Origin of the sequence: Microcystis sp. LE19-84.1B, assembly GCF_027531875.1 — a bacterium.
Classification (GTDB): Bacteria; Cyanobacteriota; Cyanobacteriia; order Cyanobacteriales; family Microcystaceae; genus Microcystis; species Microcystis panniformis.
Genome location: NZ_JAPZSR010000179.1, coordinates 1 through 57,671, shown reverse-complemented (window position 1 = coordinate 57,671; position 57,671 = coordinate 1). Strand labels below are relative to the sequence as shown.

Annotated in this window: 12 protein-coding genes (1 of these 12 running past the window's edge); 8 read left to right on the top strand and 4 right to left on the bottom strand. The window is 39.8% G+C overall.

Going from position 1 to position 57,671, the window contains the following annotated elements; genetic code table 11:
* The 3 genes in view from O9324_RS10790 to O9324_RS10780 are tightly spaced (at most 15 nt apart) and all read right to left on the bottom strand, a layout consistent with a single transcriptional unit that may run on beyond the window.
* On the bottom strand, nt 1-3,295 hold the 5' portion of the coding sequence (locus tag O9324_RS10790; RefSeq protein ID WP_288140180.1) for a non-ribosomal peptide synthetase. It extends 578 nt beyond the left edge of the window; only the first 3,295 of its 3,873 coding nucleotides appear in the window; it begins with the start codon at nt 3,293-3,295; the stop codon falls past the left edge of the window.
* Nucleotides 3,295-9,672 (bottom strand): non-ribosomal peptide synthetase, encoded by a 6,378-nt coding sequence (locus tag O9324_RS10785; protein WP_288140179.1) that lies wholly within the window; start codon nt 9,670-9,672, stop codon nt 3,295-3,297. Before O9324_RS10785 ends, O9324_RS10790 begins: the two co-directional genes overlap by 1 nt.
* A 15-nt stretch (nt 9,673-9,687) precedes the next feature.
* Entirely contained in the window at nt 9,688-18,072 is an 8,385-nt protein-coding gene (locus O9324_RS10780; protein ID WP_288140178.1) for a non-ribosomal peptide synthetase, read from the bottom strand.
* A 725-nt stretch (nt 18,073-18,797) separates the two neighbouring features.
* Between O9324_RS10780 and O9324_RS10775 the strand changes: the two genes are divergently transcribed.
* The 7 genes from O9324_RS10775 to O9324_RS10745 all read left to right on the top strand — a co-directional run bounded on the left by O9324_RS10775 (nt 18,798) and on the right by O9324_RS10745 (nt 53,868).
* On the top strand, nt 18,798-30,518 hold the full coding sequence (locus O9324_RS10775) for a type I polyketide synthase (RefSeq protein WP_288140177.1): 11,721 nt from the start codon (nt 18,798-18,800) through the stop codon (nt 30,516-30,518).
* Nucleotides 30,519-30,684: 166 nt separating this feature from the next.
* The gene (locus O9324_RS10770) at nt 30,685-41,148 is read left to right on the top strand and encodes a non-ribosomal peptide synthetase/type I polyketide synthase (protein WP_288140176.1); all 10,464 of its coding nucleotides are present in this window, start codon (nt 30,685-30,687) and stop codon (nt 41,146-41,148) included.
* Between the two features lie 31 nt (nt 41,149-41,179).
* A complete protein-coding gene (locus O9324_RS10765; protein ID WP_002768078.1) occupies nt 41,180-41,935 on the top strand; it encodes an aspartate/glutamate racemase family protein in 756 nt (251 codons plus the stop codon).
* Between the two features lie 130 nt (nt 41,936-42,065).
* Nucleotides 42,066-49,961 (top strand): type I polyketide synthase, encoded by a 7,896-nt coding sequence (locus O9324_RS10760; RefSeq protein WP_288140175.1) that lies wholly within the window; start codon nt 42,066-42,068, stop codon nt 49,959-49,961.
* 82 nt (nt 49,962-50,043) lie between these two features.
* Entirely contained in the window at nt 50,044-51,804 is a 1,761-nt protein-coding gene (locus tag O9324_RS10755) for an ABC transporter ATP-binding protein/permease (RefSeq protein WP_002768082.1), read from the top strand.
* A gap of 38 nt (nt 51,805-51,842) precedes the next feature.
* Nucleotides 51,843-52,856, top strand: coding sequence for a hydroxyacid dehydrogenase (locus O9324_RS10750; RefSeq protein ID WP_288140174.1), 1,014 nt, complete (start codon nt 51,843-51,845; stop codon nt 52,854-52,856).
* A 76-nt stretch (nt 52,857-52,932) separates the two neighbouring features.
* Nucleotides 52,933-53,868: a class I SAM-dependent methyltransferase gene (locus O9324_RS10745; RefSeq protein WP_288140173.1), complete on the top strand. Its 936-nt coding sequence runs from the start codon at nt 52,933-52,935 to the stop codon at nt 53,866-53,868.
* 608 nt (nt 53,869-54,476) lie between these two features.
* Here the strand turns inward: O9324_RS10745 and dnaN are convergent.
* The gene (dnaN, locus tag O9324_RS10740) at nt 54,477-55,625 is read right to left on the bottom strand and encodes a DNA polymerase III subunit beta (RefSeq protein WP_002739977.1); all 1,149 of its coding nucleotides are present in this window, start codon (nt 55,623-55,625) and stop codon (nt 54,477-54,479) included.
* 403 nt (nt 55,626-56,028) lie between these two features.
* Between dnaN and hemL the strand changes: the two genes are divergently transcribed.
* Entirely contained in the window at nt 56,029-57,330 is a 1,302-nt protein-coding gene (gene hemL, locus O9324_RS10735) for a glutamate-1-semialdehyde 2,1-aminomutase (protein ID WP_043996299.1), read from the top strand.
* The last annotated feature ends 341 nt before the right edge of the window (nt 57,331-57,671 follow it).

Here is a 57,671-nt window from a genome sequence, read left to right as displayed (position 1 = left end):
AATCCGTTATATACTCCGCTAAATTGGCATAAGCAGCAGCGAAACCAAGAGCGGGGGGAAATAAAAAGACGGCCTTTTCTTGCTCCTTATTAAACACCACATAAGGACGTTCTTTCGGTTGAATATTCATCTCCTGAGCATAGATAATATAATCGCTTAATTCGGCTACTGTTGGCTTTTCATAAATCATTGATAAAGGAATTTCTATGGCGATTTTTTCATAAATTAAAGCCATAAGATTCATAGCTTGTAAGGAATGACCCCCCAACTCAAAGAAGTTATCATTAACCCCTATCTTGCCAGCTTGTAGAAGCTGTTGCCAAAGGCTTACTAAGATAGTTTCCGTTTGATTGCGGGGTGCTAAATAGGGTGATTCCACTAAAGAAGTCTCATCCGGTATAGGCAATTTATGTAAGTCTATTTTCCCATTAGGATTTAAGGGAAAATCCGACAACATCACAAAGGCAGAAGGGATCATGTAAACGGGTAATTTCTGCTGCAAGAAACGACGCATATCCTGAGAAGTTAACAACGGTTCTTTTCTCATTACATAAGCGACTAAACGTTTATCAGAGAACGAATCTTCTCCCATAATCACAACAGCCTGTTCAACGTCGGGATGAGTTTCTAAAACTGTCTGAATTTCTCCTAATTCAATGCGGAAACCTCTCAGCTTAACTTGATTATCAATCCGCCCTAAATATTCAATGTTTCCATCAGGAAGATAGCGAGCTAAATCCCCCGTTTTATATAATTTACCCTCGGCAAAAGGATGAGGAATAAATTTCTCAGCCGTTAATTCAGCTTGGTTGAGGTATCCACGCGCTAAACCCATTCCACCAATATGTAATTCTCCAGCAACACCAATAGGAACCGGTTGGAGATAACTATCGAGAATATAAACTTGGACATTAGCAAGGGGGCGCCCAATAGAAATTTGGGAATTGGGCTGACAGCACCAGACGGTAGTATCAACGGCGGATTCTGTTGGTCCATAAATGTTATATAATTTGCAGTTTAACTGCTGAAAAAATCGTTGATTGAGTTCATAAGATAAGGCTTCTCCCCCGACAATTACTCGTTTTAAACAGTGGCAATCTTTGCTCTTAGGATGTTGCAGAAAAACTCGCAATATTGAGGGAACAGCAGTAAAATAAGTCACTTGTTCTTTCAGAATTAAATCTATTAAATAATCTATATCTTTATAGCGATCAGATTTAGTTATCACTAGGGTAGCACCTGAGGTTAAAGACAAGAAAATTTCCCAGACTGAAACATCAAAACTAAAGGCAGTAATTTGGAGAACGCGATCTTCAGAGGTAAGATTATAATGATCAATAGTATATTTTAGAGTATTACAAATTCCTTTATGAATATTCATCACACCTTTAGGTTTTCCCGTTGAACCCGAAGTGTAAATAACATAAGCTAAATTTTCTGGGGTAACTGAAGAGGTCAAATTTTCTTGACTATAATTGGCTATCCTTGACCAATCTGTATCTAAACACAGTATTTCGGCTTGATTTTCGGGCAGAAATTGGACTAAAGATTGTTGAGTTAACAACAGAGAAATAGCTGAATCAGATATCATATAATCCAAGCGCTCAGGGGGATAATTAGTATCTAAAGGAACATAAGCTCCCCCAGCTTTAATAATTCCCAATATTCCGATGATCATCTCAAAAGAACGCTCAATAAAAATCCCCACTAATACTTCTGAAGTTACGCCTTTTTCTTGTAAATAGTGACCGACTTGATTAGCTCGACTATTTAACTCTCGATAGGTCAATTTTTTGCCCTCAAAAATAAGAGCTATTGCCTCGGGATTATCTCTAACTTTTTCTTCAACTAACTGGTGCAGACACTGTTGAGGATAAGGGACTTCGGTTTGATTCCACTCTATTAGTAATTGATGCCGTTCTTCAGGGGTTAATAAATTAATCTCAGATAATTGACAATCGGGATTCTGAATTACACTTTCAATAATTTGTAAAAAGTGACCACTCATTCTGGCGATAGTTTCAGGCAAAAATAAATCCGGCTCATATTCAATAGCTAATGTAAGATTATGACTATCTTCAAAGAAGCTCCAAGTCATATCAAATTGAGCCATGCGTGGTTTTAGGGGATAGGGTTGATGTTCCAAACCTGGAATTTTTAAGACAGTTTTGCTTTCTTTACCCAGTAGAGAAAACATGACATCAAATAAGGGATTTCTGGACAAATCCCGTTCTAAATTGAGAGCGGATACTAATTTATCAAAAGGATAATCACGATATTCATAGGCATCAAGACAAGTGTTAGTAACTGCTGCTAAGACTTGCCTAAAAGTTACTCCCTCTGGTAATAAAGTTCTCAGGGCCAAGGTGTTAACATAAAATCCGATTTGGTTTTCTAAATCAGGATGATTTCGTGCTGAAATAGGGATACCGACTACTAAATCACGCTGGCCGGTGTGGCGGTAGAGTAATATTTTAAAGAATGTCAGTAGGGTAATAAATAGAGTGGTATTATTTTGAGTTGCAAAGGTTTGTAATTGTTGGCTAAAACTCTGACTAAATTGATAAGTGTGGGAAGCTGCTTGAGAAGATTTTACTTGAGGTCGAGGGAAGTCTATCGGTAAGTTTAAGATAGGGGGATGTTCGGCAAAAACCTCACACCAATACTCATGTTGTTCTCTAACTTCTTCACTTTCTAACCACTGATTTTGCCATGCCGCATAATCTTTATACTGTAGGGTAAGAGGGGGTAATTCAGCTTTTTTTTGTTGAGTATAAGCCGAGTATAATATAAAAAACTCTTGAAAGATAATATCAAGTGATTGTGCATCTCCAATAATATGATGGACAGTCAAACCAAAGATAAATTCTTCTGAGTTAATCTGCACCAATAAGACTCGAATAAGGGGCAACTTTTCTAAACTAAAAGGTAAATTTGCCGACTCTTGAATTAAATCATCTGCCAAGAGTTCAGCATCTTTTTCTCCTCTTAAATCTTTAAAAATGATTAACTGTTCTGTGGGTATTTCCTCATGAATAACTTGCTTAATATTGCCCCCAACACTGGCAAAAGTGGTTCTGAGAATTTCATGTCGGTTTACCAGTTCTTGAAAGGCTGCTGTTAATATAGAAACATCTAATTTGCCATTAATTCTCATGGCAAGCCTAATATTATAAGCGCTAGAAGATTCGCTAATATGCTGCAAAATCCAAAGCCTTCTTTGACCGTGAGAGACTTCGTAATATTTTTGTTTTTTCAGTGGGTTAATTGAGTCAGATTGGGGTAAGTTGATCATCATTTTTGTCGGGATTGAATTAATACAGCTTGTTCTTTTAAAGTATTATGGGTAAAAATTTCCCGTAATCGGAGGGAAACCCCAAATTGATTACGGATTTGTGACACTAAGCGCATCGCCTTTAGACTGTTTCCTCCTAGTTCAAAAAATGACTGATTACTGTTACTCACTTCTGCTTCTAATAACTCACCCCAAAGGGAAGCTAATAAAGCTTCTTGTGGATTAAAATCTGGGACTTGGTTAGTTAAGTGAGTAATATTTTCTTCGGGTTTTGGCAAAGCTAGACGATGAATTTTTCCATTGGGTAACAAGGGAAAAGCTTCTAACCGCATTAAAAAGCTAGGCTGCATATAAATCGGTAAGAGTTGCTTTAATTTACCTCGAATATATTCCTGATGAACTGTATCCTCTGCCTGATAATAAGCAATTACGGTTACTAATTCCTCCTTTTTATTAGCTATAACTAAGGCTTTTTCTACTCCCTCAATCCCACTGAGGACATCTTCAATCTCTCCTAATTCAATCCGTACCCCATTTAATTTAATTTGATTGTCACTGCGTCCTATTACTTCTAAAGTTAGATCAGGAAGCAATCTGCCTAAGTCTCCAGTACGATAAACTATATCCCTCCCCCCATTCAAAGGATTAGGCACAAAAACTGAATGAGTTAAGCTTTCATCTTGATAATAACCTTTGGTTAAATAGGGGGATTTAACGAACACTTCTCCTACTTCTCCCATTGCCCTAGCGCGATTTCCATCAACCACTGCATAAGCGGCATCTGGCAAAGTTTGACCACCCGGAACCCGTTCATAGGGAATATTATTAGGGTTTGGAATTCGATAAAAATGCTTAACAAATGTAGTTTCACTTGCCCCATAAATATTCACAAATTCTGTCTGAGAGCCAAAAATTTGATGCCATTCAGCCAGTTCTTTCACAAATAAAGGCTCTCCTCCTAAGACAAAAATTCGCAAACTTTTCAGGAGATTATGTGCATTAACTAAACCACGCCCTATCTTTAAAAACAGACGCATTACCGAGGGGACAGTGTGTAGTAAATTGATTTCCCATTCTCCTATTCGCAGTAATAAAAGCTCTAAGTCTTCTCGCTCTGTACTCTCTGGAATATACAGAGTTCCCCCTGAGCATAAAGTCACACAGGTTTCCCTCAAATAAGCATCAAAATTAATTTGAGCAATTTGTAAACAGCGCCAATTTTCATTGATGTCAAATTCCCGTTTTTCCCAATTAATGAAATGACGTAAGCTGCCGTGACTGCCTAAGATTGCTTTAGGTTCACCGGTTGAGCCAGAAGTAAACATAATATAATTAGAATCATCAGCATCCGGCATAGCTAGAACGGGTTTCAGGTTGCTTAATTGGCAAGGAAACTCTTGATAATCCATGCCATTCCACTGATGATATTGCTGAATTTTATGAGCTTTAACCACTAGGATATGAGGCGGTTTTTCTAATGCGGATAGTTGGGGTTTAATCTTCTCTAAATTCTCGGCCGCAACTAAGATAATTTCGGGGCTGGTTTTAATCATCATGCGTTGCCAGCGCTCCTCTGGTTCATCTAAACGTAGAGGTAAATAGATTCCCCCGGCTTTAAATACTGCCAGCATAGCGATTAACTGACGATAATCTCCTTCTAGGAGAACACCACAAACCTTATCTTTTTCCACGCCTAATTCTTTTAAGGCATAAGCCCAAAAGTTAGTTAGTTCATGTAATTCTTGATAGCTAAATTTACCCCCGGGATAAATTATCGATGTTTTCTCCGGTGTGGCTTCAACTTGGTCAATAAAATCATGGATAACCGTGCGAGTTTCTAAGCGAGGAATAGGATTGATAAAATTGGCAATGAAAGCGGTTTCTGCCTCCGATAACAAAGAAATGTCTTTGACGGGTTGGGCGGGGTTAGATAGCATTTCATTCAAGAGTTTATCGAAGTGAATGAGACATTTTTTCATCCTCTCCTCTTGGAATAAGTCGGTGTTATAAATTAGCTCTAATCTGAGTTTTTCCTCATCTTCACTAAACACAAAAGATAGATCAAATTTACTGGTCGGGGTGAGGGAATCTAGAGATTTTATTTGTATATTTTCTAAGCCTACAGATTGCTCAAAATTTTGCAGAAGGACTAATGTATCAAACAAGGGAGTGCGGTTAATTTCTCTAGAAACAGCTAATTTCTCTACTAAAATATCAAAGGGATAATCGGAATGTTCTAAGGCTTCGGTAACGGTTTGACGAACCTTTGCGAGTAGATTTTTGTAGCCTTTTTCGGGTTCAATTTGGTCACGAATAACTAAGGTATTGAGAAATAAACCGATTAGAGATTGCAGTTGAGGATGGTTTCTGGTGGCGATTTCTGTACCAATAGTAATATCATGTTGACCACTGTAGCGATACAGTAATATTTTGACAGCTGCTACCAATGCCATGAATAGGGTTATTTCGTTTTCTTGACAAATTTTTCTTAATTTAGAAATGGTTTCTTGGGTAAATTTCCAGCTTAAATGGGACCCCTTAAAGGTCTTTATTTGGGGACGTTTAAAGTCTGTTGGTAAGTGAACTCTGGTCAGTTGTCCATTGTCCAATTTTTCCCGCCAGTAATCTAGGGTTTTTGAATTATTTTCGCTTCTTAAAAGATTATTTTGCCACCCTGCATAATCTTTATATTGTATCGGCAATGGCTCTATATTAGGCTGTAATCCTTTGGCTAAATCAGAGTAGTATTGTAAGCATTCTTTAGCTAACAAACTCATTGACCAACCATCACAAATAATGTGATGAATTTCTAACTCTAAAATATATTCATTCGGAGATAGTTTATAAATCTTAGAGCGCCCAAGGGGACTTTTCTCTAAGTCAAACGCTTTTCTTTCCTTTGCAATCGTTTCTAGGATTTCTTCATCAGGTTTATTTGTCCAGTCTTTAAATTCAAAATCAAAAGGACGATTTTGCAAGATTTTCTGTTGTGGTTCTCCGTTAATTAAAATGAAAGATGTCCGCAGGGATTCATGACGGGAAATCAATAATTGTATGGCTTTTTCAAAGACATCGGGGCTAAAATCTCCTGCTATTTTGAGAGTGGAAACAATATGATAAGCTACATTATTGAGATCCATCTGTTGCAGGACATAGAAACGTCTCTGAGCATGGGATGTTTCGTAGGTTTCTTGTGCAGATACAAGGGGAATAGTGGCTACCGTCAGAGGGGTAACAGTGCTTAATAATACTGCTTGTTCAGCAATGGTAGGATGAGCAAATACTTGTTTAATAGGCAAAGATTGCCCTAACTTTTCCTGAATTTTACTCACTAGAGAAATAGCTTTTAAGCTATGTCCTCCTAACTCAAAGAAGTTGTCACTAACCCCTATTTTGGATACCTGAAGAACATCTTGCCAAATCTGAGCTAAGAGGCTTTCTTTTTCATTTCTTGGAGCTATATAAGCAGATTCAATAATTGATGTCTCATCAGGGACGGGTAATTTTTTCCTGTCTATCTTGCCATTGTTATTTAAGGGAAAATCCGACAACAGGACAAAGGCAGAAGGCACCATATAAGCGGGCAGTTGTTGCTGTAAGAAACGGCGCAATTCTCGGATACCTAATGAGGGGGATTTCCTGACTATATAAGCGACTAAGCGTTGATTTTCTGAGGTATCTTCTCGCAAAATAACTACGGCTTTTTCCACTTCAGAATGTGTCTCTAAAACTGCTTCTATTTCTCCTAATTCAATCCGTAATCCTCTCAGCTTAACCTGATTATCAATGCGACCTAAAAATTCAATATTGCCCTCTGGAAGATAGCGAACTAAATCCCCCGTTTTATATAATATACCCGAATTAAAAGGGTTAGAAATAAATTTTTCTTGAGTTAATTCCAGACGATTGAGATAACCCCGCGCTAACCCCACACTGCTAATATGTAACTCTCCAGGAACCCCAATCGGAAGCGGTTGTAAATTCTGATCTAAAATATAAATTTTTGTGTTATAAACTGGCTTACCAATAGACGGGGATGGGGGGTTTCCTTCTTCATAGTCGGGAACTAATCCTGAAGTAGTTACTACTGAATTCTCTGTGGGTCCATAATTATTAATAAGCTTAAAAGGCATTAATCCTGAAGGGTAATGATGGAGTTTATCCCCACCCGTTAAGATAATTCTGAGGGCTATATTTTCATCCCATTCTAAAGATAAAATCTTCTCAACTAGGGGAGTTGGTAAAAAGCTGACGGTGATTTCTTGGGCAATTAACCAGTCTCGCAAGTCTGGGGGAGATTGCATGATTTCAGGTTTAACTAAGACAAGACTCGCCCCCGCCGTTAAACAGGGCCATAACTCCAAAACCGCAGCATCAAAAGCGATTCTTGCTAGTTGAGTGGTTTTGTCTAAAGGCGTAATTTCAAAAGCGTCTTGATACCAACAAATTGAATTCATTAACCCCCGATGGCTAATTAATACCCCTTTCGGTTTTCCCGTTGAACCTGATGTATAAATAACATAGGCTAAATTCTCAGGAGTCGTTAGATTGAAGGGATTTTCTGGGCTATAGGTAGCTATCTTTTCCCAATCCCTATCTAAACACAGTAATTCGGCACCAGTTTGGGGAAGAAAATCCCCTAAAGATTCCTGAGTTAACACCAAAGAAACCCCCGAATCTGAGAGGATATCCCCCAAGCGCTCGGTGGGATAATCCGCATCTAAAGGTACATAAGCTCCCCCGGCTTTTAATATCCCTAATAAACCGATGACCATCTCTAGGGAGCGCTCCATAAAAATCCCGACCAAACTTTCTGCACCTACACCCTTATCTCGTAAACAGTGAGCTAACTGATTGCCCCGGTTATTTAACTGTTGATAGGTTAATTTTTGGTCTTCAAAAATAACCGCTATTCCCTGCGGATTCCGTGCAGCTTGTTCTTCAAATAATTGATGTAAAGACTTATCTAAAGGATAATCAGCCTCCGTATTGTTCCACTCTACTAATAACTGATGTTGCTCTTGGGTTGTCAATATAGGTAATTGTGTTACCCGTTGCCGAGGATCAGTAACAATTCCTGTTAAAATAGTCTGTAAATGTCCTGCCATCCGTTCAATCGTATCCTGAGTAAAACGGCTAGTATCATAGATTAACTGAATCAGTAACTCTTGTCTAGGAATAGCAACCACCGTCAAAGGATAATTAGTTTCCTCAAAATTCTCCACATCCTTAACCCTTAAGGATTGACGAGAATCTCGCGATAACGCTTCTCTGGGATAATTCTCAAAAACGACCAAACTCTCAAACAGGGGAACCCCCGGTGGAATATCACTTAATCTCTGTATTTCAGCCAGAGAAACATAAGCATAATCCTGAATTTCTGCTTGCTTTTGCTGTAATTCCTGTAACCAAGATAGCAATAAATCTGATTCTCTGATGGAGACTCGCAGCGGCAATGTATTAATAAATAATCCTACCCTACGTTCTACCCCTGATAAATCATGGGGGCGACCAGAAACCGTAACCCCAAATAAAACTTCTGATTCCCCACTATAGCGACTGAGAAGAATCGCCCAAGCGGCCTGTACTAGAGTAGATAAGGTCAGATTATGCTTTTGCGCCAAAGATTGCAGGTCTTTGGAGTGAGAAGCCGATAAATGACAGTTATACTCTTTATAAGTCGGCTTACCTTCAGATTTCATTAACTGGAGTCTGTCCACCCTCAGGGGGGTGGGAGTCATAAACCCTTCAAGAGTTCGCTGCCAATAACTCTCAGCAATAGATGGGTTTTGCTCCTGTAACCAAACAATATAATCTTGATAAGGACGCGGTGAAGGAAGATGATAACTTTTCCCTTGAATACCTGCCTCATAAAACCCTAAAACTTCTTGATAAATAATAGGCATACTCCAACCATCCAGAATAATATGATGATGATTGCAGAGGAATTTATAAGTTTGGTCTGATAGTTGAATCATCAAGCAGCGCATTAAAGGAGCAACTTTGAATTCAAACCCTTGTTGACGCTCTGTTTGTAACAATAAATCTAAACGCTGTTGTTGTTCTGTGGGGGAAAGATTGCGCCAATCCTGATAATCCCAGGGCAAATCAACCTTTTTTCGCACAATTTGCAGAGGTTTTTCCCGTTTTTCCCAAAGAAATAGAGTCCTTAATACCGAGTGACGCTCTACAACTTTTTCCCACGCTTGCCTAAAAACTGTAAGGTTAATTTCTCCCTCCAGAGTAATTAGAGTTTGACTACAATAAATCCCTGAATCAGGAGTATAAAGACTATGAAAGAGCATCCCTTCCTGCATGGGGGAAAGAGGATAAATAGACTCCACATTTTTGGCGGGTTGATTTTTTGTGTCTGCCATGAAAGATTCTCCTTATTAGTCAATTTCTGCCAGAATATCGTCTAATTCCTGTTGATTCAAGTGCGCTACTGGAAAATCCGAGGGAGTGTAACCCCCAGCATCAGGAGATAAACAATGCTCAATCAATTTCAGCAAAGCTTCTTTATAGCTGCGCCCTAAATATTCTACCGTCGAACGTTCATAGATGAGATGGCTATAAGTCCAGTTTACTTGTAACTGTCCCTCGATAACTCTGGCCGTAATCTCTAATAAATGACTACGATGTCCCTTAAGACTGTGATTAGGCCCCTTAGACTCATCCGCTAATTTCCAATCCCCTTTTTGCAATCGTCCTTGCTCAAATTGACCTAAATAATTAAACAAAACTTCTCTGGCAGGAATTTCAGCTAATTGAGACTTAATATCAGCATCATCACTCAAATATCGCGAAATTCCATAGCCAATTCCCCTGTGAGGAATAGCTCGTAACTGTTCTTTAATAGATTTGAGCCGCTCACCGGGGTGATTTTCGGGGGGGAGTCGCAAAATAACCGGAAAAAGACTGGTAAACCAACCCACCGTCCTCGATAGGTCAACCTCACTGAACAAATCTTCTCGTCCGTGTCCTTCTAAATCAAGGGATATGGTCAAATTTTCTGTCCATTGTGTCAAAGTTTCCGCTAAAGCGGTTAACAAAACCTCATTAATTTGAGTGTTATAGGCAGCGGGGACTTTTTGCAAGAGGGCGCGGGTTTGCTCTTCATCTAGAGTCACCGTGACATCATTGGCCGTCGCTACTGTATTGTATGGTTTTCCAGTCTCGTCATCTACAGGTAAATTGCTCGCCTCTAACCAAGGTTGAGTTAACCAATAGTCTAATGGCTCTCTCGCTTTCTCCCCTTGTCCATAATCCCTCAAGAGAAGCGCCCAATCCTGAAAGGCTATGGTTTTAGGTGGAAGTTCTACATTCTCCCCCCTTTCTAGCTGTTGGTAAGCTATCAATAAATCTTCTAACAAAATTCGCCAAGATACACCATCAACCCCCAAGTGATGAATAATAATCAGTAACCGACTGGGTTGATAGGGTGCTAATTCAAATAGCACCGCCTTGATTAATAGTCCACTAGAGAGATTTAAACTTGCTTGTTGAGTTGTTGCCATTGCTAAGAGAGTTTCCCCTTGCTGAGATTGAGGAATCGAAGACAAATCAATCACTTCAAAAGGTACTTCATCCGGCATTCCTTCATTGACTTGTTGCCATTGTCCTTCCTCCACAGTAAACCGTAACCGCAAAGCGTCATGATGTTCAATTAATTTTCTCAGAGATTGAGCTAACAAATCAGCTTTCAGGTGATGGGGAACTTCTAAGAGGACAGACTGATTAAAGTGGTGCATTTCAGCGCGATTTTGCTCAAAAAACCACAGTTGAATGGGAGTAAGAGGCACAATACCCGTCACTAAACCCTGTTTAGCTAATTCCGCTGTGGAATAATCGGCAACTGTAGCCAGTTCCGCAAGAGTAGGATATTCAAATATCTGTTTAGGGGTAATCTTCAACCCGGCTTGACGAGCGCGAGCGACAACCTGAATACTGACAATAGAATCGCCCCCAACTTCAAAAAAGCGGTCATAACGACTTACTTGTTTAATGCTGAGAACATCTTGCCAAATACTAGCCAAAATCTTTTCTTTCTGAGTATGAGGGGGAACAAAATCCTGCTCAGATGTGGAAGGTATCTCAGGGATGGGTAATCTGGAACGGTCAATTTTTCCATTAGGAGTCAGCGGGAGAGCTTCTAAGGAGACAAAAAGAGCCGGAATCATATACTCTGGCAATTTCTGTCCCAAGAAACGACGCAAATCCTCAGTATTTATCGGGTCATTTTCTGCCACTAGATAAGCGACTAATCTCTTATTCCGATAGGAGTCTTCCCAAACTTTCACCACCGTTTGCTTAACTGGGGGATAAGTCCCTAGAGTTGCCTCAATTTCTCCTAATTCAATGCGGAAACCCCGCAATTTTACCTGATTATCACCCCGCCCCAAAAAATCAATATTTCCATCGGGTAAATATCGGGCTAAATCTCCTGTTTTATAGAGTTTGGCCTTGGGTTCATTGCTAAAGGGATTGGAGATAAATTTCTCGGCGGTTAATTCAGGTTGATTCAGATAACATCGAGCTAACCCTTCACCCCCGATATATAAATCACCAATAGTTCCTAAAGGAACCGGTTGTTTAAAAGAGTCCAGAATATAAACTTCAGTATTGGCAATAGGTCGGCCGATACTCGGTTGTCCATGGTGTCTTTTAGGCACTAAGCTAAAAGTGGAATAAGTGGTATCTTCTGACGGACCGTAGAGATTATAAACATTCTTAATGTTCTCCTGCTGGTAAAGCTTCTGGACTAATTGATTAGACAAAGCTTCTCCGGCGAGGTTTACCGTTCGCACAGTCTCAGGTATCGCCTCAATTTCCAGTAGTTGGGCGATCGCTGTAGGTACGGTATTAATTAATGTTACCTCTTTGGCTGCACTTAAACTAGGCAAATCTAGAACATTCTGGGCCAGAATAATCTTACCCCCCACAGCTAAGGGCAAAAATAGTTCAAATACTGACAAATCAAAACAAATAGAAGTAGAACCCAAAACCCCCGCTAATTCCTCACTGCTAAAGACTTCCTTGGACCAATTGAGTAAGGTTGTGGTGCTGTGATGCTCAATGACAACCCCTTTCGGTTTCCCCGTTGAACCGGAGGTATAAATCACATAAGCGCTATTACTACAACTTACGGGTAAAGAGAGGTTTTCGGGACTTTCTAGGGCTATATTTCTTGTTTCTGCCTCTAATATCACCAGATTCCCTTGATAATTCCCTAATTTCTCTACTAATTTTTCTTGTGTTAGCAACAAGGAAACTTGAGCATCTTCTAAGATAACATTGAGGCGTTCAGTTGGATAAGCTGGATCTAAAGGTACATAAGCTCCCGCTGCTTTGAGAATGGCTAATAACCCTATAACCATCTCAGTAGTCCGTTCTAGGCAAATTCCCACCAAAGCTTCAGATTTTACCCCTTTTCTCGCCAAATATCGCCCCAATTGATTCGCTTTTTCGTTTAATTGACGGTAGGTTAATTGTTCATTTTCTGCAACAATAGCGATTGCGTCAGGACTGCGCTTAACTTGCTCCTCAAACAATTGATGAATACAGCCATCGGGATAGTGAACCTCGGTATCATTCCATTCTTTTAATAATTGATGTTGTTCTTGCTCAGAAAGTAAACAACAAGTTTCATAACTTTCTAACCCTTCTGTTGCCATGGCGATGAGAGTTTTCTCGTAGTATCCTCCGATTAACTCCATCTGCTTTTCCCCTAGATAATTCCCATCATATTTAAGGGTAAGTTCTACTTCAGATGAAAGAGGATGAAGACTAAAATTAGCTAACAATGTAAAATTAGTTTGATTAAAAAACTTCCCTCCCAAGACCTCTAAATCTTTCCCCCCGATGATACCTTGATAAACATGGAAGTGAATAAAGTTAAAAGCCGTATCAAACAAAGGTTGACCTGATTTTTGTAACTCAGCGAGGGGATATCTTCGCCAAGATAAGCATTCTCTTTCAACATCAAAAGCTTGCTTAACTAAATCGCTCCAAGAACCGCCAGATAACTCTAAACGTAGGGGTAAAGTATTCAGAAATAAACCTAAAATCTTTTCACCACCGGCTGCTTCTAAGCGTCCATTAGAAACTAAACCGGTAACAATATCCCTTTGATTATTCAGTAAACTCAGAACCCGAAAATGAGCCGCTAATAAAACACTTTTTAGGGGGACTCCCACTTGTTTACCCAGTTGTTTTAATCCCTGAGATACCTGACTAGATATGGGAACTAACCAATCCCAATCTTGATTAACTCGATTAGATTTCGACCACTGAGGAAGTTTAGTCAGCGTGACATCTCTGAGTTTTTCTTGCCAATAATTCTGGCATTCTGTCGATTGAATAGTTTTCTTTTCTAAGGCGACAAAATCCCTAAAACTGAGTTCTGGAGTCCCCCCCCCTGCACCCCCTTGGGGGGGAATAAAGGGGGGGGTTTTGTCGAGAAGATAGAGATACTGCTGTAACAATTCTGTGAGCAACGAAGCCACACTCCACCCATCTAAAATAGAGTGGTGAAAACTGAAAGTTAGGTTAAAGTTATCCTGACTGCGGCGATGGAGATGAAAGCGAAATAAAGGAGGACTATTCCAGTCAAAAGTGCTGATTTTTTCCCGCTCAATCCAATCATCAATAGCTGTGCCTTGTTCAGAAGGAGATAAATCGGTTAGGTCATCTAATCCTAAAGGAACATCGATTTTTCGGTGAACTAATTGTAGGGGTTCTTGATATTCAAAGAGTGCGAAACTGGTTCGTAATACTGGGTGACGCTGGACAATCTCCTGAATAGCACTATGTAAAGCTGGAAAACTAAAATCAGCACGAATATGATAGGTAAACACATCATGGTACACCGATAGATTCCCCTGATATTCACTATGAAATATCATCCCCAATTGTAGAGCAGTTAGAGGATAAGCATCCTCCACTTCCTCCGGTAAATTGAGGCGAACTTCTTGAGAAATTAAACTAAAAACTTCCGTTTTTTCAGTCCCTAAAGTATCAATTTCATAGCTAACGCAATTGGCCAATTCTTGAATGGTTTGATGTTGCAATAATTGGGGTAAGGAAAAATGAAAACCCATTTGTCGCGCCTTAGCGATCACTTGTATTCCCCGAATCGAATCCCCCCCAAGTTCAAAAAAATTATCGTGAATACCAACCTCTTCGATGCCCAAAACTTCAGCCCAAATCAGTGCTAACATTTCCTCAAGAGGGGTACAAGGTGCGACAAAATTCTCCGAATCCCTTAAACGGTTATAACTTGGAGAGGGTAGGGCGCGACGGTCAATTTTGCCATTATTTGTCAGAGGAATAGAATCCAATTGCACAAAGGCATGAGGTATCATGTATTCTGGGAGTTGCTTTTGCAGATAACTCCGCAGTTGGGGAATCAGTTTACTGTTTAACTTAGACCTTAAAGGGTGATTTGCATAAAGTTGCCCTTCAGGTTTTACAGTGTGGGTGGGGGTAAAAGCGATGTAATTTCTCTGGGAATTTTCCAGCGGAGCAAAAATCACATCGTAACGGTCCGGAGTATCCGACCAAGTTACCCAAACCGAAAGGGATAAATCCTCAGCTAAAGCCGAAAAATCTTCAGGTTCTACGGCATTTCCCAGGATAATTTTCGATTTAATAGCTCGAAATTCCTCGATTGTCCCCAAGTCTTGAGAACTCCTCAACAATTCCACACTTTTTAAAGGTCCAAACAAGCGAGAATTAGGCACACCTATCACCCTTAACCCCTGAGATGTCCCCAGTTGATTTCTCACCTCAGATAAAGTCAGCTGCTGTTCAGTCCAGTTTAATTCTGGAAAGTCGGTGCTAAAATCCAAAATTCTTGCGCTTCGTAGAACAACATTGTAACGAAATTGAGTCAATTCGTTGTGGTGTTGACCTCTCTCTAGATGAATCTCGACTTCAGTAATCTGAGGAAAATAGGACTGAATTGCTCTAAAAAAATCAGGGTCAATAAATAATTCATTTTCTTGCTCAATTTTTCTCTGTACTCGCTGTTTAAAATCCTTAATCGAATCTTCAGGGTTAGCCTTATAAAGTTCTACATCTGCGTGAAAAGCTTCCATGAGTTGCAAGTTTCGCACATCTCCAAGGAAAATACACCCCCCCGGAGTTAGTACCTTGATAGCTCCCTCTAAAACCCGCAGTAAGTAATCTATATGGGGGAAATACTGCACAACCGAGTTAAGGATAATTGTATCGAATCCTTCTGACTCCAAACCCTCAAATTTATCGGCTGTGCTATGCAATAGCCTGACTTGCTCTAGCTTCGGCCCTTCTTGATTAATTCGCTGAATATGGTCTAAGGCAACGGATGAGATATCGGTTCCCCAATAACACTGGCAATGGGGAGCAACTTGGAATAATATTAACCCGGTTCCACAACCTATTTCCAGAACTTTTTTCGGTTTTTGAGCCAGAATAACCTTAACTTTATCATCTAGCCATTCTCGCATCTGGGCGGCAGGGATAGGTTCCCCCGTGTAACTACTATTCCAGCCAACAATATTAAATATACCCTGAGAATCTGCCGATGTTTGGCTGTAAATTTGATTATAGAGGCTTTGCCATTGCCCGATTTGTTCATCGAATAATTGCCCATTTTCTGAAGTCGTCAAGAGTTCCCCTTCTTGAGACTGACCCACAACATAAGCAATTAGTGTTTGACTCCCTGTTTCTGTCTCCGATGCAATAACTACCGCTTGCTCAACTGCTGGATGTTGACTGAGTATAGCTTCAATTTCCCCCAACTCAATCCGGAAACCTCGAATCTTAACTTGATGGTCAATCCGCCCTAAAAACTCAATATTTCCATCGGGTAAATACCGGGCTAAATCTCCCGTTTTATATAATTTTGCCCTAATTTCTCCCCCTATTCCTGCTTCCACCTTAGCAAAAGGATTAGGGATAAATTTCTCGGCCGTCAATTCGGGACGATTGAGATATCCACGAGCTAAACCTATCCCACCAATATGTAATTCTCCCACAATCCCTATAGGAACTGGTTGTAAGTGCGGATTAAGAATATAAATCTGAGTATTGGCAATCGGTCGGCCAATACTGACTATGGCTTTTTGACTCTCCGGCAAACAAGGCCAGTAAGTCACATCAATCGCCGCCTCAGTCGGACCATAGAGGTTGTGAAGTTCACAGTCAAAATGCTCAAAAAAGCGTTGTGTTAAGTCTAATGACAAAGCTTCCCCACTACAGAAAACCCGCTTGAGAGAACTACATCCTTTTAGCTCTGGTTCTTGCAGAAAAACTCGCAACATTGAGGGGACAAAATGAAGGGTAGTGATTTGCTGCTTTTGGATCAATTGTATTAAATAGGTACTATCTTTATGACCTTCGGGTTTTGCTACTACTAGGGTTGCACCCGCTAATAAAGGACAAAAGAATTCCCACACTGAAACATCAAAACTAAAAGGGGTTTTTTGTAAAATGCAATCACTCTTAGTTAACTGATAAGTATCCTGCATCCACAACAAACGATTCCTAATCCCCTTATGATTATTCATCACGCCCTTAGGTTTACCTGTGGAACCGGAAGTGTAGATAACATAAGCTAAATTTTCCCCAGTTACACCACTGTCACAATTGTTCTGACTTTCTTGAGAAATTGCTGACCAATCTGTATCCAAAGCAACAACAATTCCTCGGTATTCGTCCAACAATCCCCGCAGCGATTCCCCAGTAATAATAACTTTTACCCCAGTATCTTCTAATAGATAACTTAGGCGTTCTTGAGGATAATTAGGATCTAAGGGAACGTAAGCTCCTCCGGCCTTCAAAACAGCTAATAATCCTACTACCATTTCTAAGGAACGCTCTAGATAAATTCCTACTAATTCCTCTGGTTTTACTCCTAATTTTTGTAGGTAATGACCAAGTTGATTGGCTTTTTCATTTAATTCTTGATAAGTTAATTCTTGATTTTCAAAAATGACCGCCCCTCTCTCAGGGTAAAGTTTGGCTTGCTCTTCAAATAGCTGATGAATCCATTGCTTTTCAGGATATTCAATGGCCGTATCATTCCAATCTCTCAGTAATTGTTCTCGTTCTTCGGTCGTTAATATATCAATTTCTGACAAATCTATATCGGGATTACTCGTCACCATTTCTAAGATTTCTAGGTAATGTCCTAGCATTCTCTCGACAAAATCCCTAGGAAATTTATCTTTAATAAAAGTGACAGAAACACCACTATCATCCGCTTCTATGGTAAAAACTAATTGAAACCGATTTAACGAAGAAATGTCCGCACACAGTCCTTCTTTAATCACAGCAACGTCAAAAATATTCTCTAGATTTCCTCCTCTTGCTGCCAAGGTTTTGACCAAACTATCCAGCGCATAGTTTTGATGGCGATAGCCTTCTTGTAAATCTTTACGAATGATTCTTAGTAAATCTTTAAATGAACTAAAATTATGTTGATTGAATCGGCAAAATATCAGGCTATCTAATGTTTTTGTATTCAAAGCAGCTGTAGCCGTAGCAAACTCGACTTGAGCAGTGTATTTAAACATTAAAACTTGAACAACAGCCAGATGAAATGCTAAATTATTAACAGAATTATTTGCCGTTAAACTGTTGATTTTTTCCTGTAAATCTGTAGATATAACTTCAAGAACGCTATGCTGCTCCCCGGTTTTATTCTGACTTACATTACCAAATAGAGTAGTTACTGGCTCTATTTCTTGAAGTTGCCGAATTTGGTAATCTATTGAAACCAGATGTGCTTCCATTGCTGTTCTAACTTTTTCCCTAAATAGTGGTTGATGGCGGTATTCAGAGTCATGGGGTACAATGCTTTTTTCACCGTTCCCTTAAAGCGATAATTCCTGTCTCTGACGAGTGGAATTATTGCTATTTGAACTACAGGAAACCCGACTACGGCTAAGGTCAGGGTTTCTGTCGCTTCTTCAAAATTGTTCTGAGCCTCGACATTGTAGCATACTAGCCGACATTCTACACATCTCCATATACTTTTACAAATTTTTACATTCCCTGGGATGTTTTGACAAAAAATCTTCACTGTAGAAACCACTGAACCCAATAAATTAGTAAAAATTATTAATTGAATATTAAGAAGTGCAGAAAGTGTGACATTTAAAGATATGATTGCGCGAAACCAGCAGAGCAGAGCTTAGGATGCCACACCCCATAAACGTTTATTGCAGATGTCTATTGACAATTACTACCTTGGTCAGGTACGATTAGATGTCTGGTCGTAATAGCTGAAGGGGTGACAACGAGGTTGAAATTTAAGTGAGGTGGGGGAAAAATTTCCTCACTGTGAGCCATCAAATTAATCGACTTACTCGGCAAAAACCAAATTCCCTCGTTATCTTTCGGCGAAAGTCTCAAGCTTTTTCCCTAAACCCGACACTCTACACCCTGTTTCACTTTCCATCTGCTTGTCACCCCGTCAGTCGCAATAATTATTCTTTTCCAAGTCGATTCTAACAATATGGACTTTCAAGATAAAAAGAACTTATCCGAAAACGACCAATCAATTCAAACTAGAGTTTTTAAAGCTCTTAGTGAAGCTAAAGAAAAATTAAAAGCTTTCGAGTCTCAACAAAGGGAACCCTTAGCTATCGTGGGTTTAGGTTGTCGTTTCGGTCATAATATTGCGACACCTGAATCCTTCTGGTCTTTCCTGAAAGCGGGTAAAAATCACCTCAGAGCAATACCTAAAGAGCGCTGGAACCAGCAGGATTTTTATGATTCAGATCGGAATAAACTGGGTAAAATCTATGTTTCTCAGGGGGGGTTTCTCGATGATGTCTCCCAGTTTGATGCCCATTTTTTCGGAATTGCTCCCAAGGAAGCCGTCGCTATGGATCCTCAGCAAAGATTGCTTTTAGAGGTAGCCTATGAAGCTTTGGAAAATGCAGGAATGGCAACAACGACGGCTAGAAGGGGAAAAACAGGGGTTTTTATCGGGATTACTAACAATGACTATGCCCGTATTCTTACCTCAAATGAGGACTATAATGCCATCGGAGCCTATCATATTTCGGGCAATCATACTAACGCGGCAGCTGGGCGTATTTCTTACCTTTTAAATCTTAATGGTCCGAGTTTGGCAGTAGATACCGCTTGCTCTTCCTCCTTAGTCGCTGTTCATCTCGCTTGCCGTTCCTTGCGTTCCCAAGAATGCAGACAAGCTTTAGTCGGAGGAGTGAACCTAGTTTTAACTCCAGAAGTGGTCATCGCCTTGTGCCGCAATCAGATGTTGGCCCCAGATGGCCAATGCAAAACCTTTGACGAAAGTGCCGATGGGTTTGGAATCGGCGAAGGTTGCGGAGTCATCGTCTTAAAAAGACTCAGTGACGCTCTTGAAGATGGTGATCACATTTGGTCCGTGATTCGAGGGACCGCAGTCAACAACGATGGAGCCAGTGGCGGCTTTACCGTTCCTAATGGGCCAGTACAGAGAGAATTAATCAGAGAAGCTCTAGCTGACGCTCGTTTAGATGCCGAGGCTATCGATTATGTTGAAGCTCACGGTACAGGAACATCTTTGGGAGATCCGATCGAAATTAAAGCCATAGCCGAGGCATTATGCGTCAATCGTCGCAAATCTAACCCTTTATTAGTCGGTTCTCTCAAAACTAATTTAGGTCATCTGGCGGCGGCGGCGGGAATTTCAGGATTAATTAAAACCGCACTATCGCTGCACTACCGTGAAATTCCGGCTCATCTAAATCTTAAAAAACCCAATCCTCATATTAATTGGGATGCCTTACCGATTAGTATCGTTACGCAAAATTGTCCTTGGAATGTTAATAATGGCAAGCTCAAAGCGGCTGGAGTCAGTTCTTTTGGAGCATCGGGAACCAACGCTCATGTTATTTTAAGTGAACCGCCTCAACCGCAAACCCAAACCCCAAAAATATCCCCCATTCTCGTTACTTTCTCGGCTAAGGAACCCGAACGTTTACGTCTTTTTACGACTCAATTTGTCGATGAGCTTGAGCAGAAAACAGAACTCAACGTCAAGGACATTGCTCTATCTTTAAATACTGGTCGTTTCCCCCATAAACATCGTCTCGCTCTTTTAGTTTCTAATCAAGAGAATCTGCGCCAAGGAATTCAGGCTTTTCTCAATAGCAATGGGGATGAAAAGCAATTTCAAAATATTCAAAATAATAGCTTCGACATCATTTATGGAGAAGCGCAAAGCCATCCTAAAGTTGCTTTTCTCTGCAATGACGAGGAAGAAATTAGTCCAGAAATCATTGAAAATCTGCTCAATAATGAGCCAGTATTTCATGAGGCTTTTAGGCAGTGCGAGCATCTGTTTAAAAAATATTTAGAAGTTTCTCTTCAGGAATTATTGTCATCTAAAAAAGCCTTAGAGCCTCAGAGTTCTTTGTCTGTACAACCGCTATTATTTGCCTATCAATATGCTCTTTGTGAACTCTGGAAATCGTGGGGAATTTCTCCTTCTGCGATTTTAGGTTCTGGATTAGGGGAATATCTCGCCGCTCAACAAGCGGGCGTTTTTTCCCTTGAAGATACCGTCAAGCTGGTGGCGAAACGCGCTAGAATTAGCCCACAAAACCCCAACTCAGAAGACCTTTTATCCTTACTTAAAAGCACCCCAGAAGTCGATTCTAACTCCCCCGATATTACCCTAATTTATCAGGGTGAAGTTGTGAAAAAATCTCTCACAAATTTGGTGAATAGAGGGGAAAAGATTGGGCAGAAATCCGACGAAATCGCCCAGGGAATTTCTACTCTGCATCAAATGGGATATCAAATCTTCCTAGAAATGGGAATCGGTGCCAATCTCATTAATATAGGTCGTCAAAAGTTAGGGGTAAATTCAATTCTATGGTTATCTAGTTTAGGGAAAGATTGTCACAGTGACCAGCATGAGCAAAGGGTGCTAGGTCAACTCTATGTGAGAGGATTTAATATTAACTGGGAAGCCTTTCATCGCTCACATCCAGGGCAAAAAATTAGTTTACCTAATTCGCCTTTTATCCGCAAACGCTACTGGATAAATTCTGGCAATAAATCAGAGTCTTCTAGCTATAAAAACCCTAATTATTACTCTGGACATCCCTTACTAGGCGAGCATTTTCCTTCTCCCTTAGCTCTGCTTCAATATCGAGGGAGCATTAGTCAACATAAACCTGCATTTTTAGGAGAACATCAGGTTTTTGATCAGTCCATATTGCCAGCATCTGCCTTAATAGAAATGGCTTTAGCTGCCGGGGAGAATCAAAAAGTTATTTTAGAAAATGTTGAATTTAAGAAAGCATTAATTTTAAAAGATACGGAAGACACATTACAGTTAATCATTGAGCAAAAAAGCTTTAAAATTTACCATGCACTTGAGCCAAATTGGGCAGTATTAGTTACTGGAACAATTGAGGAATTGAAATCAACTAATTTAACCAATTGTGATCTAGAAGAAATCGCAAAAAATTGTCCTGAAGAAGTCGATATAAACTCCTTTTATGAAACTTATCAAAAATCAGGGATAAATTACGGGAGTAACTTTCGGCTCATTCATCAACTGAAGCGCGGAGAAAATACAGCTTTTGCTCAAATCAAATTAACCGATAGATTAGAGCGGGAAAAATATCATTTTCATCCAGCTATGTTAGACGCTTGTTTTCAAGGGATTGCTGCCATTTTATTTAAAGAAGAATCCTCAGTAACTTATGTTCCTGTTCGCCTTGGTAAATTGGCATTTTTTCACCCTCCTGATGAGCAGGTAATCAGCGCGGTTCGACTGAAGAACTCCTCCCCCAACCCTAACATTATTATCGCTGATATTGATATCTATTCCCCCCAAGGTCAACCCTTAGCATCCCTCACCAACTTAGAACTAAAAGCCGTTCAATCCCAAGAGATTATCCCCCAAGAAATCCCCCCTCAAATCTATCTAGAAGAATGGATGCCTTGCGAGGAATTATTAGGGAATGGCAGAGACACTTTAGTAGCTCCCCAGGTAATTAAAAATCAAATTCACCCCGCACAGTTAGAACAACAACTAGGGGAAAAATTGTCGCAATATGAGCGCTTAATGGCAGCTTTGGAAAAGTTAAGCGTTGTCTATATCTGGGAAGCCTTAACAAAACTTAATGGACAGCCAAAATTAGGTCAAACTTATTCCGAAGCACAGATAGCAAATCAGGGTCAAATTGTCGATTTTTACCGACCTTTATTATCTCGATGTTTAAGCATTTTAGCTGAAGAAAAAATCGTTAATCAGACAAAAGATGGCTGGTTATTCCTCAAAAAATTAGAAGCACCTTCATCCCAATCACAAATTAAAGTTCTCCGCCAAGAATTTGCCGATTATCCAGCAGAAATTAGTCTAATGGAGCGTTGTGGCTCTGCTTTAGCCGAAGTCATGAGTCGTCAAGTTGATCCATTAGAATTACTCTTTCCTCAAGGGGATTTAGAAGCGATTGCGTCAATTTATTCGGAAGCCGCCGGAGCTAAATTGATGAATCAGTTAGTCGCCACCACAATCAGCCGTGCTATTGCAAATTTCCCCCCCTATTATCCCCTAAGAATTCTCGAAATTGGAGGAGGCACAGGAGCCGCTACTACTGGCCTTTTACCTCACTTACCCAAAGAACATATCGAATATGTATTCACCGATATTTCCTCTAGTTTCTTAACAAGAGCCAAGGAAAATTTTAGAAACTATCCCTTTATTAAATATCAAACTTTAGACATTGAAAAAAATCCCTTTACTCAAGATTTTCTCCCTGGCAGTTTTGACATAATCATTGCCGCTAATGTTCTTCATGCCACAGCCAACCTTCAAAAAACCCTTGAAAATGTGCGCTCTCTCATCGCTCCCAAGGGACTACTAATCCTCTTAGAAAGTACAGGGGCAAGACGTTGGGTAGATTTAACCTTTGGCTTGACAGAAGGATGGTGGTTATGTAGTCAAGATCTGCGGCGGAATGGTTATCCGTTAATCAGCACAAAAGATTGGCAAAATTTACTGATTAAGAATCAATTTGAAGACATTAATATTATCGAACCAAGCCAAGCAAAAACCCGAAATTTATTAAAACAAAGTGTCATTATTGGTAGAAGCAGTGAGCAATTACCTTCTCTGCCAGCAAAATCTTACTCTCATCAAATAATCTGGGCAGATAGTCAAGGAATTGCTAACGGTTTAATCCCTCTATTCCAACAGAGAGGAATAAGTTGTTCTTGCGTCTTTACCCAAGATATTAACCCGGAGATTGCTGAAGATTACCTATCAATATTGAGAAACTCGATAACTTCAGAAACTCGTCAAATACTGTACTTCTGGGGCTTAGAAAACATCCCCGAAGAAATTGATCAACAAGTCGAGATTCATTGTCAACGATTTCTCTTTTTCTTACAAGCCTTATTGCAGCAAGAAAATCCACCGACTCTGATTTTAGTGACTCAAGGAGCAGTACCAGCAAAAGCCATTAAAACCCTAACCTCTCCCTCTCAAGCATCCTTATTAGGAATAGCCTTCAGCCTAGTCTTAGAACATCCTGAACTTAATTTTAAGGCAATTGACCTAGATCCAGATGAAGTAAACGCAGCCGACAAACTGCTGCAAGAAATCTACAGTAATCCCCAAGAAAACCGGGTTGCTTTGCGGGGGGAACAGCGTTTTTATCCTCGTTTGGTGCAGAGAAAACTTGAAGATGGAAAGATCAATTTTAGTCCTGATGCCTATTATTTAATCACAGGAGGCACAGGGGGGTTAGGATTAGCAACAACCCGATGGATGATTGAAAAAGGGGCGCGGAATCTAGTTTTGTGTAGTCGTCGAGGGGCAGAAGGAATTAGCCCTGAAATATTAGCCAATTTCTCCTCTAGTGGGGCAGAAGTTACCCTTAAAAAACTTGATATTACCGATGCTGAAAAACTGCACGCCGTCCTAGAAGAATGCCGTTCTAAATATCCTATACGGGGCATTTTTCACATTGCCGGAACCTTAGACGATACAACCTTATTAAGACTAACACCAGAGAGCTTTAATTATGTTTTAGCTCCCAAAGTTAAAGGAACTTGGTTGCTTCATCAACTCACCCTAAATGACCCATTGGAATTCTTTGTCTGTTATACTTCTGCTGTATCTTTAATTGGCTCGGCAGGACAAGCTAATGCTGCGGCAGCTAATGCCTTTGAAGACGCTTTTATCTATTATCGTCAGGCGCATAGTTTACCCGGAACGGTCATAAATTGGGGTCCTTGGAGTGAAATAGGTGCAGCAGTAGATCGCAATGTTTTAGAGAGATTAGCCGCTAAAGGATATGGGGCTATGAAACCCGATTTAGCCCTTAATGCTCTGGAAAAAATTCTTCTAAATCAGATTATCCGCGCTGGTGTAATTAAGATTGACTGGCAACAATTTCCTTATATTCATCAAAGCTTTTATAAAAACTTTCTGCCTCAAGGAAAACCCCAAGCTGCCCCCTCATCTGAGTTTTTAAAACAATGGCAAAATTTAACCTTAAAAGAGCGTCCTAATTGGCTAACTAATCATATCATCATGCGTGTTTCTACTGTTTTAGGACGCTCAAATGATGAAACTTTTTCCCCTCAACAGGGCTTTTTTGATTTGGGGATGGACTCTCTCACTTCTACAGAGTTACGAAATCTGTTACAAACTGACTTTAATTGTTCTCTCCCTTCGACAATTACTTTTCGTTTTCCGAATGTTGAAGCCTTAGCTAATTATTTACAGCAAGAAGTTCTAGATAATTGTCAACCAGTATTTACCCCTCAAATAAAAGCAGAAATTTCTCAAAAACAGCCAGAAAAATCCTCTGTAGAAAAATCACAACTCGATGATGATCCTATTGTTATTGTCGGCATGGCTTGTCGATTTCCCGGCAGTGCTAAGAATTTACAATCTTTCTGGGAACTTTTAGAACAGGGAAAAGATGCCATAACAGAAATTCCTCAAGATCGCTGGGATCAGGAAACATGGTATGATCCTAATCCCGATGTACCGGGCAAAATATACGCTCCTTACGGTGCATTTCTAGAACAAATTGAGGAATTTGATGGAGAATTTTTTGGCATTATTCCTAGAGAATCTGTCGCCATGGATCCTCAGCAGCGTTTACTCTTGGAAACCACCTGGCAAGCTTTAGAATCTGCTGGACAAAATCCCCAAAAATTACGCAACAGTCAGACGGGAGTTTTTATCGGTTGCATGACTCAAGATTATGCCCAATTAAGTTATTCTCCTCAAGCCATTAATGCTTATACTGGTTCAGGAACTTCTGTTAGTATGGCGGCGGGTCGTCTTTCTTATGTCCTTGGTTTACAGGGTCCATCAATGACTATTGACACCGCTTGTTCCTCCTCATTAGTAGCGATTCATTTAGCTTATAATGCCTTACTTAATGGTGAGTGCGATCTGGCTTTAGCCGGAGGGGTTAATATTATTTTAACTCCCATTATTTCTTTAATCGAAAGTCGCGCCCATATGCTTGCCCCTGATGGACATTGCAAAACCTTTGATGAGAGCGCAAATGGCATGGTGCGAGGAGAAGGCTGTGGAATAGTTGTTCTGAAAAGATTGAGCCAAGCGGTTAAGAATGGAGACCAAATTTTGGCAAAAATTTATGGTACAGCCGTCAATCATGATGGTCCAAGCAGTGGGCTAACTGTTCCTAATGGTCAAGCTCAAGAAAAATTATTACATCAAGCCCTTAAACGTGCTAATCTCAAGCCTGAACAAATCGATTATATTGAAGCTCACGGCACTGGAACAGCCCTTGGTGATCCGATTGAATTAGAAAGTATGTCCGCCGTTTTTGGTCAACGCTCCCCTAATCGGCCTTTAATTATTGGTTCAGTAAAAACGAATTTAGGCCATTTAGAAGGTGCTGCCGGAATTGCTGGATTAATTAAAACAGTTCTAGCTTTACAACACCATAAAATACCTCCTCATCTTCACTTTAAAAATCCTAATCCCCGCTTTGATTGGAGTTCTCATATTTTTGAAGTTCCTGTACAAGGAAAACCTTGGAATATCAGCGAACGTCCAAGGATTGCTGGAGTAAGTTCCTTTGGATTTAGTGGAACGAATGCTCATATCATTGTTGGGGAAATTGACGCTGATTTACCTCAAGCTTCGGAGAATAATTTTTATCTATTACCCCTTTCGGCTCGTTCTGAAAAATCCCTGCAAGAGTTAGCGAGAAATTATCAAGATATTTTGACTGAGTCTATCAATTTAGCTGATGTTTGTTTTACCGCCAGTACAGGGCGGGGGATTTTTCCGCAACGAATCTGTATTTTAGCAGACTCAATAACGACGGCACAACGAGCATTAATTGATTACCAAGATGGTGAAGATTCTGACTCATTAATTCGACCGATTTTATCAGAGACTCCGCCAAAGATAGCTTTCCTCTTTTCTGGACAAGGCTCTCAATATTCTGGCATGGGAGAAACCCTTTATAACCGAGAAGTTGTTTTTAAGGAAACATTATATCTTTGTGATCAAATTCTAGAACCCCTTTTAGAAAAATCTCTCCTAGATTTAATCTTTCAAGAGCAAAATAGCCAGTTATTAGAGGAAACCCAAATCACTCAGCCGGTGATTTTTTCCCTTGAATATGCACTCGCCAAATTATGGCAATCTTGGGGAATACAACCTTCAGCCCTTTTAGGACATAGTATCGGGGAATATGTGGCGGCTTGTTGGGCAGGAGTCTTTTCTTTAGAAGATGCCTTAAAATTAGTGACTCAACGGGGTAAATTAATGGGAAAATTGCCCCACAATGGCAGTATGTCCGCTATTTATGCTGATTATGAGACGGTAGCAAACGCTCTAACTTCTTATGAAAATCAAGTTAATATTGCTTCAGCCAATGGCTCAATTACCGTCATTTCTGGATTTAAAGAGATTGTTGAGCAACTGGAAAAAGACTTTATTGATCAAGGGTATAAAACTAAACGTTTAGCGGTATCTCATGCTTTTCATTCTCCCTTAATGCAGCCTATTCTTGATGACTTTTCCCAGGTCTTAAAAACAATTTCTTTTCATGAACCTAACTTAACCATTATTAGTAATCTGACAGGGAAAGCTGTAGGTTCAGAAATTACAACTCCTGATTATTGGGTAGCTCATCTGCGTAATACTGTACAGTTTAGTCAAGGATTTAAGTCTTTAATTGATCAGGGTTATCGTTGTTTTCTAGAAGTCGGTTCCAAGCCTGTATTACTGAGTATGGCTCGCCTTATTTCCTCTAACCAAGACCTATTATGGTTGCCTAGTATTGTACCCGGGCAGGATGAACAGGCACAAATGTATAGAAGTTTAGCGACACTTTTTGTTAATGGTTATTCCCTAGACTGGGCTAAAGTATTTAAACAAGGTAAGCGGATTATTTTACCGACTTATCCTTTTCAAAGAGAACGGTATTGGTTATCTAATTCGGAATTTTCTCTAGGGCAAATCAAGACTCAGTTACATCCTTTTATTAGAGATTTTAAAAAGTTAGCAACGGGAGACATGATCTTTGAAGGTGAGGTGAGTTCTCTTAACCCTAGTTATTTAGAAGAACATAAGGTATTTGAAAACATTGTATTTCCGGCTACTGGTTTTATTGAAGCTATTTTAGCCGCAAGTCAGAAAATATTTGATGGGCATTTTGTCACCCTTGAAAATGTCTCTATCCATCAGGGACTACTCTTGTCTCCAAATCCCTCAATAATCCAGATAATTTTTAAACCTAAAAAATCATCTCAACTGATTTATACTTTTGAGATATTTAGCAGTGATTCTGCACAAGAACAATGGGTTCTTCATGTTACAGGTGAAGTCAAACCTAAGGATATACAAAGCTTGGCTGCCTCAGAATTAACCCAAACTAAATTAGAAAGGGAAAACTCTAAAGAATCGATTTCTATTCGTGAATTCTATGAGCTTTATCAGCAGATGGGTATCAGGTATGGAGAGCAGTTCCAAGCGATTCAAGAGTTATATTCTTTCAAAAAAGGCTCTCAAGCTAAAATTAGTATTAACCCTAGTTTAGCGGATCGGCGTTATTATTTTCATCCAGTTCTTTTGGATGCTTGCTTACAGAGTATTGGGGCAGCTTTCCCCGAAATTCATGGTCAAGAATTGCATCTACCTTATGGATTCTCTTCCCTGGAAATATTCCTAAATCCAACTTCGCAAGTTTGGACGGAAGTTCAGGTCATCTCAGATACTAATGGTGAAATGAGAGTAAATGTTAATATTTATAATGAACAAGAACAGCTTTGCGCTCGGTTTACTGACTTAACAGCACGGCGCATAAATCCAGATATTTTACAGAGTTTATGGCAAGAAAAGTCAAACAATTGCTTTTATAAAGTGGAATGGAAAAAACTTTCTTCAATGCCAACTGTTGCCGTTGATCCTCAAAATTCTTGGTTAGTCTTGGTTCGTCCAGAAACAGACTTAAATTCCCTAATTAATTTATACAAAAAGGCAGGAGAAAAAGTAATTACTGTAGAAATGGGGCAGAATTATCAATGTCATTCTCAAGATTCTTTTGCCATCAATGCCGCTCAGAAATCTGATTTTCAGCGTCTCTATCAAGAAGCTTATCCATCTGGAGAATTTCCGACTGGTGTTGTTTTTTGTTGGGAATCTTCAGAAGCTGAAGATGTTCTAGATACAGTATATCAGAGTTCTCATGCCGTCTTAAATTTAGTGCAAACCCTCACTAATAACTGGGAGAAATTACCCCATTTATGGCTGATTACTCGCGGGGCTAATAAGATGAGCAATGATACGGCTTTATCTCCTCAACAGTCTCATTTATGGGGATTAGGAGCAGTCATTAATCAAGAGTATCCTAAAATGGGTTGTGTTTGTTTAGATTTACCAATCCATAAAGAAGCTAATGAAGCTGAACTTTTATTCAATGAATTAAAGTGTTTCCCCCATGAATTCCGTTTAGCTTTACGTCAAGGAAACCGCTACGCAGCCAGGTTATTTTCTGCATCTCTTCCTATCTCAGAAAAACGACAGTTTATTAATCAGTCAGGGGCTTATTTAATCACGGGAGGGGGAGGAAAACTGGGCGGATTAGTGGCTCAATGGTTATCAGAAATGGGAGCAAGTCACTTAGTTTTGTGTAGTCGCCATGTTAAATCTTCAACAGAATTGATAGCCTCATTAGTGAAAAAAGGAACAAAAGTAACCTTGATTGAAGCTGATATTACTTCCCCCACAGATATGAAAAATTTATTCTCTCGTTTTGGGGCAGACTTGCCCGTCTTACGAGGAATAATTCACGCAGCAGCGGTCTTAGAAGATGGGCTGATCAGTAATCAAAGTTGGCAAAAATATCAAAAGGTAATCAGTCCAAAAGTAGCAGGAACTTTATTATTAGATCGTTATACTCGCTCTCTATCTTTAGACTTTTTCGTAAGCTTTTCTTCTGCGGCTGTTATCCTTGGTTCGCCTGGTCAAAGTAATTATGCGGCGGCTAATGCTTTCCTGGATGCTCTAATGCAGCAACGGCAAAGTTTAGGATTACCTGGTATTAGTATTAATTGGGGAGCTTGGGAGACGGGCAACCAAATTGATCAACAACGTTTCGCTAATTGGGGTTTGCAGATGATGTCCTCTGAGCAAGGGTTTCAATATCTCAGTCAGGTAATTTTAGGTGATATTACTCAAGGGATAGTTCTCGATATTGATTGGTCGATTTTTAATCAAACTTTCAACATTAGTCAACCCTTCTTTAGCGAGGTATTAACCCTAAACAATCAAAAACAAACAAGTCCAGCAAAACTATTAGAACAATTAAAATCTGTCTCTATAGACGAACGAATAACCGCTTTAGTAGAAGGACTGGAGAAAATATTAAGAGAAGTGACAGGGTTAAATGAGAATAAGGTTATTCCTCAACAAACATCATTCTTAGACTTAGGTTTAAACTCTCTAATGGTCATAGAATTTAAAAATCGCTTAGAAATAGATTTAGGGTGTAAATTGCCATCCTCGATCATTTTCGATTATCCTAATCTTCTCAGCTTAAGTACCTATTTAAGGGAAGAAATTCTAGCCAATCATCTCGATTTTGAGATTAAAATAAATCCAATTCCTGACAATCATAATCCCTACGACAGCCTCAGTGAAGACGAACTAGCAAGATTACTTAATCAAAAATTAACGGAGCTTGATCAATATGGAGGTTAAACTTTAAAAATAATGTTTCAAAAGCCATGAGATGTGGTAGGATAGGTAGATGAACATGAGTAAGCTTAACTCTCTGGAGTTAAATTTGGGTTTATATTTACTGATAGCACAGCATCCTAATTTATGTTTAACGGCGTATAAATTTAGAAATTATAGAGAATAGGGCATGGTTGAGAGTATAGATTACAAAAAATTAATGGCAACGACCTTAAGCAAAATGGAGGTCATGCAGGCTCGTATCAATGAATTAGAAACGAGACAAAGTGAATCTATTGCGGTGGTTGGGATGGCTTGTCGTTTTCCTGGAGGTATTAATTCCCCAGAAAAATATTGGAGTTTTTGTCAAGCCGGGCTTGATGCTATAGTAGAAGTTCCTAAAAGCCGTTGGGATATCTCAAAACTGTATTCTCAAAGACCAACTTTAGGAAAAATGAACACCGCTTATGGGGGATTTCTTCAAGAGAATATCACAGAATTTGATGCCCGTTTCTTTTCGATTTCAGCAAGAGAAGCAGCCTCCATGGATCCTCAACAAAGGTTACTCTTAGAAGTTGCTTGGGAAGCGTTAGAAAATGCCAATTTACCTCTGAAAAATTTAGCCGATAATAAAGTAGGGGTATTTGTGGGGATTACTAGCATTGATCATGCCCTGAAGGTTTACGGCACAAACTATGATCAAATTGACTCTTTTTTTGGCACCGGCAATGCTCTAAGCGCAGCCGCCGGAAGGCTATCTTATTTTCTCAATCTTCACGGTCCTTGTCTCTCGATTGATGCAGCCTGTGCATCCTCATTAGTAGCCGTCCATCAGGGGATTCGTAGCCTTAGAAATCGTGAATGTGAACTCGCTTTAGTGGGTGGGGTAAACCTCATTTTAGAACCCGCAATTACGATTAGTCTTTCTCAGTCGGGAATGATGTCCCCCGATGGGCGTTGCAAAACCTTCGATGCCTCTGCTAACGGATATGTGCGAGGGGAAGGCTGTGGGGTTTTAATCTTAAAAACTTTATCAGAAGCCCAGAAAAACGGGGATCACATTCTTGCCCTGTTGCGAGGTTCGGCGGTGAATCATAATGGGGCTGCTGCCGGTTTAACCGTACCCAGTGGACCCGCCCAGCAAGAATTGCTCCGTCAAGCTCTAGCTGATGCCAGAATAGTCCCTGAAGATGTCAGCTACATAGAAGCTCATGGCACAGGCACTTCTTTAGGAGATCCCATCGAATTGAATGCCATTGCCTCAGTTTATGGAAAGCGCTCCGACCCTCTTTATATCGCCTCAGTGAAAACCAATATCGGTCATCTTGAAGCCGCAGCTGGCATGGCCGGAATAATCAAAACAATTCTGATTCTTCAACAGGGTGAAATCCCCTCCCATCTTCACTTCCAAACCCCTAATCCTCTGATTAATTGGGAAGACCATTCTATTAAAATTCCTACTCAAAATATACCTTGGCCGAATAACAATAAAGTCCCTATAGCTGGGGTAAGTTCTTTTGGGTTTTCTGGCACAAATGCCCATGTCATTGTTCAACAGGCACCCGTCAGCAAAATCTCAGAAATTCAACAACAAATTCCCAGTCATCTCTTAACCCTTTCAGCCCACAACAAAACCGCTTTAAAAGAATTAGCCAAACGCTTCCATACCCTCCTAGAATCTCGTCCTGAAATTGGAGATATTTGTTATAGTGCAGCCGTCGGGAGGATAGATTTACCTGAACGTTTAGCCATTGTTGGCGATACTTGTCCAGAATTACAACAAAGATTAACCGCTTTTGCTGAAGAAAACCCACTTGATGATTTGACTTTTTATCAACGTTTTACATCGGAAAAATCCCCTAAAATTGTTTTTCTTTTTACAGGGCAAGGGGCTTGTTATCCCGGCATGGGGCATCAACTCTATCAAACCCAGCCGACATTTCGTCAATATATTGATCAATGTGCCGAAATATTAGCGAAGTATTTAGACCATCCTTTAACTGAAATATTATTTGGTGAACAGACCGATTTACTCAATCAAACTGCTTACGCTCAACCGGCTATATTCGCCCTAGAATATTCCCTAACAATGCTATGGAAATCTTGGGGAATTACCCCCAGTTTACTGATTGGCCATAGTGTGGGAGAATATGTAGCAGCTTGTATCGCAGGAGTATTTAGCTTAGAAGCTGGACTCGCCTTAGTTGTCAAACGGGGGCAATTAATGCAAACCACGACCTCTGGGAAAATGGCTTCAATTTTTGCTGATGAAGAGACAGTCAGTTCCCTAATTAAAAATTATACTCAAACAGTTTCAATAGCTGCCATTAATCACCCTCAACAGATTGTGATTGCTGGAGAAAGTGCCAGCATTGAGGAAGTTATTAGCACCTGCAAAAAGCAAAAAATTCCCGCTCAATATCTTCCCGTTACTCAGGCTTTTCATTCCCCTTTAATGGAGCCAATTTTAAAAGAATTTGAAAAAGAGGCTCGTCAAATTTCTTATCAACGACCCCAAATTCTGCTACTTTCAGGACTTGATGGAGAGGTTTTAGAAAATGCACCAGATGCCGCTTACTGGAGCAAACAATGCCGAGAACCAGTAAGATTTTTGTCGAGTTTAATAACCGCTTTCAACAAGGGATATAACCTATTTTTAGAAGTGGGACCAAGACCAATACTAGCAGAACAAGGTCGTCGTTATAAAGATGAGTTCATCTGGTTAAGTTCTCTCAATCGTGGCTTAGATAACTGGCATACAATTCTTTCAGCCTTGGGACAACTCTACCTAAATGGCGCGCCTTTCAATCCAGAACAATTCAATCGAAATTATGGCTATAAAAAAGTCAGATTGCCGAACTATCCCTTTCAAAGGAAACCTTGCCAATTTCAGCCTAATCCTCGAACAGAAAATCAGAGCATTGACAAAATATTCCTAGACGCACAAACCTCTAACCTTACCGATACCGAAACCACAGTTTTCAATATGCAAAAACATCAACAGGAAATCCGTAATCAATTAAAATCAATTTTGGCTTTACTTCTGAAAGAAGATGAGAACGATCTACCGGAGGATGAGACATTACTAAACTTAGGAGCAGACTCAATTATCTTGACTGACTTTTCTCGCAAAGTTGAAGAAAAATTTCAAGTCAAAGTGAAAATAGATCAACTCTTTACCGATTTACAAACTCTTGTTGATATCGCCGAATACCTCTGCCAATTTGTCAAAGAAAAACCCTTAGAAAATGCTTCAGAAATAACAACTAAAGTTATCGATGATGAGACAGAATTAAGCAATTATTTGCAAGTCATTGAGCAATTGCAACCCATCGCTACAGCCTATATCATCAAGGCCTTAGAGTCCCTAGGAAAAAAACTTAATCAAGGGGAACAATGGACAATAGAAACCCTAAGACAAACCTTACCTGTTGCCCCTAAATATCACATTTTGCTCAATCGTTATTTGCAGGATTTAGAGCAAGCTAATATTCTTCAAAATCAAGGGAATATTTGGACTGTCAAAAACTTGCCTGAGTCTTTTTCCTTGCCCCAAGCCCTACAAAAGCTAGAAAAAACTTGTCCATCTGCAAAACCTGAATTAGAAATGTTGCAACGCTGCGGCGAAAATTTAGCAGAAGTTCTCAAGGGAAATATAGACCCCTTGACATTAATTTTCCCAGAAGGTTCCGTTGCTCATGCAGAAAGTATCTATGGCAATTCTCCCGTATCTCGATTGATGAATCAACGAGTCGCCCAAGCTATTAACCAGATTTTAACCAACTTTTCTAATAGTGATCGCCCCTATCAAATTCTCGAAATAGGAGGAGGAACTGGTGCCACTTCAGAAGCAATTCTTCACCACTTAAACCTCGATCATGTCACTTATTCTTTTAGCGAAGTTTCTCCCTTCTTACTGCATCAAGCTAGGCAAAAATTTCAGAAAAAATATAACCTAAACTTTCATCAACTAGACATTGAAAAGTCCCCCATTTCTCAGGGGATACCTGCCCATAATTATCATATTGTTGTCGCCGCTAACGTCCTTCATGCGACCCGAAATATTACAGAAACTCTAACCCATATTCGGGAACTTCTGCGCCCCGGCGGTTACTTAGTTCTCCTCGAAACCGTAGAAAATAACTCATGGCTGAATTTAACCTTTGGATTAACCCCCGGATGGTGGCGCTTTCAGGATCAACAATTACGCTCAGATACACCCTTATTAAGGGGTGAAAATTGGTGTTCCGTTTTAAAAAGTTGTGGGTTTGCTACGGCGAATAGTTTCTCTAAACAAAACAATATTCCCATTAACAATGGCCAAGAATTAATTCTTGCTTGTGTGCCAGATGAACCCCTCTCAATTCCTGCAATTCCTAAGTTCACTGTCTCAGGTGAAAGCTCCGGTAAAGAAGCCTTAATGATGGCTCAATTACAATCTTTAAAAGACCTAAAAGACCTCCATGAGAAAACCATTATCAAGCAATTAGAAGTTCTTCAAACTGCCACCGTCTCCCCCAGTATAGCCCCCGAAATATTAACGAATCAGACTCAAATCATTCCTCCCCAAAGCTCTAAGATAGAAACTTACCTTCCGGTTTCTCAAGAGAAGCCCAAATCTCCTGAGAAACCTAGTTCTCCCAATTTAAACCCCTTAGCTTTAAAGCTGACTGAGAACAAATCCTTAACCGAACAACAACAAGCCTTTATTCAAAATTTACAGAGTATTTATAACCAGAAAACCGCCAAATCAAAAGCCTATTCACAAAATAGCCGTAAGACAATGGTGGATGTTAAACCGACCATTGACTTCCGCATGGCCTTAAAAGAATTTCAATATCCCATTGTTTCAGAATCTGCTCAAGGGGCTTATTTTAAGGACATTGATGGCAATAATTACATTGACTTAGCTATGGGGTTTGGGGTTAACTTTTTTGGGCATAGTCCGGATTTTGTCATTGAAGCGGTTCAAGAACAAATGAACCGAGGAATAGGTTTAGGAATGCAGTCAAATCTGGCTGCCGAAACCGCCGCTTTAATTAGTGAAATGGGTCGAGTCGAAAGAGTCGCTTTTAGTAATACGGGAACCGAGGCGATTATGGCCGCTGTTCGCATTGCTCGCTCTCGTACAAAACGTCAAAAAATCGTTATGTTCGCCGGCTCCTACCATGGAACTTTTGACGGCATCTTAGCACGAGTAGGAGAAGATAAAACCACGGCTCAACCCTTAAGTTTAGGCACTCCTTTAGGAATGGTTGAAGACATAATAGTCTTGAGTTATGGAGTTGAAGAAAGCCTCGATATTATTGCTACTCATGCTGATGATTTAGCCGCCGTATTAGTCGAACCAGTTCAAAGTCGCAAACCCGATTTACAGCCTCAAGAATTTCTGCAAAAACTACGACAAATAACCCATAAAAAAGGGATCACACTCATTTTTGATGAAATTATTACTGGCTTTCGGATTGCTCCGGGAGGAGCGCAAGAATGGTTCAATGTTGAAGCTGATATAGTCATTTATGGTAAGGCCATTGGAGGAGGTTTACCAATTAGTATGATCTGCGGTAAAGCAGATTTCTTAGATACCGTTGACGGCGGTTTCTGGCAATACGGAGATGACTCTCATCCCCAAACCGAGTTAACCGCTTTTGGGGGAACTTTTTGTCGTCATCCTTTAGCCCTTGCTGCTTGTCGTGCTGTGCTTTTACATCTTCGGGAAAACAGTCCAACGATTCAAGAAAAAGTGAATCAATTAACTCATCGATTAGCCACCGAAGTTAATCAGTTTTTTCAAGAAATAGGCATTCCGATTCGGGTTGTTAATTTTGGCTCTTTATTCCGCTTTGAACCCTTTGGAGCTTATAGTATCTTCTTACAACCCATCGAATTACCCCTCTTTTATTACCTATTAAATCTTAAAGGAATCTACACATGGGAAAAACGAGTTTGTTTTCTCTCCACCTGCCATACTAATGAAGATATAGACAAAGTTATAGTAGCCGTCAAAGAAGCGATTACGGAATTGCAGCAAGCTGGTTTTTTTGCTAATGCTAAACGCCCCCAAGTCAAGAAAGAAGAAAAAAAGCCCCTCTCTGAAGATGAAGATGGTAGGGGACATCTACCATCTTTAAATCAGTCCTTTCCCACCAGTGAAGCTCAACGTCAACTTTGGTTATTAGCTGAATTAGACCGTAATGCTTCAGCATCCTATAACGTCACAACATCTCTAGAATTACTAGGTTCTTTAGATGTTTACATTTTAGAAAAAACGATTAATCAAGTTATTAATCGCCATGAAGCTTTGCGAACCAAAATTATAGAACAAGGAGAATTACAGGAAGTTGTCAATGAAGTTAAAATTAAATTAAACTTAATTGATTTGAAGGATGAAGATAATCCCGAAGCGACGGCTTTAGCATTACGATCTCAGTTTTCCCAAAAACCCTTTGACCTGTCGATTGCTCCTTTATTTGCTGTGATTTTAATGCGCTTAAAATCTGACCATTATCTGCTCTCTTTAAAAACTCATCATATTGTGGCAGATGGTTGGTCACTAGGATTAATTTTGCAGGAAATTGGTCAACTTTATTCATCCCCAAATAACACAACTAAAGATGTTCTCAAACCACCGATGCAGTTTCGGCAATATTTAACCTTGCGAGCGCAAGAGACGCAAAGTCCGCAAATGTTAGAGCATCGGGATTTTTGGTTGAAAACCTATCAGGAAGAGCTGCCAACCTTTGAGCTTCCCACCGACTTTCCCCGTCCCGCCGTTAAAACCTACACTGGCGGCCAAGAAAGTCAAGTCATTCCCTCGGAAGTTGGGCAAAATTTGCAGAAAGTAGGACGCAAAAATAAAGCTACATTATTTATGACAATGTTCGCCGCTTATACTGCTTTTTTGCGTCGAATTTCTGGACTTAAGGATTTAGTCATTGGTATTCCTATTTCTGGGCGACAAATAGAAGGTAGTGACAACTTAGTAGGCTTTTGTTCTCAATTTTTACCCCTGCGGATACAAGTCGATGCTACCACCTCTTTTATTGAACATTTACAACACACTAAACAAACCCTGATCGACGCTTTTCGCCATCAGAGTTATACTTTAGAGGATTTATTAGCAGCTTTACAATTACCTAGAGATTTTTCTCGTTCTCCTCTCATTTCGGTATCTTTTAACATGGATCCTAGTTTAACTCTGCCTGAGTTTAAAGACTTAAAAGTATCCTTGCCACCGTCACCGATTGCTTACACCCCTTTTGATCTAGGATTTAACTTAATTGAACTTAATGATAACCTCATTATTTACTGCAATTACAATACAGAACTATTTAAAAAAGAGACAATTAAACAATTTATTGAAAGCTTTGAAATTTTGCTGAGGGGAATCATTGACGATGCTAATCATCTTCTTTATCAGTTACCTTTATTAACCCCTGTCCAACAAGAGAAGTTACTCAGACAATTAACGGGAAAAACTCGCAAACTCCCTGAGAAAGCCACCATCATTGATGACTTTGTAGCTCAAGTTAAATTAACCCCTAATGCTCCCGCCTTAATTGCGGGAAAAATTAGCCTTAGCTATCAAGAATTAAATGAAAAAGTCAATCGTCTTACCCATTATTTACAGCAGGAATATCAGCTAGGTGTAGGAAAAGTGATTGGGGTCATGCTCCAGCGTGATCACAACTTAATCATCGGGATTCTGGCTACCTTTAAAACTGGAGCGACTTACGTTCCTATAGACTCTCAATATCCTCACAGTCGCATTGAGTTTATTTTAAAAGATAGTGGCTGTCATGTTTGCCTAACGGAGAGTAATTTTATCTCTAAGTTACCTGAAAAAATGGAGAAAATTTGCTTAGATAAAATTGCTCCTATTGTTGAAACATATGACAAAGATGAGCCTAAAATATTTCGCAATTCTAGCCAAACTGCTTATATTTTCTACACTTCAGGTTCAACTGGTAATCCTAAAGGAGTCATGGGCCGTCACATCTCAATTTTGAATGTTATTCAAAGCTTACGACTTACTTTTGATTTAGATAAACATCCTGAATGGCGCTATATTTTCACAGCTGCCGTTACTCATGATCCATCTATTCGTAATATTTTTCTCCCCTTAACCATAGGTGCATCCCTATATATGTACGAAATAAAATATATAGGACATCTGGTTTCTTTCCTACAAGAAAATCAAATTAATGCCCTACATACCACCCCATCTATCTATCGAGAAATCTTAGGGCTACTTGAACCGGGAGAAACCATTTCCAGCTTAAAATATATCTCGGTAGGAGGGGAAAAATTAGATCGGGAAACTGCCTTAGCTTTGCGGAAACGTTTTCCAGCAGAAATTGTTAGCAATGTTTACGGATCTACAGAAACTTGTGTAGGAGTATCCCAGTATGAAATCAAGGAAAACTTAGACAGCGAAATCCCCCTCGGTCAAGTTTTCCATAACAATCGCTTAGGGGTTCTTGATGAATTTAATAATCCCGTTCCCCTCCATGTAATCGGCGAAATTTGTGTAGAAGGTGCCGCCCTAGCATCGGGTTATCATAACCAACCCGAAATGACTCAAGAAAAATTTAAACCTAGCTTTCTTGATGAGACAAAAACTCTCTTTAGAACCGGCGATTTAGGCAAGCAAACTGCTCCCGGTATCATTGAGTTTATGGGACGAAAAGATAATCAAGTTAAGGTCAATGGTTATCGAATTGATCCCGGAGAAATTGAATATCAATTGACTCGTTATGCTCCCATTGAAAGAGCGATTGTTTTACCCATTCAAGTGAATAATCAAACTCAATTATCTGCTTACTGTCAAACAGACAAAACTCTAGAAATTGCTGAGATTCGAGAATTTCTTGCCAAGTTTTTGCCAGTTTATATGATTCCCAGTTACTTTATTTTTTTAAAGCAATTCCCTTTAACTCGACATGGGAAACTTGACCTGCACTCCCTGAGACAACTCAGAGAAACCGGTAAATCTCTGGTTAATTCTAATTATGTTGCACCCCGTAATCATTTAGAATCCAATCTCGTTAGTATCTGGGAAAAAATTCTCTCTAAACATCCTATCGGTATTTTTGATAACTTCTTTGAAATTGGCGGTCATTCTCTACTCTTATCAAGGGTTGTAACCCGGGTTCATAAAGAACTAAATGTATCCGTAAAATTAGCTGACTTCTTTAAAGTTCCAACCGTTGCTGGATTAGCGACTTTAATCTCCCAGACTCAATACAATTATCAAGAACCCATTTCGGCAATTCCCCCCCAAAAATCTTATCCGATGTCTCATGGTCAGCGTCGTCTTTGGGCTTTAGAATTCCTAGATCAAAATCATAATGCCTACGGAATGCCCAGTGCTTATCAATTCAAGGGCAATCTCAATATTGATGCTTTTGAAAATGCCTTTCAACAGTTAATTCAACGCCATGAAATTTTGCGGACAACCTTTACTTTAATCAATAATCAACCCCGTCAAGTTGTCCATAATCAAATGAACTTTGTCATTAAACAAATAGACCTGACAGCTTATGTTAGCACAGAACAAGAAAACCTGATCGAAGAAGCGATCAGCCATAATGCCAAAACGACCTTTGATTTAGAAGTGGGACCGTTACTTAAAGTTAACTTACTTAAACTAAGCCAAGAGAATTACATCGTCTTGTTTAATATGCACCATATCATTTTTGACGGTTGGTCAGCTGGGGTTTTAATTAAAGATTTCCTCACCCATTATCACGCCTATGGACAAGAAAATTCCCAATTAATGCCCCCTCTTAGAATTCATTATAAAGACTATACTTCTTGGCAAGAAAGTCAATTAGAAACCTCGAAACTTCAAGGTCAACGGGATTACTGGTTAGCTAAATTAACTCCTGTTCCTGTGCGTCTTAACTTACCTGTTGATTATCCCCGCCCACCTGTTAAAAGTTTTCAGGGAAATACAATTACATGGCAACCTGAACCCGAATTGATCGATACTTTTGAGAAGTTAGTTAAAGCACAAGAAGCCAGTTTATTTATGGGTTTAGTTAGTTTGGTTAAGAGTTTTCTATTCCGTTACACTGAGCAAAATGAAATTACAATAGGCTCTGCTATCGCCGGCAGAAATCATCCTGATTTAGAAGATCAAATCGGATTTTATGTTAACACTCTCGTCCTGCGGGATCAGATAACAGATCACGACAGTTTTACGGATCTCCTTAGCAAAGTAAAAACAACCACTTTAGAGGCTTATGATCATCAAGACTATCCCTTTGATCAGATCGTATCTGAGTTGAATTTACAACGAGATCCTAGCCGTAATGCTCTCTTTGATGTTGCAATTGTCCTGCAAAATAATCAAAATGTAGATCTGGCCTTGGACGGAATTACAGTTAACTCCATTGACCCAAAAATGATTACCGCTAAATTTGATTTAGAATTTATCTTTGTTGAGGAAGAAGAACTTTATCTCAAGCTAATCTACAACACAGATATATTTATCCATGAGCGAATTTTATTGATCATAGATTTGTTCAAAAACTGGCTGGAGCAAGTTGTAAAATTTGCCCATGAACCTTTGATAAACTTATCCTTAGCTTCCTCAGAAAATCTTATTCAAGAGGGGCAGGAACTGTTCACAGAAGACTTTAATTTTTAGTCAACAGCCATTACACTAGCAGGAGATTTTAATGAAGACAAAACTACCGATTCTTGGCGTTTTAGGTGGTATGGGACCAGTGGTTACTGCCGAATTTCTGAAGTCGATTTATGAATATAATCCTTTTATTGATAAGGAACAAGAAGCCCCTAATGTTATCGTTTTTTCCCTTCCCTCTGCACCTGATCGCACAGGTTCTATTGATAGTGGAAAAGAAAGAGAATTTATTGATTTTATTCAAGTCAATCTGGAACATCTCAATAAACTGGCTGATTGCATAGTCATTGGCTGTTGTACGGCTCATTATGCTCTACCTCAGATTCCCGAAAATCTGAAGGATAAACTTATTTCCTTAATTAAAATAGCGGACCAAGAACTCCAAGAATATAATAAACCTACCCTTTTACTTGCTAGTACAGGGACTTACCAGAAAAAATTATTTCATGAAGGCTGCACCACCGCAGATCTGATTATTTCTCTCTCAGAAAGTGATCAAAAGTTGATTCATGAAATGATCTATAAAGTGCTAAAAAGAGGACAGGATCCGTTAAGTATTCTTAGGGATATAGAAGCATTATTAGAGAAATATAACACTCGCTCCTATATTTCTGGGTGTACCGAATTTCATCTCTTAACAAAATCTCTCAAACTCAAAGGAATTGACTCCATTAAAGCGATCGATCCTTTAAGTACTATCGCTCAAAACTTTTCTCAGTTAATCATCAAACAAGCTCAGGTAGATCTAGTGACCGACTGCCATCAGCCTTCAAACCCAAAAAGCCCTTGACCATCGCACCTCTATCAGGTACAATTCAAACTTGAGTTGATCACTTCTGACTTTTAACTTGTGCGTAGCGATATACTGGCTCATCAGGTTTTCAAGATTATTCCTATTTTTGATAAAGAGGTGTAAAAAAATGTCTAAGCATTCAATCAGTTTTGGAGGACAATTGGAAGATAATTGGCGGACTCTGTCAGCAGTATTAGAAACTGCCACTAAACATAATAATCATGGAATTACTTATATCAGAAATGACGCAACTGAATATTTTCAGAGTTATCAAGACTTATATCAAGATGCTTTGGTTATTTTAAATGGACTGGAACAAAAAGGAATAAAATTAGGGCATAAAGTCATTCTACAAATTGCCAAAAATCAAGACTTTATTCCCGCACTATGGGCTTGTTTTTTAGGGGGAATTATTCCAGTTCCTTTGACCGTTGCTCCTAGCTATGATCTGGAAAATTCTGCCGTCAAAAAACTAGAGAATGTTTGGAAAATTTTAGATAATCCCTTGATATTATCCGACAGTGAGCTAATTACTGAAATTGAAAAATTAGGAACTTACTCTCATTTAGAAGGGTGGCAAGTTATCTCAGTTAATGAACTCAGAAAAGCACCCTCTAAAATTGATCAATTGCCGATTCTTGACCCACAAGATACAGCCTTATTACTTTTTACTTCGGGTAGTACCGGTATGCCCAAGGGAGTAATATTAACTCATCATAATATTCTGTCCATGACTGCTGGTACAGTGGCGATGAACCACTTTACCCAACAAGAAGTTACCCTTAATTGGATGCCTTTGGATCATGTAGGAGCTATCGTATTTTTAGGAATTATGGCGGTAGATTTGGCTTGTGATCAAATTCATGTTCCCATGGAATTAGTCCTACGCCAACCCCTGCAATGGTTAGAACTCATTCAAAAGCATCAAGTAAGCATTTCTTGGTCTCCTAACTTTGCATTTTCCTTAATTAATCAACAGGCCGAAGAACTTAAGCACGTCTCTTATAACCTCTCCTCAATGAAATTTTTAGTGAATGCTGGCGAGCAAGTTTCAGTAAAAACGATTCGCCTATTCTTAGAAATTCTTGAAAAACATCAACTACAGGAGAGAGCGATTAAACCGGCCTTTGGCATGACTGAATCCTGTTCTGGGATTACTTGGTCAGCCGGTTTAAGTAAAAATGAACTCACCGAAGAAAATAGTTTTGTCTCTCTAGGAAAGCCGATTCCGGGAGCAACTATCCGGATAGTCGATCAGGAAAATAATCCCTTACCTGAAAGAGAAATTGGCAGGCTTCAAATTCAAGGTAATTCTGTTACTAAAGGATATTATAATAATACTGAACTCAACCAGGAAGTTTTTCAAGAAGGGTGGTTTACTACGGGAGATTTAGGGTATTTATTTAAGGGCGAACTCTTTATTACTGGGCGAGAAAAACAAGAAATTATAATTAATGGTGTTAATTACTTTTCCCATGAACTTGAAACAACAATCGAAGAATTAGAAGGAGTTAAAGTCTCTTATACAGCCGCCTTTGCCGTCTTTGATCAAAGTCGAGAAACTGACTTATTAATTATTACTTTTAGCCCAGAATCTGAGCAATTTGAACAGGGGATAAAAGTTGTTAGAAAAATTCGCAGTCATGTAACCCAAAAATTCGGGATTGCTCCAGCTTATGTCATTCCCATAGACAGAAATTTAGTTCCTAAAACCTCTATTGGCAAAGTTCAAAAATCTAAATTAAAAAAGGATTTTGAACAGGGATTATTTAGCAGCTGTATCCAAGAAATAGATCAATATTTAGCAAAAGAGCGTCAGAAAAATCAAACCTTACCTCAATCAGAAAATGAACGGCAAATAGCGGCGGTTTGGAGTGAAGTTTTACAGTTAACCTCAGTTGGTTTAGAGGATAACTTCTTTGAACTAGGGGGACATTCTATACACTTAATCCGAGTTCAAAATGAACTTGAAAAACTTTTTAACCGTCAGCTATCCCTTGCTGAAATGTTTAAAAATCCTACCGTTGCCACCCTAGCCCGTTTCTTAAGCGAAGAATCAAATACTAATCAAGTTATAGCACAAAAAAGCCGTCAACGTGCCGAAAATCGGAGCCGTCGCCATAATCAAACCCATGACATTGCAATTATTGGTATGGCGGGGCAATTCCCGGGGGCAAAAAATTTAACAACCTTCTGGGAAAATTTAAAAAATGGAATCGAAACTATCTCTTTCTTTTCGGAAGAAGAATTACAAGAATCGGGAGTGTCTTCGGAACTATTTAATCAGCCTAATTATGTTAGAGCTAGACCAATTCTCGAGCAAGTTGAATACTTTGACAGCGAATTTTTTGGCTATACAGATAGAGAGGCAGAATTACTAGATCCTCAGCAACGTTTACTGCTTGAATGTAGTTGGGAATGTTTAGAAAACGCCGGTTATAATCCTAATACTTATCAAGGATCAATTGGTATATTTGCTGGCGCAAGTATGAACACCTATTTGATAAATAATTGTTATCCTAATCGGGGTAAATTAGATAGTAATGACGAGTTACAACCCTTCACACTAGATTCAATGGGAGGGTTTCAAACAATGGTAGCTAATGACAAAGACTATTTAACAACGCGAATTTCTTATAAACTCAACTTACATGGTCCGAGCGTTAATGTTCAAACCGCTTGTTCTACTGGATTAGTTGTAGTTCATCTCGCTTGTCAGAGTCTCATCAGTGGAGAAAGTGATATGGCTTTAGCTGGAGCTGCTTCAATTAATTCTCCTCAAAAAATTGGTTATTTATATCAAGAAGGACTGATTATGTCTCCTGATGGCCATTGTCGCGCCTTTGATGCTGAAGCAAAAGGGACTATTTTTGGCAGTGGAGTAGGAGTAATTATGCTCAAAAGATTGTCAGATGCTTTAGCCGATCATGACCATATTTATGCAGTTATTAAAGGCTCTGCTATTAATAATGATGGTGGCCAAAAATTAGGATTTACTGCCCCCGGTGGAGAGGGTCAAATTGCTGCCGCTACGGAGGCCTTAGCCTTTGCTGGTGTTGATGCTAATACAATTAGTTTTGTGGAAGCTCATGGCACAGGAACCCCCCTTGGAGATCCCATAGAAGTTGATGCTTTAGCTAAAGTTTATCAGGGTGCAAATGAGGGAGAATGTGTTTTAGGTTCAGTAAAAACCAATATCGGACATATGCAGATTGCTTCTGGTATTGCCGGTTTAATGAAAGCGACTTTGTCCCTCAAATATAAGATTATTCCACCTACATTACATTTCCAAAATCCTAACCCTCAAATTAATTTTTCTCAGACTCCTTTTTATATTAATAATGAAGCTATTTCTTGGACTACTAAGCAAGACAAGTCCGAAAAATTACCCCGACGGGCAGGGGTAAACTCTTTAGGTATTGGCGGGGTTAATGCCCATGTTATTCTAGAAGAAGCTCCTCCCATTATTCCTCAAGACAATCAGAGTCAACGTCCCTATCATTTGCTCACCCTTTCCGCTCGAACCGAACCAGCTTTAACAGAGTTAGTAAGTCGCTACATAGACTTTTTAGAAAGTCAACCTGAAAAGGATATGTCTGATGTAGTATTTACGGCCAATACAGGCCGAGTTCATTTCTCAAATCGTTTAGCCTTAACTGGCTATAAAAATAGTGATTTTATTGAACAATTACGGCAGTTTAAGCAACTCGATTATCAGTCAACTATTCATGGTATAGCTGATGAAAAAAGACCGTCTAAGATTGCCTTTTTATTTACAGGGCAAGGTTCTCAATATGCAGGGATGGCTCATCAACTCTATCAGACTCAACCCACCTTTAGAAAAACTTTAGACGCAGGGGAAAAATACTATCAAAAACTAACGGGTAAATCCCTACTAAACGTCGTATTTGCCGATACAGATGACCCCTTAAACCAAACCGCTTATACCCAACCGGCACTATTTCTGATTGAAGTTGCTCTCGCTCAATTATGGCATTCTTGGGGAATTCAACCAGCCGCTATTTTAGGCCATAGTTTAGGAGAATATTCGGCTGCTTGTTTTGCTGGTGTTTTTGATCTTGAAAGTGGCTTAAAACTGGTCAGCCATCGAGGCAACTTGATGGGGCAATTACCCCAAAATCAAGGGGAAATGGCCGCTATTTTTCTCGATAAAAACTCAGTTATTGAGCATTGCCAAAGTCAGGGAATAAAAATCGCTATTGCTGCCATTAACGCAGAACAACATACCGTTATTTCTGGAGAAAAAAACGTAATTCAAAAACTCTGTAACCATTTTACTAATGCCGGGGTTAAAGTTCGTCAACTTAAAGTTTCTCATGCTTTTCACTCCCCTTTAGTAGAACCAATGGTTGCAGAATTTAAAACGATTCTTCAAGAGATTTCTTTCAGTCAACCTCAAATTTCTCTGGTCTCTAACCTAACGGGAGAAATTGCTGATGACAGCATTATGACTCCTGAGTATTGGCTTCAACATTTACTAAATACGGTACAATTTCACCAAGGAGCTTTATTCCTACAATCTCTTGGATGTGATACTTTTATTGAAATTGGACCTCAACCTATTCTCTCAGGAATTATTCAATCATCTCTATCTTCATCTGAACCTCTAACTCTACCCAGTTTACGCTCGGGATTTTCTGATTGGCAAGTTTTATTAGAAAGTCTGGGTAAACTCTATGTTCGCGGTGCAAAGATAGACTGGTTTAGTTTTGATCAAGACTATCATCCTAGACGATGTGCTTTACCTACTTATCCCTTTCAAAAACGTCAACACTGGATTCCTTTAAAAACCCCATCTGCAACTGTTCCACAGGAATCTAATCTAGTCAAAATGTTATCTGAAAAGGACAAAAATACTTTGCTGCAAACCCTCTTAGAAACAGGTCATTATTCTGAAGATGAAAAACCAACAATATCCGCCATTGTTCAACAGTTGATTAAACTGTATTATCAAGAAAAAGAGGACTTGGATTTTGCCAAATTACTTTATCAAGTAGCTTGGCTTCCCTGTGATTTAGCTAACGGTAAGCTAGAAAATCTGACCACCCTTAAAACGGATTTAGAGGTTTACTTAGAACCCCAATTACAATCCTCAGAATTGATGGGAGTTTCTCTCGCTTTTTCTGAAATGGAAAAACTGGCGGCTGACTTTGTTGTTAAAGCTCTGAAAGATTTAGAACTCTTTCAAATGAATACCTTTCTTGATCCCGATCAAAGTTTTATTCAAGCTGGACTCAAACAAGAATATAAATATTTCTGGAATTATGTTCTAGAAATATTAGCGAAAGTCGGCATTTTAGAAAAGCAAAATACCCGATGGAAAATTGTTAAAGAACCTGAACAATCTAATCCTGATTTAGCGGTAGAAGATTTAATCAATCATTATCCTAATGCTCAAATAGAACTCAATCTATTTCGACAAGTTGCCACAAATTTAGCGGCCATTATTACGGGAAAAATATCTCCTTTATCTATCCTATTTTCTCAAGATGGACAAGGAGGAGCCAGCGAATTTTATAAAAATACATCTTCGGCAAAAATTCTCAATCTGGGTATCTCTAAAACCGTTGAACTTCTACTCTCAAGTTATCCTCCCTCAGCCTCCCTCCGCATTCTCGAAATTGGTGCGGGAACTGGAGCTACAACCCAACAGGTTCTTAAAGCTTGTAACTCTCGTCAAATTACCTACACATTCACTGATGTTTCCCCCTTCTTTCTAGAGAAAGCTAGAGATAATTTGGCTGAATTTTCTGGACTAGAATACAAAGTTCTCGATATTGAAAAAGACCCGAAATTACAAGGGTTTTGCTGTCATTCTTATGACTTGATTATCGCAGCTAATGTCTTACACTCTACCGCCAATTTACAAGAGGAAACCTTGCCTCATATTCAAAGTTTACTACGTCCAGGCGGTCATTTATTACTGTTAGAATTAACTCAGCAATCTTCCTGGATTGATTTAATCTTTGGTGTCACTCAAGGTTGGTGGCGTTTTAGCGATTATCATTTGCGCCCAAATCATCCTATAATTACAGCATCGACTTGGGGATCTATGCTGCTTAAATCTGGTTTTTCTCAGGTGGAATTTGTTTCTCCTGATCAAAAAATAGGTACTGCTTTATTTCAGCAAAGTATTATTCTGGCTCAAAGTTCAGAAATCTCCCCTAACACCGCTAAAAACTGGCTAATTTTTACTGATGTTGAACCTCAACAAAATACTTTTGCCTTAGGGATTCAAGAGCAACTACTGAAAAAGTGTGATTCCTGTCGGATAATTTATCAAGGGGAGAAAAATACACAAATATCATCTTCTGAGTCTTGTTTGAATGCTAATCAACTACAACAATTAGAGGAATGGTTTGCGTCAAATCCATCTCCAGATCGGATTATTTATCTTTTGAATAGTGATGGCAAAGATCAACCAGAATCCATTTTATTGAATCGCTGTAACTATCTTTTAAATCTTCTCAAAGCTATTCAAAAAATCCCTAATCCCCCTCAATTATTCCTTGTTACTCAGGGGGCCCAACCCTTTGAATTAGAACAGCCTTCTTTCGGGTTTCAGTCTCCTCTTTGGGCAATGGGGCGTGTTATTGCCCTAGAAAATCCGCAATTATGGGGAGGTATGCTCGATCTTGATCCCGACGTTGACATTAATCAAAATATTACCGCATTACTATTAGGATTAACTCATGCTCACGATGAGGATCATTTGGTCTTCCGCAAAGGTCAAGGCTATGTTGCTCGTCTGCTTCCTCTGAAGTCTCTAGAGACAAAAACCGTTAAGATTCAACCTGAGGCTACCTACCTAATTACGGGAGGAATAGGACATCTAGGCTTAGAATTGGCGGAACATTTAGTCAATTTAGGAGCAAAACATCTCATTTTAACGACACGCCGCTCATTACCAGTCCGCTTCCTGTGGGATTCAGCAGCCGAATTAGCTCAAATATCACAAAAAATCAGAAAATTAGAGGAAAAAGGAGCATCAATCGCAGTCACTTCGGCAGATGTTGGCAATTTTGAGGCTATGCAGGCCATATTTACCCAGATTGAAGAAACCGCTTATCCCCTGCGTGGCATTTTCCATCTTGCCGGAATCTCAGGCCGACAAGCTCAATTAAAAGACTGTACTTTGCAGGATCTCGAAGCAGTTTTTCAGGCAAAAGTTAAGGGTTCTTGGAATTTACATCAACTATCTTTGGGTAGTCAATTAGACTATTTTGTGCTGTTTTCTTCGGCGGGTGCAATTTGGGGGGCAAAAGAACAAGGCTTATATGATACTGTTAGTCATTGGCTGGATGCTTTGGCTCATTTCCGTCATCTTCAAGGGCTGCCTGCAACGACTTTAAATTGGGCATTATTGGCGGGTCATGGTATAGTATCTCAAGACTATGAGGACTGGCTCAAACAGATTGGGATCAGGGAAATTGCTCCAGATATGGCCTTGAGAGTGATGGATGCTATTATGGCTTCTAATCAAACACAGGTTTTAATCGCCGATGTGGATTGGGTTCGTTTCAAAAATATCTATCAATTTAAAGGCGAGAAACCACTCCTAAAAAATTTAGGACTCTCAGAAATTCCCATTAATTCTGTTCAAGAATCAGACTCTGTACTGCATCTTTTAGAGGAGATGCCTTTCGGAGAACGTCGGGAATATTTGTTAGAATATGTTAGCAAACAAGTCAGAATGATTTTAGGGATTAAATCTATGCCAGATACAGAACAAGGATTGATAGAAATGGGGATTGATTCCCTATCCTCTATTGAATTGAAAAATCGTTTAGAGAAACGATTAGAAGTTCTCTTACCCACTTCTTTAGTCTTTGATTTCCCTAATATTAGACGCTTAGTTGATTATCTGCTTGACCGTATTTTCGGTGAAAAAGTTCAAAAAACAGACCAGAAGATGATTAACTTCACTGAAGTTCAGCAGGAGATTAGTGAGGATTTAATCTTACAAGAACTTACTGATTTGGAGGCTTTTTTAGGAGATTAAATAATCCTAAGCCTTGAAGTTAGAAAGCTTGAAATTTAAAAAAATTCAAGGCATTTCCTAAAAGTTACCCTATATTAAAACTATGCAAACTACATTTTTTCAACAAGAAACCGTAAAAAGCTCTCATCAATTTTTTGACAATCTGAAATTGATTGCTGGTCCTTACTGGTATCCAACTGATCCTAAAGAAGGAAGAAAATTTTCCGAGGTAATAAGTTCATGGGGAATGCTATTTCTCCTCCTTTTAGTAATTGTTGGACTGGTTGCCTCTAATGCAGTTAATAGCTTCGTTAATCGCTATTTAGTTGATGTTATTATTCAAGATAAAAATGCCTCTAAGTTTCTGACAATTTTATTATTTTATGGCTTAGGATTACTTTTAATTACCCTGTTTACTGCATTTTCTAAATTTGTTAAAAAAAGAATTATTCTGGATTGGTATGAATGGCTAAATCAGCAGGTTATTACCCAATATTTGAGCCATCGCGCCTATTATAAAATTAATTTTAGATCCGATGTGGATAATCCGGATCAAAGGATAGCTCAAGAAATAGAACCCATTGCTAGAAATGCTGTTAATTTTGGTGCTGTTTTATTAGAAAAAGTCTTAGAAATGACGACTTTTTTAGTAATTCTTTTTTCGATTTCTCGACTAGCCGCCTTGATTTTAGTGGCTTATACAATTGTCGGCAACCTAATTGCTGTTTATTTAAGTCGAGAATTAGATAAGATTAGTCAAGAAGAATTGGAATCCAAAGCTAATTACACCTACACTTTAACTCATGTTCGGAATCATGCTGAATCTATTGCCTTTTTTCAAGGCGAAAATCAAGAGTTGAAAATCATTCAACGTCGATTTAATAATCTCGTCAGAAATTCTCTCAGTAAGATTGATTGGGAGAGAAATCAAGACATTTTTAGTCGAGGTTATCGCTCAGTTATTCAAATATTTCCCTTTGTCGTCTTTGCTCCAGCCTATATTCGGGGGGAAATTGATTTCGGACAAGTTAATCAGGCTATTATTGCTTGCAGTATGTTTGCTAATGGTTTTTCTGAGTTAATCCTTGAATTTGGTTCTTTGGGCAGATTTTCCAGTTATGTTGAGCGTCTATCTGAATTTTCGTCGGCTTTAGAAGAAATGCGCCAACAACCCAAGGATGCTAGTACCATTAAAACCCTTGAACAAAATCAGATCAAGTTTGAGGATGTTACTTTACAAACACCGGATTATGAAAAGGTAATTGTTCAACATTTATCCCTATCTATCGAACCAGGCGAAGGTTTATTAATTGTCGGACCGAGTGGACGAGGTAAAAGTTCTCTATTAAGAGCTATTGCTGGCTTATGGAATGCAGGAACTGGTTGTTTAAAACGACCTCCCTTAGAACAATTTCTCTTTTTACCTCAACGTCCTTATATTATTTTAGGAACTCTCAGAGAACAGTTACTTTATCCTAAAACAACCCGTGAAATGACCGATGGAGAACTTGAATCGGTTTTACAACAAGTTAATCTTCAAAATATAGCCACAAAAGTTCATGGCTTTGATGCGGAAGTTCCTTGGGAAAATATATTATCTTTAGGAGAACAACAACGCCTTGCTTTTGCCCGATTGTTAGTAACCCATCCCCGCTATGTAATCTTAGATGAAGCCACAAGTGCTTTAGATTTGAACAACGAACAAACCTTATATCAGCAGTTACAACAAGCACAGACAACTTTTATTAGCGTAGGACATAGAGAAAGTTTATTTAAGTATCATCAATGGGTGTTGGAACTTTTAGAGGATTCTAGTTGGCGACTTGTTTCCATAGATGATTATCGATCCTCAAAATCTTTGTAACTGTTTCATTGCCAAAACTCAATTTAGGAAAAATTACGATGACTACTACTTCACCAAAAACTCTGACTATGGATCTTCAAAAACACCGGGTTCTTTTAATCGGAAAAATGTATGATGAAGCGGGGGAAAAACTCCTTGAAGAATCTACTAATATAGAGATTTTGTCCAACCCTACACTGGATAAAATTAATCAGGCCATTCAAGAAGTATCTGGCGTATTTGTGCGTTATCCTAATAAGTTAGAGGCTTCATCAATCCGATTGGCAAAACACTTAAAAGTAATTAGTACCTCTGGATTTGGCACAGATTCTATTGATATTATGGCAGCAACAGAACAGGGGGTTATCGTTGTTAATAATCCCGGAATGTCAACTACAGCTGTAGCAGAACACACCTTATCTATGATTTTAGCCCTTGCCAAAAAGCTGCCTTTTTTAGATCATTGTGTGAAAAAGGGTAACTATTTAATTCGCAATCATATCCAACCGATTCAACTCGAAAACAAGACCGTTGGTATTGTGGGTTTAGGAAGAATTGGTACTCTGGTGGCTCACAAATGTAACCTAGCATTAGGGATGAGAGTATTAGCTTATGATCCCTATGTTCCAGCCAGCAAAGCGGAGACAGTAGGAGCAACTTGGGTCAAAGATTTAGATGTTCTTCTGGCTGAATCGGACTTTGTTTCTTTGCATCCTGAACTAACAAGTGAAACACGGGAAATGTTTAATATATCAGTTTTTCAAAAGATGAAACCAACAGCTTTTTTAATTAATACCTCCCGGGGAAAAGTCGTTTGTGAAAAGGATTTAGGGATCGCCCTTAATCAAAAATTGATATCCGGATGCGCCCTAGATGTCTTTGAACCAGAACCGCCGGCTTTAGATAATCCCTTATATAATTTTGAGAATGTCATTCTCTCACCTCATTTAGCAGGAGTAACCCCTGAAGCGAGTCTAGCAGCTGCTGTTTCGGCGGCGAATCAAATATTACAAGTGCTTCAGGGAGAGAAGCCTCCTTATGTGATTAATCCGGAGGCGTGGAATCTTTTTTAAAGCATCTAGAGAATCTCAGGGATTCGGTTAGTTAAAAATGACAATATTTCTGAAAAATCCTTAGGAGGATAATAATTTGGAAAACATCGGCAAAATTCCCCTCAAAGATGAATGGCGTAATCGCTGGGCAATCATCAAACAATTTATCCTTAATCCGGTTCGAGAAATGGCGTTTTTGCAAGATCAGTTTCAAGTTTCTGAACTATATACTAATATAGCGAAACGCGATCCTCATCTTCATGATCCTAATTTTCCCCAATGGCTTAATTTTGGTTATTGGAAAGAAGAAACAACTTATAACGGAGCTTGTGCCGCTTTAGCGCGTAAATTAGCCGAAGTAGCCGAACTTAAAGCCGGAGATCACCTTTTAGATGTGGGTTTCGGTTTTGCTGAACAGGATTTACTCTGGGTAAGAGAAAACAATGTTAGCTCAATTATTGGTCTAAATACAACTGAGTTACAAGTAGAAATTGCTCAAGAAAGAGTAGCTAAAGCAGGGTTATCGGACAGGATAAAACTTCAAGTCGGCTCGGCTACTCAAATCCCTTTTCCTGAGAATTCTTTTGATAAGTTGACCGCTTTAGAATGTGCTTTTCATTTTGACACTCGTGAGGATTTTTTCGCAGAAGCTTTTCGAGTTTTGCAGCCCGGTGGAAGGTTGGCTATAGCGGATTGTTTGCCTAGAGTGGGTCGAGAAATTAACTTCTGGCTGCGGGTTAATAGTAAGAAAATGTGTATTCCCTTTCCTAATCAATACGACCGACATACTTATGTAGAAAAACTCAAAAAGCATGGATTTGTTAATATCCAAGCTTTATCTATTAGTGAATATGTTTGGCCGGCAATGGTTCATTATTTTGCCCAGATTAGCCAAGGAATTAGTAAGCATGATTTAGTTATCGATCTCCAGAAAGATAACCCAGGACTTGAAGCTTGGTCAAGAAATCGGGGTTGGTTTATGGCGTTTGATGATTATCTTTTGTTTTCAGCAGAAAAGCCTAAATTAAACTGAGTTCGGTTTAAGCAGATTGATGTAAAACCCAGTCCATAGATAGGGAGGACTTCTTGTTAGCGATTGCCTATTAATCAAGGAGTTGAGAATCTAGAATTGGCCAAGGTTTTCTGACAGTCCCTTCTATAGCGTTATCCCGAACGCAGGTTAAGCTAGAAATCGCTAGTCACCCCCCAGATTTAGGGCTGATTCATTCTCTCTTATGTCATTCTCTTAACTCCTTATCTGGCAACGTTTTTAGTCGATTTCTTGGAAATACATAGCTGAAAATTTGTCAAAACGTCGTGCTTTGTAGGTTGATTCATGAATCAACCTACTATGAGAGCAAAAACCGGTACTCCCCTGCTCCCTAACTTATCTCGTAAGCGATTAAAGGTAGCAAAAAAAAGAATTAGATTCGGAGAATGAATTAGCCCTAGTATTAAGGGGGGATCGACACCCCCCTTATCAAGGGGGGATTAAGGGGGGATCGACACCCCCCTTATCAAGGGGGGATTAAGGGGGGATCGAACCCAAAATCTATCTTCAATTTAATTATAACCAGCTACTTACAATCCAGTGCTTGGGATAGGTTAAAAACAAATCCCACGGTTCCGATTAAGTCAGAATTACTGACGAATTTGTACCGGCATCACCAAATAGGTCATCTTTAAACCTCCCAAGGGGGTAAAAATAACCGGTTGGGTACTAGCATTTAACTGCATTTGGATATCATTATTAGGTAAAGCCTTCAAACCGTCCATCAAATATTTAACATTAAAGGCAATATCGCCACTTTCTCCCTGAATTTCTGCCGCCATGGACTCTTTGGCGCTACCTAAATCAGGAGATTCCACCGCTAGGGATAAACGGTCATTTTCGCTATCGAGACTAAACTTGACTAAATTATTCTTTTGGTCCGATAAAACCGCCACTAATTCCAAACAACGGATTAATTGTTTGCGGTCTAAAACCAAAGAACGCTCGAAGGATTTAGGAATTAACTGATTATAAGTGGGATAGGCCCCTTCTAACTTACGACTGGTTAACCTCTGTTCCCCCATTTCAAAGATGACTTGAGAATCATCCACGTGCAGAGTAATAGTCTCGATATTTTGTTTTGTTGCCATCATTCTTTCCAATTCGCGCAGGGCCCGGGCCGGAATGGTGACATTAAAGCCACCAGAGGCACTTTCCACCTCCTCTAGGGGAGTTTGTACCACCGCTAAACGATGACCGTCTGTAGCGGCAAATTCTAGACAATCGACGGTTTTAGTTAAATGTACCCCCGTCAACACCTGTTTAGTTTCATCACCACTAGCGGCAAACAACGCACCTTTTAGTCCCTCTGTCAAGGCAACTATAGGTAAATTAACAATTTCCCCATCGGCCACCGTGGGCAATTCTGGGAACTCATCGGCTTTCATGCCGCGAATTTGGAACTGTGCCGAGGCAGTTTTCAGGAAAGCGAGACTATGCTCCTCATCATTCTCGTTTTCTTCCACAGAGATAGTGATTTCCCCCTCTCCCAAACGAGAGACAATATCGTTAAGCAATTTTGCCGGCAGGGTAATTTTGCCCCCTTCCACCACCTCGGCCCGAAAACTGGTGCGAATCCCTAAACTCAAATCAAAAGCAGTCAGGCTAATTTCGCCCTTTTCCTCATCGGCACAAAAGAGAACATTGCCCAACACCGGATGGGTAGGACGACTGGCAACGGCCCGACTAACTAGGGATAAATTGCTGTTGAGTTCGCTTTGACTACTGGTAAATTTCATGGCAGGAATAGTTTTTTTGTACGCTAAGAAATAATAGCAAGAATTCCCCTGTGGAAAATCTGTGGAAAACCGGAGCTTTTTTCGATCGCTCTTTCTGGGCTAAAATCTATCAATAGCAATAACTTCGCCCATTGCTAGGTTTTTACTGCAATTCTGAAAAGATTGTGGAAAAATTGTCAAAAGTGAAATTTTTGCCCTTTCTCAGCCAATTACATCAGCTGTTAACCATCAAGCTATAAGTCAAGAAGAGCGAGACTTGAGCCGACCAGCGCTCTTCCTAGGGAAAAATTGCATCAAATGTAGGCCGGTGATCTTTAAAATGGAACAAGCAGCAGGAAGTTAACAAAACAAAACTCCGGGGCTTCCCCGGAACCGATAGACTCAAATAGACAAGGAGACAGGATTGGTTAGCACATCTTCGTATCAAACAACAAAATCGAAAGAAATCTTTACAGCCGCTCAAAAATTAATGCCGGGGGGTGTAAGTTCCCCCGTGCGGGCCTTTAAATCCGTCGGTGGTCAACCCATCGTTTTTGAAAGCGTCAAAGGGGCCTATATTCGCGACGTGGACGGTAACGAATACATCGACTATGTGGGAACTTGGGGGCCGGCTATCTGTGGTCATGCCCATCCCGAAGTGATTGCCGCCCTGCACCAGGCCCTAGACAAAGGGACCAGTTTCGGCGCTCCCTGTGTCCAGGAAAATATTCTCGCTGAAATGGTGATTGATGCCGTTCCCAGCATTGAAATGGTGCGTTTTGTCAATTCCGGCACCGAAGCCTGTATGTCCGTCCTGCGCTTAATGCGGGCTTTTACCGGCCGGGATAAAATCATCAAATTCGAGGGCTGTTACCACGGTCACGCCGATATGTTCCTGGTTAAAGCTGGCTCTGGTGTAGCCACCCTGGGCCTACCCGACTCGCCGGGGGTTCCCAAAACCACCACTAACAACACTTTAACTGCCCCCTACAATGACCTAGAAGCGGTAAAAGCCCTCTTTGTCGAAAATCCCGACTCTATCGCTGGGGTGATTTTAGAGCCAGTGGTGGGTAATGCCGGCTTTATCGTGCCGGATGCTGGCTTTTTAGAAGGATTGCGGGAATTAACCAAGGAATACGGAGCCTTATTAATGTTTGATGAGGTAATGACCGGATTCCGCATCGCCTACGGTGGCGCTCAGGAAAAATTCGGTATTACCCCCGATTTAACCACCCTCGGCAAAGTTATCGGCGGTGGGCTGCCGGTGGGGGCCTACGGCGGTCGCGCCGATATTATGGCGATGGTGGCTCCGGCCGGCCCGATGTACCAAGCGGGAACCTTATCCGGCAACCCTTTGGCCATGACAGCAGGAATTAAAACCCTCGAGTTACTCCAGCGCCCCGGCACCTACGAATATCTCGATAAAGTGACCAAATCCTTAACTGAAGGGCTGCTGAAAGTGGCCAGAGATGCTGGTCATAGCGTTTCTGGAGGTTATATTAGCGCCATGTTCGGAATGTTTTTCACCGGCTCCCCCGTGCATAACTATGAAGATGCCAAAAAGGCCGATGTGGCTAAATTCGGTCGTTTTCACCGGGGAATGTTGGAAAGAGGCGTTTATCTAGCTCCTTCCCAGTTTGAAGCTGGTTTTACTTCTTTAGCTCACACAGAGGCCGATATCGAACGGACTTTGGCCGCCGCTAAAGAGGTTTTAGCAAGTTTATAGTTAATGCCGCTTCGACTGGGAAAATTGATTGATAGAGTCCCAAGATTGATGAGTTGACATCTCCCCGCTTGCAAAAGACGGGGATTCTCAGGGGAAATTTGCCTAGAAAACCCGAACAATCGAGGGATTATTATCCCCAGCACTGTAAAACCTATCAGTCCAACCACAGGCCGACCCTTTTTAGTCAACCAGATCTAGGAGATCATCGGAAATTTTGGGTCTGAAACCCCGCCGTTCTAGGTTGGCTTTACGTTAGAATTAAAAGGCCAGTCTCGAAAACCAAGTGGACGGCGCAGCACCTTGAAAACTCGGCTTAGGGGGTTCCGACCAGAAAAGCTTGG

What these genes read in the sequence shown, in the direction of transcription:
- O9324_RS10785 (WP_288140179.1), bottom strand. Translation starts at nt 9,672, where the DNA reads ATGGCAGACACAAAAAATCAACCCGCCAAAAATGTGGAGTCTATTTAT.
- O9324_RS10780 (WP_288140178.1), bottom strand. Translation starts at nt 18,072, where the DNA reads ATGGAAGCACATCTGGTTTCAATAGATTACCAAATTCGGCAACTTCAA.
- O9324_RS10775 (WP_288140177.1), top strand. Translation starts at nt 18,798, where the DNA reads ATGGACTTTCAAGATAAAAAGAACTTATCCGAAAACGACCAATCAATT.
- O9324_RS10770 (WP_288140176.1), top strand. Translation starts at nt 30,685, where the DNA reads ATGGTTGAGAGTATAGATTACAAAAAATTAATGGCAACGACCTTAAGC.
- O9324_RS10765 (WP_002768078.1), top strand. Translation starts at nt 41,180, where the DNA reads ATGAAGACAAAACTACCGATTCTTGGCGTTTTAGGTGGTATGGGACCA.
- O9324_RS10760 (WP_288140175.1), top strand. Translation starts at nt 42,066, where the DNA reads ATGTCTAAGCATTCAATCAGTTTTGGAGGACAATTGGAAGATAATTGG.
- O9324_RS10755 (WP_002768082.1), top strand. Translation starts at nt 50,044, where the DNA reads ATGCAAACTACATTTTTTCAACAAGAAACCGTAAAAAGCTCTCATCAA.
- O9324_RS10750 (WP_288140174.1), top strand. Translation starts at nt 51,843, where the DNA reads ATGACTACTACTTCACCAAAAACTCTGACTATGGATCTTCAAAAACAC.
- dnaN (WP_002739977.1), bottom strand. Translation starts at nt 55,625, where the DNA reads ATGAAATTTACCAGTAGTCAAAGCGAACTCAACAGCAATTTATCCCTA.